This is a genomic window from Hyalangium versicolor, assembly GCF_020103695.1.
In the GTDB taxonomy this organism is placed as follows: Bacteria; Myxococcota; Myxococcia; order Myxococcales; family Myxococcaceae; genus Hyalangium; species Hyalangium versicolor.
Window position 1 is genome coordinate 1 of record NZ_JAHXBF010000053.1, and the last position, 44,734, is coordinate 44,734.

The following is a 44,734-nucleotide window of genomic DNA, read 5'->3' on the forward strand; positions in this document are numbered from 1 at the left end:
TGTCCTCTCCGCTTGCCTCCTCCGGCCGCGCCCACTCCCCCTTCCGCTCTGCTGCGTCAGGAGCTTCTCTGGGCGTGCTCGGCCGGTAGCGCAGCGAAGCGAACATCCTCTCGCTGCCCAGTAGGGGAGGCGCTCTGCCCGTGGCACAGCCCGCCAGCAGCACGCACACCACCACGTAGCACCTGCTCACTGCGGCCCAAGAGTTGACCGGATTCGAATCGCCCCCACGCATGGGGCCTCCCTCTCCGCTCTTCAGCACTCGTGCGGAGTCAGGGACCAGTAAAAGCGGGCACTCGAGGGAAGACCACGCCCTCCAAGGTCATCCCAAACGCCGCCTGCGCCCCGCCCCCATCCTGTAGGGACTGTCACAACTTCTGACCGGTCAGAACGGGACCTCCATTCTGACCGGCCAGCACCGGGCCCTCGGTAACTCTGCCGCCCGGTTGAAACACCTGGGCGGACGGGCCCCTCGATTTCCTGCCTCGCTTCGGCCTACTTGATGAACTCGCCCAGCGCGCGGGCGACGTCGCCCGTGTCCGGATCACTGCCGCTGAAGAGCGCTCCCGCGTCCCCGTTCAGCCGGTGGTAGCGGATCTGCTCGGGCGGCAGCGCGCGCAGGTGCACCGTGTACGAGGTGTTCATGTCCAACTCGAGCTCGTTCTTCTCCTTGCGGCCCACCAGGAGCACCTCCACGTGCCCCTTCAACCGGCGCTGCGGCTTGTAGTTGAGCATCGCGCTCAGCCCCGCCTCGTACATCTTCATCCGGTGCCGGAACAGGTGCTCCTCCGCCGGCCCCTTCAGGTAGCCGCCGTCTCGCACCAGCCCCGTGACGTAGTCGTAGCGCTCCGTCTCCGGCAACGAGCGGATCTTCTCCATCGGCAGCGGCACGTGGATTCCCAGCAAGCGCTCGAAGATGAAGTGGTGATCCTCGATGGCGCGCAACTGCAACGCATCCGTGCCCGGCAGGCACGCCCACGGGCGCAGGAACACCGGCATCACCTGCACCAGCATCGCCACCTCTTCACCCGCCTCCTGGAGCCGGCACGCCAGCTCGTACGAGGGCAGGCCACCCATGCAGAAGCCGCCGATGTAGTAGGGCCCGTGAGGTTGGAGCGCACGCAGGTGGCGCATCCCGTAGTCGACGACCTCCTCCACGGAGCGCAGGGGCTCGCGCTCCTCGTCGAAGCCCGGCGCCTGGATGCCGTAGAACGCCCGACGCTCGGGCAGGTGCGGCGCCATGTGGCGGAAGTACGAAACGCCTCCGTCCGTGGCGGGGAAGAAGAAGAAGGGCGGAACCCCCGCCTCCCCCTTCTTGAACTGGATGAGGTTGGAGGGCGTGTCCTTCGATGAGGCGTCGCGGTTCTGGATGAGCGCGCGAAGGAGTTCCTGCTTGGCCTGCGAGAGTGGTGCGGACATCGTCATGGACTGACCTCCTGGGTTGAAACAAGCCTCGACAACATGGACTGGGCCTCGTCTTCGCTGAGCTCCGCCACGGCGGCCTCCAGCGCATTCGCGTCACCGCTGCCCGCCGCGGCCTTCAGCCGCGCGAACTTGAGCGCCCCGGCGAGGCCCTTCACGGTGGGGTGGACGAACAGCTCGGACATGGGCACCGTCACGCCCAGCCGCTCGCGCACGGCATAGAGCAGGCGCGCCGCCATCAGGGAGTGGCCTCCCAGCGAGAAGAAGTCATCCCCCCGCCCCGGCCTCCGCCCCGGCAGCAGGTCCGCGAAGAGCGAGGCCACCGTCTCCTCCATGGGCCCCACCGGAGCCTCGTAGGCCGTCTCCGTGGGCAGCAGGGAGTGCGAAGCCGGAGGGAGCGCCTGACGGTGCACCTTGCCGTTGTGCGTGCGCGGCAGCTCCGCCAGCAGCACGAAGTGCGCGGGCACCATGTACGCGGGCAACCTCCCCTTGAGCCAGCTGCGCAACTCCTGCACCTTCGGATCCGCCCCCGGCGCCGGACACAGGCACGCGATCAGCTCCTTCTCCCCGTCCGCCCCGGCCCGCGCCACCACGGCCACCTCACCGATCTTCGGGTGCTGGCGCAGCACGTGTTCGATCTCGCCTGTCTCGATGCGATAGCCACGGACCTTCACTTGATCATCCAGTCTCCCGAGGAACTCCACGCGCCCATCCCCGCGTTGCCGCACGAGATCTCCCGTGCGGTAGCAACGCAGCGGCGTGGGGAGCACGCCCCCCGGGTTGATTGACACGAAGCGCTCGGCGGTGAGCTCCGGCCGATTCCAATAGCCCAGGGCCACGCCCTCGCCGCCGATGTACAGCTCGCCGGGCACACCCGGGCTCACGGGAAGCCCGGACCCGTCCAGCACGAAGAGCTGCGTGTTCTCCAGGGGAAGCCCCGCGAGGATGGGAGCACCTGGGAGCAGCCGCTCGCGCAGAGACCAGATGGTCGTCTCCGTGGGGCCATACAGGTTCCACAGCTCCGCGCAGCGCGAGGCCAACCAGTCCACCAGCTCGCGCGAGGGGTGCTCGCCGCCGCACAGCGCCTTGAAGCGCTTGCTGCCCGGCCACCCCCACGCCTTGAGCAGCGACCACGTGGAGGGTGTGCCCTGCATGGCGGTGACACCCTGTTCCAGCAGCAGCCGCGCCAGCCGCTCACCGTCGCGCACGGCATCCGTCTCGGCAATCACCAACCGCGCCCCCGTCACCAACGGTAGGAAGAGCTCCAGCACCGAGATGTCGAAGGACCAGGTGGTGACGGCCAGCAGCACATCCTCCGTGCCGAGCCCGGGCTTGCGAGCCAGCGCCCACAAGCAGCTCACCACGTTGCGGTGGCGCACCACCACGCCCTTGGGCCTGCCCGTGGAGCCCGAGGTGTAGAGGAGATACGCCGGAGCCTCCGAGGTCAGCTCCACGCGCGGCGGATTGTCGGCGCGCAGCGGCTCCAGCTCGCGCAGCGTCAAGACAGGAATCCCCGCCGGCACGGCGTTGGGAGCCGCCTCCTCAGCCAGCACGAGCCGAGCCTGGCTGTCTTCCAACATGAAGCGGATCCGATCCTCGGGCAGATCGGGATCCAGCGGCAGGTACGCCGCGCCCGCCCCCAGCACGCCGAGCACCGCGGCGAGCAGCTCGGAGGAGCGCTGTCCCAACACCCCCACGAAGTGGCCCGGGCCAATGCCTCGCGAGGACAGCTCCTGGGCAATCCCATGCGCCCGCGCCATCAACTCCGCGCGTGAAAGCGTGCGGCCCGCATACGTCACTGCGGGAGCATCCGGAGCCCGAGTGGCCTCCCCGCGCACCCACTCGTGGAGGCAGCGCTCACGCGGCCAGGGCTCCTGGGTCTGGTTCCAGCCGGCCAGCACCTCTCGCGCCCGAGCCTCGTTGAGCAAGCCCGCCGCATCCACCGGAGCGTCCGGGGCTGCGGACAGCCGCGTGGCCAATGTGGTGAAGGCCTCGGAGAAGCGGGGACCGAACTCCTCCGAGAACAGCGAGGCGCTGGTGAGCAGCATCCCCCGGGTGCCCGTGGGGCTCGGGGTGAGGTGGCACTCCAGATCGAACTGGCACAGCTGCGAGTCGAACGGATACTCCGTGCACTCCACCCCGGACAGCCGCAGCGGACGCGAGGCGTTCTGCATGCCGAAGAACATCTGGAACAGCGGGCTGCGCGAGGGATCCCGCCGCTGCCCGGCAAGCTGCACGAGCTGCTCGAAGGCCACGCCCTGGTGCTCGAACGCATCGAGCGAGGAGCGATGGACGTTGCGAACCAGTTCCGCGAAGGAGATCCCCGGAGACACCTCGGTGCGCACCACGAGCGTGTTCACCATGCAGCCGATGAGCGGCTCCAGCCCGCGATCTCCCCGGTTGGCGTGTGGCGTGCCCACCACCACGTCCCGCTGACGGCAGTAGCGCTGCAGCGTCACCATCAACACCGCGAACAACGCCGCGAAGGGAGTGGCCCCCACCTGCTCCGCCGCTCGCGCGAGCGCCGTGTCCACCTCGGGCGGCAACGTGAACAGGTGCTGCCTTCCCCGATAGTGGGTGATCGGCGGGCGAGGAAAATCCCCCGGCAGCTCCATCGAGGGCAGGTGCTCCAACCGCTTGCGCCAGTAGTCCAGCCCCGCGGAGGCGCGATGCACCTCACGCTCCCAGTCCACGAAGTCCGCGTAGCCGAGCTTCAGCTCCGGCAGCGCCGCAGTGCCCCCCTCCAGTCCGGCCCGGTAGAGCGCCTCCAGCTCCGAGTTGAGCAGCCCCAGCGACCACCCGTCCGCCACGAGGTGGTGCAGCCCGATGCCCCAGATGTAGTGCTCGGGCCCCAGCTCCAGCAGACAGGTGCGCACAGGGGGCTCGCGCTCGAAGTCGAACGGACCGGACAGCGCCCCACGCAGAGCCTGCTGCACCCGCTCCTCTGTGACTGGCCCCTCCAGGCGGACCCGCCGCAGCGGCAGCACCTGGCGCGCGGCGAAGAACTGCACCAGGTGCCCCTCCTGCTCGGAGAACGTGGCGCGCAGCGACTCCTGCCGATCCACCACCTGCTGCAGGGCACGCTCCAGCAACTCGGGCTGGAGCGGACCTCGCAGCGTGAAGGCCTGGGAGACCAGATACGCATTCTGATCCGGAGCCAACCGCGTGAGGAACCACAGGCGGCGCTGCGCGCCGGAGAGCCCCGTGGCGGTACGCCCCTCCAACAGCGGCAGCAGCTCCGCCTTATGGGTGCGCAGCGCCTCCTTGTCCTCCGCCGTGAGCACACCTCCCACGGCCTTGAAGCGAAGTTGACCCTCGGAGGCCCACAGCCTCACTCCCTTGCTGGTCAGCTGCCCCAGCAGACCCCTCGCGGTCATCACAGACTCCCCTCCTCCAGCGCCTCGGACAGCGCCTCGGCATTCACGGCGGGAGCGCTTGCCTGCCGGACATGCGTGCACAACGCCTGGGCCAGAGCCCGCAGGCTCCTGTCCTCCAGGTAGAGCGACACTGGAACCTCCACCTTCACGAGCGCCCGCATCCGATTGTTGAGCTGCATGGCCAGCAGCGAATCCAGCCCGAGCCGCTTGAGCGACATCCCCTCGGAGAGAGAGGTCTCCGCCAACTGGAGGATCGTGGCCGAGTAGCTGCGCAGCAGCGGCTCGACCAGGTCCGGCTCAGGCACCCCCTCCGAGGCGCGCAAGGCCTGCTCCAGTCGCACCACCTCGGGCGTCTCGGGCGCCTTCATGATGGGCGGCTCGGGAGCCTTCAGCTCAGGAACCTTCATGATGGGCGGCTTGGGAACCACCGCCACGCTGGAGACGAACTCCAGACCCTCGGGCCAGCAAGGGATGCGCTGCCAGGGATAGGCAGGCAGCGAGATGATGCGCCCGCCCCGCCGCTGCACCGCTGCCCAGTCCAGCTCCACACCGCGCTCGTAGAGCTGCGCCAGCGTCTCATAGAGGTAGCGCTGCCCCTCTCCGCGCCGCATCGAATGCAGCACCGCGGCCCGAGAGCCCGCCTCCGCGACGGTCTGCTCACTGGCCAGCCCCAACAGCGGGTGGGGCCCCACCTCGAGCAGCAGATCGATCCCATCGCGAAGCAGCGCGCGCACCTGCTCATAGAAGCGCACCGGCTGGATGACGTTGCGCACCCAGTGTCTCGGATCCAGCTCCGAGCCCTCGGCGATGGTGCCGGTCGTCGTGGAGTAGATGGGAATGGAGCCCACGCGCGGCGCCAGCCCCTCCAGCTCTCGCATCAGCGGCCCCTGCACAGCCTCCACCTGGGGGCAGTGCGACACGGGGAACTCGGGGCCGAGCACTCGCGCGAAGATGCCTCGGGTCTGCAGCTCCGCGGCGATCGCCTCCAAGGCCTCCCGCTCGCCAGCGAGGGCGAAGCTGCGCGGACCATTGCGAGCGGCCCGGCTGGCGCGCCCCTGCCACCGCGCGAGCACCGCATCCAGCTCCTCGGGCGAGCACTCCACCACGGCCATGGTGCCCCGGCCTCGTGCGGCCTCCAGCTGCCGGCTCCGGGCGCTGATGAGACGAGCGGCATCCTCCAGGCTCAGCGCTCCGGCCACGTGCGCGGCGGCCACCTCGCCCATGCTGTGGCCGATGACCGCCGAAGCGCGCACGCCCAGCGACTCCCAGAGCCGGCACAGCGCGACCTGGAAGGCGAACAGCACCGGCTGGGCCACGTCAGCCCGCTCCAGCACCGTCGAGCCCTCGGCCAGCTTCGCCGCGACGGACCAGCCCGTGTACCGGGCAATCGCCGCGTCACAGGCCAGCAGCGCCTGACGGAAGACAGGCTCACGCTCCAGCAGCTCGCGGGCCATTCCGTCCCACTGGCCTCCCTGCCCCGGGAAGACGAAGGCCACACGAGGCGGGTGCGTGGGCTCCAACCGCTCCGGGCGGGCCTGCTCCAGCGCTGCGCGGAGCCGCTCCCGAAGACTGGCGCGCGAGGTGCCGACCACGGCCACCCGATGTCCCAGGTGGCTGCGGCCGCACGCCGCCGTGTAGCAGACATCATCCAGCGCGACGGTCGGCTCGGCCTCCAGGAACTCCATCATCCCGGCCACCCGGGCCTTCAGGGCCTGAGGCGAGTGCGCCGACAGCGCGAGCACGTGCGGCGGGCTCAGGGTCTCCTCGTGCGAGGCCCTCGGACGCACGGGCACGCCACACGCCTGCAACGCGCTGGCCGCTTCGAGCAACGTCTCCCACTCCGAACCCTGGCGGTGCGTCGAGGTGACGACCATGCCGTCACGGCCCACATGGGCCAGGCACTGCTCCACGAAGCGCGCGAGCGCTGGCTGGGGGCCCACCTCGAGGAACAGGTCCTCGCCGTTTCGAGCCAGCATCTCGATGGCGGAGGCGAACTCCACGGGCTCGCGCAGGTTGCGAGCCCAGTACGTGCCGTCCAGCTCGCGCCCTTCCATGAAGCGTCCCGTCATCGTGGACAGCAGCGGAGTGTGCGTGGGCTGTGGAGAGATGCCCGCCAGTCCCTGAATGAACTCGGGGAGGATGGGCTCGATGAGCGCGCTGTGCGAGGGGAAGGCCGCATCCACGAACGCACAGCGCACCCCGGCGGCGCGCTGCTCGGTGGCGATGCGCTCCAGCACCGGGTGCTCGCCCGCGATCACCGTGGAGGTGGGGCTGTTGCACACGGCGATGGACGCGCCCTCGATGCCGTGGAGGATCTTCTCCACCTCCTCCCGCGAGCGCTCCAGCAACAACAGTCCGCCGTGCCCTACCAGCCGGCCCGTCAGCTGCCCCCGGAGGCAGACCAGGCGGATGGCATCCTCGAGGCTCAGCGCCCCGGCGACATGCGCCGCCGCTACCTCCCCCAGGCTGTGCCCCAGGACGATGCGCGGGACGACTCCCCACGAGCGCCACAACTCGGCCAGAGCCACCTGCACGGAGAAGATGGCGGGCTGCACTACCTCCGGCTCATGGAGCCGGGACTGTCCCGGAGGCGCCAGCAGCTCCGGCAACAGGGACCAGCCCACCTGCGCCTGGATCTGCCGCTCACAGGCCTGGAGGCTGGCGCGGAACAGGGGCGAGGCCATCAGCAACTCGCGCCCCATGCCGATCCATTGCGAGCCATGCCCGGCGAAGAAGAACACCGGCTGGCGCCCCTCCTCGATCCCCTGAGCCACCAGCTCGCGCAGCAGCTCCTCCATCCGCGGCGCGGAGGGCGGATGCGCCTCCTCGACAATCACGTGGGCGTTGGTGCCGCCGAACCCGAACGAGCTGACACCGGCGCGAGCGGGACCATCCCGCCGAGGCCACTCGGTCAGCCGGGTCTGCATCTCGAGCCCCAGCCCAGCGAAGTCGATCTGCGGGTTGGGCGTGCGGAAGTGCAGGCTCGGAGGCAACTGCCGGTGGCGCAGGCCGAGCGCCAACTTCATCAGTCCCGCGATTCCAGCGGCCGCCTCCGCATGGCCCATGTTGCTCTTCACCGAGCCGATGCGCAGCGGCCGATCCGCCGGGCGCCCCTGGCCGTAGACGGCGCCAATGGCGGAGGCCTCGATGGGGTCTCCCAGCCGCGTGCCCGTGCCGTGAGCCTCCACATAGTCGACGGAGGAGGGCTCCACGCCCGCGCGAGCAATCGCCAGGCTGAGCACGTTTCGCTGGGCCCGAGGGCTGGGCGCCGTCAATCCGTTGCTGCGCCCGTCATTGTTGATGGCGGTGCCGCGAATCACGCAGGCAATGGGATTGCCGTCCGCGATGGCGCGCGACAGGCGCTTGAGCACCACCAGACCGGCGCCCTCGGCTCGGACATACCCGTCCCCGTCCGCGTCGAAGGTGCGGCAGCGGCCGCTGGGGCTGGTGGCGCCGAACCTCGCCATCTGCACCATGCTGTCGGGCGCGAGGATGAGGTTGACGCCTCCGGCAATGGCCAGCGTGGACTCGCCGCTGCGCAAGCTCTCGCAGGCCAGGTGCACGGCGACCAGCGAGGCCGAGCACGCCGTGTCGATGGCCATGCTGGGGCCCTCGAGCCCCAGCGTGTACGAGATGCGGTTGGCGATGATGCTGTGATGCACGCCGGTGACGCTGTGAGGCGCGATGGTGCCCAGCCCCATGCGTCCCAGCAGCAGGGCGAAGTCGCTCCAGATGGCGCCCAGGAACACGCCGGTGGCCGAGCCCACGAGCGAGTGCGGAGGAATGCCCGCGTCCTCGAGCGCCTCCCACGTCAGCTCCAGCGCCACGCGCTGCTGGGGATCCATGTGATTGGCTTCGCGCGGCGAGATGCCGAAGAACGAAGGATCGAAGCCGATGACATCCCGGAGGAAACCTCCCTGCCGGCCCGGAATGCTCCCCGGCATGGACGGATCCGGATGGTAGAGCGCCTCCACATTCAGGCGCTCCGGAGGGATGTCCTCCACCGCGTCGCGGCCCGAACGCAGCAGGTCCCAGAAGGCGGCGGGAGTGTCCACCCCTCCTGGGAAGCGACAGGCCATGCCGACGATGGCGATGGGCTCCTGCGCTGCGGCCCGAGGCAACTCATGGAGAGAGGGGGTGTTCGCCCGACCTCCCAGATGAGCTGACAGCTCGGCGATGCTCGGATGCTCCCAGAGCAAGGTGAGGGGCACGGGGCGCCCCAGCCAGGTGGAGAGTCTCGCCGCCAGGGCACCGGCTCCCAAGGAGTCCAGACCCAACCGACGAAAACTCGCATGAGCATCCACTCGCTCGGGGGGGACGCTCAGAGATTCCGCAACAGCGGTGATGAGCCACCGGCGGATGCTGTCCTGTCCGTTCAGGTTGGGCACGGAAGATAGGAGGTGCTAGAGCCTTTACAACCCCCATAGCCCACCATGATTACGATGCGCCGTTCAACCTCACATGCGCGCAGTTGCACGCAGATGTGACGGGATGCATCGGAAGCCCCCCTTAAAACCTGTTTCACATGTTTCAGAGCCCGGTCCCAGACCGATCCAGCACACGACTCTACGGGCTGGCGATCGTTACGGTACTTCCCAGGTATTGTTGGAGAAGACCTCTGGGTTGGAACAGAACTGCTGATTTTACGATGGGTGCCACGAACCCCACCTCATGGGTCCGATCCTGATCCGAGAGTTGTGCAGCCCGCTGCACGGTGTTTCACACTCGGGTCTCACCTGGCGCCTCTTCTCTCGCGGGGTTGGCCCGGGCATGAGGGTTGCTGAACGGAAAGTGCATCCGCCGCCCGTGCGGCCAAACCTCCAGGAGCCCCCGCATGACGCCCCGCCCCCTGTCCCTCGCCGTCCTCGCCGCTGTCGCCACTGCCTGCGGCGAAGGGGCTCCCACGCAGGTGGAGATCAACGAGGCTCGGGACCGTGTCGATGTCGCGCTCGGCGCGGCGACGCAGGTCCGCGCGGGGCTCGAGCTGCTCGGCCTGCTGCCGGTGTACACGTGTGGCAACCCTCGCAGGAGCTTCGTGGGGCAGGCCACCGAGTCGCTCCAGGCCCAAGTGGGCTGTGTCACCGCCAGCACCGAGGCCCTGGATGCCAGCACCGACGCGGTGGTGCTCTCCTTCGCGGAAGCTGGCTGCGAGGTTCGCGGGCACACCGTCACCGGGCAGGCGGCCTTCAGGTACTCGGGAGGCGAGGACCGGATGGAGATGAAGGCGGACCTGCGTGGGCTTCAGGTAGATGGTGACTCACTACAGGTGGAGGTGGGGTATGGCACCTGCGGTGATGAGTCCCGCTACTACGCTCTGGCGGAGGGCACGCTGCCCCGCCGGTCCGAGTACACGTACCGGGTGGATGGGCAGGTGGGCGTGCGCGAGGGGCTACCGGTGCTCGGCGGCACCACATTGGTGTTCAACGGACCGGGCGAGTTCCACGGGCCGGCGGGCACGAACCGGCTCACCTTCACCGAGTTGGAGTACGAGTTGGGGGAGTACGCCCCGAAGGAGGGCGAGGCGCTGCTGGAGACGGCGGACGGGAGGACGGTGAAGGCGTCGTTCAGCCCGGCCCTGTGGCGATTGGGGAAGATGGAGCTGACGGTGGACGGCCGGGATCCGGTGACGGTGCCCATCGTCCGGTGAAAGCGGAGAGGCGCGCGGGCCCGACCTCCGGTAGGGTGCGCGGCGTGAGCGACGACTTCACGATTCCAGCGTTCCGCGCCGTGCCCCGCACGGGCGTCATCTATGTCACCACCGAGGCAGGCCGCCGAGGGTACCGTCCAGGAGACCCGGAGTGGTGCAACCTGGGCCAGGGCCAGCCCGAGACGGGCGAGCTGCCGGGAGCCCCGCCGCGGGTGGGCAAGGTCGCCGTGGACGTGGCGGACCTGGAGTATGCCCCGGTAGCGGGGCTGTGGGAGGTGCGCGAGGCGATCGCGGGCCTCTACAACCGGCTCTACCGCAAGGGGATGCCGAGCCAGTACAGCGCGGAGAACGTGAGCCTGTCGGGCGGTGGGCGCACCTCGCTCACGCGCGCGGCGGCGAGTCTGGGGACGGTGAACCTGGGCCACTTCCTGCCGGACTACACCGCCTACGAGGAGCTGCTGGACGTCTTCAAGGCGTTCACGGCCATCCCCATCCTGCTGGAGGGTGAGCGTGGCTATGCCTTCACGCATGAGGATCTGCGGCGCGAGGTGCAGGGGCGCGGGCTGTCCGCCCTGCTCTTCTCCAACCCGTGCAACCCCACGGGCAAACTGGTGCAGGGCGATGAGCTGGCGCGTTGGGTGGGCGTGGCGCGCGAGCAGGAGTGCACGCTGCTCATCGACGAGTTCTATTCGCACTACATCTGGACGGGGCGGCCGGGGCAGCTGCCGGTGGAGAGCGCCGCGCGGTACGTGGAGGACGTGAACCGCGATCCGGTGGTCGTGTTCGACGGCCTGACGAAGAACTGGCGTTATCCGGGCTGGCGCATGACGTGGACGGTGGGGCCGCAGAAGGTCATTGAGGCGGTCTCCAGCGCGGGCAGCTTCCTGGACGGTGGAGGCAGCCGGCCCCTGCAGCGCGCCGCGCTCCCGCTGTTGGAAGAGCAGCACGTGGTGGCCGAGACGAATGCCATCAACACCGCGTTCCGCGAGAAGCGGGATCGGTTCCACTCGCGGCTGGAGCGGCTGGGCATCCGCAGCGATCGGCCGCCGGATGGGACGTTCTACGTGTGGGGCAACCTGGCCGGGCTGCCGCCGCCGCTCAATGACGGCATGGGCTTCTTCCGGGCCGCTCTGGAGGAGAAGATCATCTGCGTGCCTGGGGAGTTCTTCGACGTGAACCCGGGCAAGCGGCGCGCGCGCTCCTCGCGATTCCGTACGTATGTGCGGCTGTCGTTCGGTCCGTCCATCGACGTGCTGGACAAGGCGCTCGAGCGGATGGAGGCGATGATCCTGCGCCACATGGGTACGCCCGCGAAGCGGTAGCGCGTTACCGGGGCACGCTCACGGCGAGCCCCAGCCTCGGCCCGCGACGGCCCACGCGTGGGACACCGAGCCCGCGCGGAGGGCCCAGAGCCGCTCGTGCAGGACCACCGAGGCGCAGACGTGGTTCGGCACCACGCGGACGCGGTCTCCCACACGAGGCCGCCAGTCCGTGCCCGAGAGATCCAGCAGCCCGTGTTCCTCGGACAATGATCGGAGCGTCACCTCCGGGCGATCGAGCAGGGCGCCATAGCCGGCAACGGAAGCGACGCCCTCCTCCTTCGCCAGGGCCTTGGAGCCCGCGTCGATGACGGCCTGTCCGGGAACGGCCGTGCTCACCACGGTGGCGAGCACCGAGTAGGCACACTCCCTCCAGTCACAGGCCCCCACCGCCGCGCTGTTGCGATCATTGAAGATGTTGATGCCGGGGCGGATCTCCGTGAGCCCTGCCACCTCGTGCGAGCGCCAGAGCGTGGGGGTGGAACCGCCGCTGACCACGCCAGGATGGAGCCCTGCATCGGACAGCGCGCGGGAGAACTCCTGGAGGCGAGTGGTCAGGTCTCCCAGCGCGGAGTTCTGAGCGTTCAGCGAAGAGCGGATATGTCCTGGGTAGAACGTGATGCCTCGATACTCCACGGACTCCGCCGTGCTGCTCTCCCGGGCCAGCGCGAGAGCCTCCGCGGGGCTCTGCACACCCACCCGCCGCATCCCGAGATCCAGCTCCACCAGCACCCCCACCGTCCTTCCCGCCTTGCACGCGGCGATGCTCAATCCGGCAAGCGCCTCTCGGGAGTCGAGCGCCACCGTGAGCCGCACCTGCGCGGGGAGCCGCATGAGCCGCTCGAGCCGGGCTGCTCCCACAGGGGGATAGGCGAGGAGCACGTCGCTGGCTACCGTCGCCATCACTTCGGCTTCATGCGGCGTTGAGACTGTAACTCCCGAGGCCCCGGCCTGGAGCTGGAGCGCCGCGAGTTCCGGCACCTTGTGTGTCTTCGTGTGCGGCCGCCACCGCAGGCCATGCTGCCGGGCGTAGGTATCCACGCGCCGCAGGTTGGCCTCCACGCGCTCCAGGTCGACGAGGGCGGCGGGCGTCTCCAGGTTCTCCAGCGATGGCCTCTCCATGGGCGCCCCACGATAATGCTTCCCGTGCCTTCCTTCATGACTTCGAGCGTTCCGTGAAGCTCTCACCTCGCAGGCTCGGCCTGCTCAGCGCGCTCTACTTCGTCCAGGGCTTACCCTTTGGGTTCCAGTCCATCGCGCTCCCTGTCTACCTGCGCACCCAGGGTGTCTCGATCCTGGCCCTCGGATTCCTGGGCCTGCTGGCGCTGCCGTGGATGTTCAAGGCGCTGTGGGCGCCTCTGGTGGATCGGTACGGCTCTGCCCGCATCGGCCGGCGCAAATCGTGGATCCTCCCGCTCCAAGCGGCGCTGGCGGGAACCTGTGCCGTGGCGGCATTCGTTCCCGTGCAGGGCGCACTGTCGCTATTGCTGGGGCTCATCTTCCTGATGAACCTCTTCGCCGCGACACAGGACATCGCGGTGGACGGGTTCGCGGCGGACTCGCTCAGCGCCGAGGAGCTAGGACTGGGCAACACGGCGCAGGTGGTGGGCTACAAATTGGGGATGATCACGGGCGGAGGGCTGCTGGTCTGGGCGAGCCAGTACATCGGCTGGCAGGGGCTGTTCCTCTCGATGGCGGCGCTCTGCCTGGCGGTGTTCGCGGTGACGGCCTTCGCGAGGGAATCCGCGCCCCAGGGGCATTCCTCCGAGCGAACGAGCTGGAAACAGGTGATGACGCAGCTCAAGGAAGCCCTGATGCTGCCCGGAACGCTCTGGCTGCTGATCTTCATCGCCACGTACAAGTTCGGCGAGACGATGTCGGATGTTCTCTACAAGCTCTTCCTGGTCGACGCGGGTATCCGTCCCGAGCAGATCGGGCTGTGGGTGGGCACGTGGGGAACAGCCACCTCGCTGGTGGGCTCGTTGGTGGGAGGGCTGCTCGCGACTCGGATGCCGCTGCTGGGAGCGCTCACCGTCACAGCCTCCTTGCGGATCTTCCCGCTGGTGGGCCGGTGGTGGCTGGCGAAGATGGGGGTTACGGATGCGGGCGTCATCGGCGTCACCATGGCCGAGGAGTTCTTCGGCGGAGCGCTGACCACGACGATGTTCGCCTTCATGATGTCGCGGGTGGATCGGCGCATCAGCGCCACTCACTACACGCTGATGGCGAGCGTGGAGGTGCTCGGCAAGGCACCCGGAGGCCCGCTTGGGGGGTTGCTCGTGGGCAAGGCGCATTGGAGCTATGCCCAGGTGTTCCTGCTGGGTGTGGCGCTCTCGATCGCCTTCCTCTTCCTCATCCTGCCACTGAGGAGACAGAGGAACTCCCCAGCCCCACAGCCCACGTCGTGACGAGAGGAGCACGGGAGGCCCTTATCTCCCCTGGCAGAGCCAGATCTCAATGTCCAACAACAGCCTGCATTCCGCAGTTCGATATGGTGGAGCGTTCATCCTCACGACGGTCTCCTCACCATGAGTTCGATTCGCCCGCCAGAAGACTGGAAGAAGCGCGGTCCAGACACCCTGGACATCCTGCTCTTCGTGCGTGAGCAACTTCAGCAGGGCGTCATGCCCGAGATGTTCTTTGGGCGAGTGGATGTCCACGCTCTGCTCGGATTCGTCGATGGGACCCACTTCACGCTCTATTGCCAGCACCAGCAGGACCAGCGGTATATGGACTTCATCACCTGGCTGCGCGACGTGAAGCACGAGTTCCCGGCAGGCGGTGGCTGGGCGAAGAAGTTCCTCGAAGACTGTCACGGCGATCACCGCGAGGCACTCGATAGGTTCTTCGACCGCATGGCCGAGTTCGCTGCGCTGAGAGGAGGACCGCGATGATGATCCTCCCCTCGAACCGGCTCATGGCAACGCCCGCGCCCGGTTAGCCGGGAACCGTGTGATGAGGGCGAGCGGGACGGCCGGTGCGGGAGGACCCGTCAACCGACGGGGGGACCCGCACCGAGACGAGGGGCCCGCGACCTGTGCCCCATACTCGCGCCCTGGCTTCAGCGCTTGAGCCACCGTACCGTCAGCCCTCCGATCACGAGGACCGCGGCCACTGGAAGGCCCCTCCGCAGGTTGTGCTCCCACGAGTCCACCCGGTCGGCCATCATCAGCATCATCCAGTGCCTCGCCCAGTGGTCCGGGTACTTGTAGGCCACCTTGCGAATCACCCCGCTGAGCCCCTTGGGCGGAGCCGCCGTCCCGAACACCGGCGGCATCCCCTGCCTGCCGCCGTGCACCATCACCGGATAATCCGAGTGTTGCGGCGTAACGGGCACCTGCGCCCCCGCCAGCGGCTGCGGCTCCAACTCCATGGGCACTCCGGGACGCTGGCTCGGATCCAAATCCGCCCCCCTGCCCTCGATTCCCTGTCCTTGCATGGTCGTGTCTCCTCTCGTCAGGCGTGTCCGTGAGGAGCGAGGACGCACTTGATGCAGCCGTCCCGCTTCTGCGCGAACAGGTGATAGGCGTGCGGTGCATCCTCCAGCGGGAAGCGGTGGGTGATGATGCCCTTGGCATCGATCCGCCCCGCCCGGATGTGCTCCAGCAGGTGCGGCATGTACCGGCGCACGTTGCACTGGTTCATCCGCAGCGTCAGGCCCTTGTTCATCGCCGACCCGATGTTGATCAGGTTCCATGGCGGCCCGTACACGCCGATGATCGACACGTTGCCGCCCTTGCGCACGGCGCTGATGCTCCAGTTGATCGCCGTGGGCGCACCGGCCTCCAACTTGGCCAGCCCCAGCATCTTGTGCATCGTCGAACCCTCGGCCTCCATCCCCACCGCATCGATGCACACGTCCGCCCCGCGCCCGCCGCACAACTCCCGGAGGTGCATCACCACGTCATCCACCTCCTTGAAGTTCACCGTCTCCACCTTGGCGAACTGCTCGGCGAAGGCCAGCCGGTACGGCACGTGGTCCACCGCGATCACCCGCCCCGCCCCCATCAGCCACGCGGACTTCATCGCGAACAGGCCCACCGGTCCCGCGCCAAATACCACCACCGTCTCGCCGCCCTTGATCTCGCCCATCTCCGCGCCCTGGTACCCTGTGGGCAGGATGTCGCTGAGGAAGAGCACGGACTCGTCATCCATATCGTCCGGGATCCTCATCGGCCCCACATCCGCGAACGGAACGCGCACGTACTCGGCCTGCCCGCCCTCGTAGCCGCCCGTGGTGTGCGAGTAGCCGAACACCCCGCTGGCCAGATCGCTCGACGGGTTCGAGTTCTCACACAGGGCCGTCAGCCCCCGCTGGCAGTAGAAACACGAGCCGCAGGAGATGTTGAACGGCACCACCACGCGATCTCCCTTGCGCAGGTTCTTCACCTCGCGCCCCGCCTCCTCCACCTCCCCCACGAACTCGTGCCCGAAGGTGCAGCCCACGCGCGTGTCCGCGATGAGTCCATGCAGCAAGTGCAGATCCGAGCCACAGATCGCCGCGCGCGTCACCTTCAAGATGACATCCTGGGGGTGCTCGATGCTCGGATCCGGCTTGGTCTCCACGCGGACCCGATAGGGCCCCTGATACGTCAAAGCGCGCATAGGCTAAGCTCCTTTGCCTTAAAGGGGTGAGGACTCCCCAACCCGGGAGCAAGGCACGCCCGTGCCAATCCCTGGGTGCCAGGGCGACCGGGCAGCCAACCTGGATTTGCAGACAGCTGGCTGGCTCCTCACGTTCCGTCCAAATGATCACTCCCTTCTCCCACCGCGCTCACGCAGGTGAGGTGCTCGCCCGCTCGCTCGCGCGGTTCGCGGGACGGCATGACGTCACCGTTCTCGGCGTCCCCAATGGGGGCGCGGCCGTCGCCTTCGAGGTCGCGTGCCACCTCGCCGCGCCGCTGGATCTCTGCTTCCTCGAGCCCATCGTCTCCCCCCAGGGAGATGTCACGCTCGGCCTGCTCGGCTGGCCGCCCGCGCAGCAGCTCCACGATTCCGTCATCAACGCACTGGGTGTCAGCGACGAGCCCCTGCGCCAGGCCATGGCCCAGACCTGGCGGCGCCTCCGTCAGAGGATCCACGCCCTGCGTCCGCCCGCGCCTCCGCCCGCGCTCCATGGGCGCACCGTCATCCTCGTGGACGAGGGGGCCTCCCAGGGCCTCCTACTGCAGGAGGCGGCGGGGCTGGTACGCCGCACGGGCGCTCGCACCGTGGTGGCCGCGGTGCCCGTGGGTTCGCGTGAGGGACTGAGGCTGCTCTCCCCAGACTTCGATGACGTCGTCTGCCCCTGGCAGCCCCTGCCCTTCGACGTGCTCCCGTCCTTCTATGGCGACTTCCGCCCCGTGGCGGACGAGGACGTGCGCGGCTTTCTCTTGCGAGCCTGGGGCGACTGGGGCCGCTTGGGCTCCGAGATTCCCGACGTCCCCTGAGCCTGGGGCAGCTCCAGCGAGCGCCACAGGTACCAGCTGGCCACCGTGCGCCACGGCCGCCAGCGCTCGCCGTGGGCCAGCACGTCGCGCGGCCGCGGGGATTCCTTCAATCCCTGCATGAGCATGAAGCCCTTGCGGATGGCGAAGTCATCCACGGGCAGCACGTCTGGCCGCCCCAGCCTGAAGATGAGCAGCATCTCCACCGTCCATTGGCCGATGCCTCGCACCTGCGTGAAGCGCTCGATGAGCTCCGCGTCGCCCAACCGGTGAACCTCGGCCAGCGTGGGGACAGCGCCCTCGCGGGTCTTCAGCGCCAGGTCCTTCAGCGCCGCGGCCTTGTTGGCTGACAGCCCCGCCTCGCGCAGGGCGGTGTCCGGCGTGGCCAACAGCGCCTCGGGCGTGAACCCCGCGCCCTGCCCCACCCGATCGCAGAGGCGGCCGAAGATGGTGGCCGCCGCGCGGCCGTGGAGCTGCTGGTAGACGATGGACTCAGCCAGCGCCTCGAATGGGCTGTGCAAGGGCTTGAGCGAGAGCCGGAACGGGCCCACCTGCCGCATCACCTCACCCAGGCGAGGATCGGCGCGGGCCAGCGCCCGGCGAGCCGAGACGGTGAACGCCTCCGGGAGCAGCAAGGCAGCGGGAACGGAAGCGGCGCGAGAGGTGGCGGGCATGGCGAACCATGCTGCCACCCTCGCGCGAGGACTGCACGCAAGTTCAGCTACAACCTCAGATGGGCGCCGCCTCGTCCGTCTGCATGGGGACCTCGTTGCGAGGCTCGGCCTCCATCAGCTCGTCGAACTCCGCCTTCATCTGGACGCCGAGCGCCAGGAGCTGATCGTCATTGAGGATCTTCCGCACCATCGGGAAGAGCTCCTTCTCCTCCTCCTCGACGTGGTGCTCGACGTTCTCCATCATCACCTTCATCTTGGCGCTGAAGTTCTCGTCATCCGGCTCCATGTCGAGCAGGTCCGCGATGATGCGCTTGACGGCCAGATGCTCCTCCACGGCCTCGCGAACCATGTCCTCGCTCTTCTCCGTCTTGATGGAGGGATAGAAGTACAGCTCCTCGATGGAGGCGTGGGCCGAGAGCCGGTCGGCGATCATGATGAAGAGCTCGCGGCGCTCCGAGCTCGCCCCGTCCCCCAGCTTCTCGAACTTCTTGAAGAGCTTGCTCACCTCTTCGTGCTGTTCCTTGAGCAGATCCAGCGCGTTCATCGGTTGTCTCCCTGCGTCGTGTTATCGCTGATGCCCCAAGGCTAGGGATGCCCCCAAGGGCTGGTAAGCCAGCAGCCGCGGCCTGCATGCCCGCCTGCCTAGCCGTCTCAGCATTGGACAGGGTGTGTGCGAGGCAACAGACTGAGACTCGGGCTGTTCGTAATTCACGCGATGCCACCGAAACCCTGCAGTCCCCAGGGGGCTGGCGCGCTATGAAGGAGGGGTGGTGGGGACCCACCATCACAGGAGTTGCGGGATGCCCGTCGCGAGAAACCCAGGGAGCACCAGCCTCGTCGATATCCTTGATCGGGTCCTGGATCAGGGCATCCGATTCGAGGAGCGCCCTCACGCGGCGCTGGCCGCGGCCCACCCGCCCCTGGAGCAGGGCCGCATCGTCATCGCGGCCGTGGAGACCCACCTGGAGCCCCCCGGTGCCTCACCTGGGAAGACGGGAACCGGAGTCTAGCGCCGTGCCGTCCACCGCCCCCCTGACGCCCCCCTCCGCGCCTGGGATCGAGGAGCGCTCCGAGTCGCCTCCTGCAGGTGCCGCTCAGGAGCGAGCCCTGCTGCGGCACCTGGTGGACGCGGTGGCGGACCCGCTGCTCTTCACCAGCCCCGAGGGCCAGGTCCTCATGGCCAATGCCCGCGCCCGCGAGCTGCTCGTGGCCGGCGAGGGAGCCAGCGAGGGCTACCGCCGCGCCGTGGAGCTCAACCAGCGGCTCTTCCACACCGCGCTGCTCAGCTCCATCACCGGAGGCGCCTCCCCCGTGCGCCGGCGCGATCTGTCCCTGGTGGATCCCGTCGAGGGCACGGACCTGCTCTTCGAGCTGGACTGCAACCTGGTGCAGGAGCCGGGGAACCCCGCGGGCCGGGTGTGCGTGCTGCGCAACGTGACGGACCTGGGGCGCGCCACCCGGGCGCTTGGCGAGAGCTACCGCCGACTGCGGGCCTCGGAGCAGGAGGCTCGCTCGGAGCGGCTGCGGTTGGATCTCGTGCTGGACTCGGTGGCGGACCCCATCATCCTCACGGATCCGGCCGGCGGCACGGTGCTGATGAATGATCCGGCCGAGCGCCTCTTCGCCGCCACGCATGACAGCGGCGAGGCCACCCGGCGGCGCGCGCATACCAACGACGCGCACCTGTCCTCGTTCCTCTCGCACCTGCTCTCCCCCGGGGGCGCACGGCGCTGGCGCGGCGAGCTGGCACTGGTGGATCCCACCACCGGCGCACCGCTGCCCATGGAGGGCATCGCCAGTCAGGTGCTGAACGACCAGGGAGAGCCCACCTCCATCGTCACCCTGCTGCACGATCGGACCGAGGCCCGGGAGAAGGCCCGGCTCCTGGAGCAGCTGACGGCCGCCTCCAACGAGCTGGAGGCCAAGGTGCACACGGCCACCGCGGAGCTGGCCGAGCAGAACGAGAAGCTGCGGCGGCAGGCGCTCCAGTTGGAGCAGGCGAGCGCGGCCAAGTCGCAGTTCCTGGCCAACATGTCCCACGAGTTCCGCACGCCGCTCAACGCCATCCTCGGCTACACCAGCATGCTGCTGCAGGGGGTGAACGGGGAGATGACGCCCCAGCAGCGCAAGAACCTGCAGCGCATCGACTCCAACGGCCGGCACCTGCTCCAGGTCATCAACGAGATCCTCGACATCACCCGCATCGAGGCGGGGCGGATGCCGCTCAACGAGACGGACTTCATGCTCCCGGAGCTGCTCCAGGAGGTGATGGCGGAGATGGACCCCATCATCGCGCGCACGAAGCTGACGGTGAGCACCGCCCTGGCGCCCGAGCTGCCGGAGGTGCACAACGACCGGCAGAAGGTGAAGCAGATCGTCCTCAACCTGCTGTCCAACGCGCTGAAGTTCACCCACGAGGGCTCTGTCCAGGTCTCCGCCGCGTACGAGATGGCGACCTCCACCGTCGCCATCTCCGTGAAGGACACGGGCATCGGCATCGCGCCCGAGCACCTGGAGAAGATCTTCGAGGACTTCCAACAGGTGGACAGCTCGCCCACGCGGGCCTACGGCGGCACGGGGCTGGGTCTGTCCATCTGCCGACGTCTGGCGGCGATGATGGGAGGCCGAGTGAACGTCCATAGCACTCCGGGGCAGGGTTCCACCTTCACACTGCAGCTGCCGCGACGTATGAGGCGTCCATGACGAATGCTTCGGCTGGAGACAAGCCGCTCGTGCTGGTCGTGGACGACTATCAGGACGCACGAGAGATGTACGCGGAGTACCTGGAGTTCTCCGGCTTCCGGGTGGCGGAGGCGACCGACGGCGCCGATGCGCTCGACAAGGCCTTCTCGCTGCTGCCGGACATCATCCTGATGGACTTGTCGCTGCCGGTGATCGATGGCTGGGAGGCTACACGCCGCCTCAAGGGCGACGAGCGCACGAAGAAGATCCCCGTGGTGGCGCTGACGGGCCATGCGCTCACGCAGAGCGAGGGGGCTCAGGTGGGCTGCGATGCCTTCGTGATCAAGCCGTGCCTTCCGGACACTCTGGTGGCGGAGGTGAAGCGGGTGCTGGCGGCACGGCCTGGGTGAGGCGCGGATGGACCCTTGGCCCGAGCCTGAAGGCTCACTCGGCATCTACGTCTATGGTGTGCTTCGCTCGCGGGTGGAGCTGAGCTTCGGCGCGATCGGGCTCGGTGTACCTCCGGCGGTGGTGGGAACGATGTGGGAGGGGGAGCTGGCGGCGGTGGTGTCCGCCGGGCCCGTGGGCGTGCCGGATCCGACCCGGGACAACGTGCTGGCGCACTATCGCGTGCAGGAGGCGGTGATGCGCGAGCACACCCTGCTGCCCACGGCCTTCGGGCTCACCGTCTCCGGGCGCCAGGAGGTGGTGGAGTTGCTGCGCTCGGGCCATGACGCCTTCTTGAGCGTGCTGGCGCAATTGGACGGGCAGATCGAGCTGGGGCTCAAGGTGCTCTGGGATCGGGACCTGATGCCCCAGGAGGCGGCCGAGCACGACGCGCGGACCATCGTGGAGGCGCTGCGGCCCCACGCCACGGCGGTGCGGGTGGTGAGCCCCATTGGAGAGCGGATGATCCTCAACGCGGCGTTCCTCGTGGCACGGGAGCGGGAGGCGGCCTTCGACGCGAAGATGCGCTCGCTGGCCGCGCAATTCGAGCTGCTCACGTTCCAGTACACGGGCCCGTGGGCGCCGTACCACTTCGCGGACATCCGCCTGCGGCGCGAGACCGATCGGACACACCTCCCGCCAAAGCCGGAAGCTGCTGAAATCTAGGCGATAACAGCCTGTCCATACCGCCATAGAAACGCCCCCTGGAAGTGCCTGCTCCTGCCCAAGGTGCTGGTAAGGTACGTACCTCCGACCCCATTGGCCCAGAAGGCACTTCACCTTGGCGCTCTACGAACAGCTCCTGCTCTTTCCTGAACGGGCAGAATTCATCGGCCAGTTCGAGGACTATCGGGTCCGGCTCGATCACTGGAGAGAGCTGTCGTCCTCCTTCCTGGAAGCGTTCAAGTCAGTCCACGACCGTCACGGCGCCGCAGTGCTTCTCGTGCATGGCGCTCAGGGCACAGGCAAGACGCTGTTCAGCCTCCAGTTGGAGAAGGGCTTCGAGCGTGCCAGGGCGGGGCGGATCGAGCCAGAGCGCGACAACCTGTGGCACACGCTCGTCGCCGACGAGCCAGGCTCGAAGGACATCATCAAGGCCGCGACTGACCACACCGCACTCCGCCGTGTCCTGCCTCAGAGTGATTGGCTCAAGGACGAACGCCGTTTCGCCAAGGACAACAGGCAGCCTGTGCGCATCTTCGTCATGGATGATGTCCACAAGGACGTGTTCATTCGGGAGTGGGCTGGCCTCTCTCAAGGCGAGTACCTTCGGCTCAAGGCAGATGGAAAGGAAGCCGTGGCATTGAGCTCCGCGGCGCAGCAACTCGTCGAGGACTGCCGCGGAGACTTCCAGCGCTCACTCTTCCTGCTGCTGTCAAACAATGCCGAGATGATGGGGCGACTGAAAGACCACCTGGACGAGTCCCATCGGGGACTGGCGACCCTCCTCGAGCTCCCTCTTCCCCAACCGGCACTCAAGGAAGAGATTGTCCGCCTACCGTGTCCTCCAGGGTGCGGAAGGCTTCACGGACTCCTTCCAGGCCATTGGTCGTGCCCTCCGCAGCGAGGCGGATAGAAAGGCTGACCGGAAGCGCACTGGACGCCCCGCCAACAAAAATCTCATCACTCTGGTCACTCTCGGAACAGACCCCCTGACCGCCAAGGCTTTCATGGAGGACCAGGAGTTGGCTGCTGAGGGGAGCGAGCACCATTACGGAAGCCATCATGCCGTCTGGCTGCTGAAGGACGCATGGGCCTCTGTCCTCGACACAGCTCAGGATGCCAACCTCTCGCGCCGAGCGCGTATGGTCGAATCCGAATTTGCCCTCCGCTGGGTGACGCTCGACATGACCGCCACCTATGCACTCCTCCACACGCCTCCTGCCCCTGGAGACCTCGGCGAGCGTGTGCTCGACGTCATCCGCTTCTTCCCGAGCATCGCCAAGCCGGACGAAATCAAGAAACAGTCCTTGAACTCCCAGAGGCTCGATGTCGACCTGAATACCGCTGCCTGGAATTCTGAGGCCATCAAGGACTTCTCTACCCGGTTTCGGGACCTGGGCCAGCGCCGCAGCGTTGAGTACGAGAAGAGCTTGGCTGCGCGCCTTGGGGACTATAGCCACAGCTTCCAAGTGCATCCGACCGTGAAACCGGACTTCATCCTTGGGGAATACACCCCCTGTGCCGTCACTCGAGCCCCTACTCACTCGCTGGAAGCGATCAGCGAGGCCATTCGCCGAACCTGTCATGCCATCGAGTTCACAGCTCATCTACAGGCAGACATGAAGGGGCTCGTCGAATACGTTCTGGACAAAGTCCAGCGATACGCAGAGCTGCTCGAATCTGTATAGAGGTTCCCTGCTTCCAGTCAGACCTTGCGCCAGTCGTCGTTCGGCAGCCCGTGCGCACCGATGGCTGCCATCGGCTACAGGCCTCCGTCGATGACAAGTAACTCCCCGGTCATGAAGACGGCCGAGGGGCTTCATGGTTCCTCCTGTGTTCCCGAGCGGGCCGCCCTTGTACTCCTTGAGACTCCGGCGTGAACTCTGCCCATGAACCTGCCGACCCGCCTGGCCTCGCTCCTCCTGCTCACCGTGATGGCTGTTGGCTGCGCCTCCCGTGGGTCTGCCATGACTGACAGTTCCTCCCCTGCCCTCTCGCCGCTCGATGCATGCGCCGAGCGCTACGTGAAGCTGGTGCTCGCGCTCGGCCAGCACGACTCCAACTACGTGGATGCCTACTATGGCCCCAAGGCCTGGGCGGAGGAGGCCAAGGCCTCACCCCTCTCTCTCGAGGAACTCGCAACGCGGGCCTCCGCGCTGGTAACGGAGCTCGAGGCCGTGCCCGTTTCCTCGGACGAGATGCTGGCACTGCGCCGCAGCTATCTCCTGCGCCAGACAGACTCGCTCGCCACCCGGGCGCGGCTGCTGCGTGGAGAGAAGCTGAGCTTCGACGAGGAGAGCCAGGCGCTCTACAACGCCCGCGCTCCCGTGCACACCACGGAGCACTTCGAGCAAGTGCAGGCCGAGTTGGAGCGCCTGCTCCCAGGGCCCGGCCCGCTGATGGACCGCATCGAGCGCTTCCGCCAGGAGTTCATCATCCCCAAGGAGAAGCTCGACGTCGTGTTCCGCACGGCCCTCGATGAGGCCCGCCGCCGCACGCTGGCCCATATCCCCCTGCCCGCCGGAGAGGGCATCTCGCTCGAGTACGTCACGAACAAGACGTGGAGCGGCTACAACTGGTACCAAGGAAGCGCGAAGAGCCTCATCCAGATCAACACCGATCTGCCCATTTTCATCTCCCGTGCCATCGATCTCGCGGCGCATGAGGGCTATCCCGGACACCACGTCTACAACGTGCTGCTGGAGCAGCACCTGCTGCGAGAGCGAGGCTGGGTGGAGTTCTCGGTGTATGCCCTCTTCTCGCCGCAATCGCTCATCGCCGAGGGCAGCGCCAACTACGGCATCGACGTGGCCTTCCCCGATGCGCCGAAGTACCTGCGCGAGGTCCTCTTCCCCCTGGCGGGCCTGGACCCCAAGCGCGCTGACCTCTACGTGAGCGTGGAGAAGCTGGCCCACAAACTCAACTACGCGGAGAACGAGGCCGTGCGCGGCTACCTCGATGGCCGCCTCACCCGTGAGCAGGCTCGCGACTGGCTGGCCCGGTACCGGCTGATGTCCCTGGAGCGTGCGACGAAGTTCATGGCCAACGCCGACGCGGTCCGCGCCTACGTCATCAACTACAACCTCGGCCGAGACATGGTGGCGGACTTCATCGAGCGGCAGGGCGGCACGGATGAGGCCCCCGACAAACGCTGGCAGCTCTTCCAGGAGCTGCTCTCCTCACCGCGCCTGCCCGGGGATCTCCGCTGAGCCGAGCCGGAGCCCGCTGCACGCGCTTTCGAGCGCAACCGAACGCTCAGGTGCCCGAGGCGACCTTGACCGCCTCGTTCACCACGGTCTCCAGGCCGCTGTGGAAGCGGACCCAACCCGCGGTGTGCTCGGTCTTCGCGTAGAACTCGCCCTTCTCGCCGCGAGCGACGGACAGGTAGCCCAGGGCCTGGGTGCCCTTGCGGTAGTCCACGCGGAACACCTCCTCCGGCGCTCCACCCGGAGGCTCCTCACCCCGGCCGAGCACGTCCACGGGCAGCATCCGCCAGATGCGATCGTGCCAGTTGTGGACGAACTCGTCCGGCTTGTCCGGCGCGGTCTGCGGCGCCACCGTCACCGCCTTGGGAGGCTTGCCGCTCACCACGAAGGCACGCGAGCTCTTGCCCTGGGTCACCGTGAAGCTGTCGTACTCCGACTCCTCGAAGGTGTGCAGGCGCCGATCCACCAGCCGGTTCATCCCGCCTTCGAAGTCCGGGAGAACCGCCGAGCCCAGCAGGAAGACCTTGTTGTCCTCGCGCAGCGCGTAGGGGCTGCCCCAGGCCGCACCCGCCGGCGCCGCGATCGTGAGCACCTGCTCCCGGCCATCCACCGTGAACGTCAGCTTGCGCGGGCTGTTCACCAACCCCAGCTCCTCGAGCTTCTTCGCGTCCAGATCGCCCAGCGCCCGAGTGCCCTTCAGCGGCGCGAGCCGGCCGAACAGCGTCTCCGCGGTCTGGTTGGCGCGCAGCTCGCGAGGCGGCGGAGGAGGAGGCGGCGGCGCGGGAGGAGCCGCTGCCACTCCAGCATCCCCGGCCCCCGTCGTGGCCACGGGCGCAGTCCCCGCATCCGTCGGGCCACTCGCCACGCCTCCATCCCCTACCCCACCATCGGCCGCAGCCGCGGGAGGAGGCGGCGGCTTCGGCTTGTCTCCGAGCCGCACCCAGAGCTCCCCGTCCTGCTCGCGGAACACCTCGACGAAGCGCGTGGCGTCGTCGTAGCGCACCCGCTGGAGCGCCCGCTTGGAGATGTCCAGCACGGTGACTTCGCCGGGCATGCCCTCCGGCTCCCGCTGCCAGGTGAGCAGAGCCGCCAGCAACCCCAAGGCCGCGAGCCCTCCCTGCAGCGCCACCCCTCGCGCGTTCATCGCGCACCTCCTTCCGGCACAGCCGGGGCGCGCCGGCCACGCCGACGCGTCACGAAGAAGCCCGCTCCGAGCACCATCGCGGGCGCCACCAGCACCGTGGCCCAGAACCAGACGACGTCCTGCTCGCGCGTGTGCTGGATGGGCACGTCCTCCTCACTGGACACTGCACCCGAGATGGCCTCCTCGCCCGTGAGCCAGCGCAGCGTGTCCAGCGCCAGGTACGCGTTGCCCAGGTTGGCCAGCACACCATCCGCCAGCGCATCCGAGTCTCCCAGCACCACCGCCCGCCCCGAGTCCTTGCTGCCCGTATCCTTCTTCTCCACCGCCACCATCAGCGGCCACGTGTTGCGCTGCTCGCCGGGATCCGCGGTGAAGTTGTGGTTGGGGTCCGGGAACGTCGCCTCGTGCGAGCGGATGGCCACGTCCTGCGTGATGCCCGGAGGCGGAGGGGTGATCGGCTCGACGGCGCCCGCGTTCAGCAAGGCCACCGGCGCCTGCCCGCTCAGCTGCGCCAGCGTGGAGATGGACGGGTGCGAGGAGTAGTTCGCCGTGCCCAGGTTGGCACGGTCGCTCTGCTGACGCGTGGCCCGGAAGTACACCTGGTCGTTGGCCAGCGTCGTGTTCAGGAACTTCACCCCGAGCGGCGCCAACAGCGATTCGTACGACGGCCCGTCCGGATCCAGCGCGATCCACAGCCGCCCGCCCTTGGTGAAGTAGTCGCGCAGGGCGGCCACTTCCTCCGGGAGGAACTCCTTCGTCGGGCCGACGATGATCACCGCGGCCGCATCGCGCGGCACCTCGGAACCCAGGCCCTGGGCGGCGCTCGTCGTCTGCACCATCACGTTCTGTCCGCGCAGCAGCTCCTTGAACTGGGAGATGCCCGGACGCGCCGTCTGCCCAGGGATGGGGCGCTCATCACTGCGCTCGCCATGGCCCTCGGTGAGGTAGACCACGCGGCGCGGCCGCGCCACCGTGAGCAGGCGCTTCTGGATCTCCTGATCCAGCCGCGAGAGTTGCCCGCGCGCCCGGTCGATATCCAACCCCGCCGTATAGACTTCGCGCTGCTCGCCGCGCGAGAGGACGACGACTCCGTTGGTGGTGACGCCGAGGGAGCGCGCCTTCGTCGGCTCCACGGCCTGATCCAGCTGCTCCACCTGGAGCTGGGGAGACTCCTGGCCCAGCTCGCGGAAGTACTGCGCCACCGCCTCGCCCACGTCGTTGGCCGGCGGGAAGAAGAGCGTCACCTGCAGCGGATCCGTGAGGCCACGGACGATCTTCCGCGTGGACTCACCCGGCTTCGCGGTGCGGAAGTAGGACAAGTCCCACGACACATCCCGCTGCGTGGCCACGTACATGGCCGAGAAGCAGAAGATGAGCACGAAGGCCGTCCCCAGGCCGGAGAACAGCGCCCCGCGCGCCCGGTCCGTCTCCAGCACCGGCGCGCGCACCATGGCCGCGGCCGAGGACTCCAGCAGCGCCAGCGGCACCAGCGAGAGCACCAGCAGCGCCGGGAAGAGCGCCTGGAACGTCACCGCCAGCTTCGGCGAGGTCTGCGACAGCGGCGTGCCCAGCACCCGCGCCCCCAGCTCCGACTGGGCGGTGAAGAGCAGCAGGCCCACGAAGCCCACCACGTAGCAGAGGAGCACCCAGCTCCACAGCACGCGCCGCTCGGCGCTGGCCTGCGACAGCTTCACGCCGCCCCAGACGATGATGCCCAGCAACAGCACGGTGCGCACCACCACGGTGGCGGTGAGCGCGGTGCCCGCGCCGGCAATGCGCTCGGCAATCAGGCCCACCACCAACACCACGGCGAAGGCAATGCTCAGAAGGAGACTGCTCGCACGGGAGTTCATCGCCACCTCCGCGCCTCGAGCACCCGCGTGGCTCCGAAGAGCGCCGCGTAGGTGAGCACGAGGTAGTAGGCCACGTCTCGCAGGTGCACCAGACCCGCCTGGAACGGCGGGAAGTGCTGGTTCCACAGCGACATGGCGCTGAATACATTGGCCAGCGGCTGCTCGGCGATGCGCGCCACCAGCCAGCAGAGGATGAGCGCCACCAGCATCACCGCCGTGAGGATGGCCGCCATCACCTGGTTGCGCGCCAGCGCCGAGCCGAACGTCCCCACCGCTAGCGACGCGCTCCCCAGCAGCAGCAGCCCCAGGTAGCCCGCGAAGATATGCCCCACGGACACCTTGCCGTGCACCAGGATGAGCAGCGGCATGTACAGCGTGCACGCCAGGTACAACGCCAGGAAGATCAGCCCCGCAAGGTACTTGCCCAGGACGATGTCCCTGTCCCGCAGCGGAGAGGAGTACAGCAGCGACAGCGTGCCCGCCTGACGCTCCTCGGCCAGCAGGCGCATGGAGATGAACACCGAGGCGACGATGGTGAAGCCGCTCGAGTAGTAGAAGAAGTTGGACAACACCGTCGCGGAGCGTTCGGCCGCCTTGCCCAGCGCGAACGCGTTGAAGAACAGCCCGTTCAACGCGAGGATCGCCGCGAGGATGATGTAGCCGCTCAGCGTGCGCAGGTAGCCCGCGAGCTCGCGGCGGGCAATCAGCAGCGCCTTCACGATGCCACCTCCGGGGCCCTGGCCCCTGCTCCACTGGTCTGCGTCAGCCGCAAGAAGATGGACTCCAGCCGCTGCGCGCCCCGGTCCAGCCGCAGCAACTCCAGCCCCGCTCCCACCACCGCCTGCGCCACCCGAGGCCTCAGCTCCGGCGAGGCCTCCACATGCAGGCCCACCACGCCGTTGTCCTCGTACGCCACGCTCACCGGCCCCACGCCCTCCAGCGCCGCCACCGCCTTGGCCTTCTCCCCGCGAACCTCCACCTCGATGGAGCCGCCGCCCAGCTTGCGCGCCAGCTCCTCCTCCGCCCCCTGCGCCACCAGTTGCCCGTTGTGGACGATGAGCAACCGGTCACACGTCTCGCTGATCTCCGGAAGGATGTGGCTGGAGACCAGCACCGTGTGCGTGCCCTTCAGGTTGCGGATCAGCTCGCGCATGCCGCGGATCTGCGCCGGATCCAACCCGCTGGTGGGCTCGTCCAAAATGAGGAAGGCGGGCCGGTGCACCAGCGCCTGCGCCACCCCCACGCGCTGCCGGTAGCCATGGCTGAGAGTGGAGATCAGCGCCCCGTCTACCTCGCGCAGCGCCGTCTTCTCCTCCGCCTCGGTGACGCGAGCACGCGTCTCGTTCGGCGGAACCCCGCGCAGCTGAGCGACGAACGCGAGGTACTCCCCCACGGTCATCTCGTCATAGAGCGGCGGCGTGTCCGGCAGGAATCCGATCCGCTTGCGCACCTCATGGGGATCGCGCACAGCGTCGTACCCATCGATGACGACGCGTCCCGAGGTGGGCAGAAGCACACACCCAAGGATCTTCAGCGTCGTCGTCTTCCCCGCCCCGTTGAGGCCGAGGAAGCCGATCACCTCGCCCTTGCTGATGGTGAAGGCGAGGTCTCGAATCGCCACATGCTCGCCGTAGTACTTCGTGAGCCCTTCGACCTGGATCATCCGGGACCCTCTGTACCCGCCAAAAAAGCGCGTCTTAATTCAAGCAGCGGTGAGAATTGTCAAGGTTGTTCGGGAGCGGGGCCGTGCGTGAACTGGAGCCCCTGCGTCGTGCGCCCCAAGGTGAAGCGCAGCGCGGATTCCAGCTCCGGGAGCATGAAGGGGTAGCCGTGGCGCTCGGCGAGCTCGGGGCTGACATGGGCGCCCGTCAGCAGCGTCTCCTTGCCCATCTCCCCGAAGAGCGCACGCACCGCCGCCGCCGGGAGCGGGAACACCGCCGGCCGGGAGAGCACCCGCCCCAGCGTCCGCGCGAAGTCCCCCTGGCGCACCGCCTGGGGCGACACCCCGTTCACAGGCCCCCGGAGCTCCGGGGTGAAAAGGGCGAAGTGGGTCAGGCCCACCACGTCCTCCAGCGCAATCCAGCTCATCCACTGCTGACCGCCTCCTACCGGGCCTCCACCGCCCATGAGAAAGGGCGGCACCATCTTCGCCAGCGCGCCTCCGCGCGCGTCCAGCACGACACCGGTGCGCAGGTGAACAACGCGGATGCCCGCTTCTTCCGCAGCCGCCGTCGCCGCCTCCCATTCGAGGCACACACTGGCCAGGAAACCCTCGCCCGGGGCGCTCACCTCCGTCAGCAACTCGTCGCCCCGGTTGCCGTAGAAGCCGGTGCCCGTGAGGCACACCAGCACCTTCGGCTTCTTCTGGAGACGGGCCAGGCCCTCGCACAGCACCCGGGTGCCCTCGGTCCGGCTGCGGAGGATGGATTCCTTGGCCTGGGGCGTCCACCGCTGGGCCACGTTCTCGCCCGCAAGGTGCACCACCGCGTCCACGCCCTCCAAGGCCGCCACGTCGAGCTCGCCCTTGGCGGGGTTCCACGCCACGTCTCCGCGCTCGGCGTTCGGGCGGCCTCGCACCAGCCGCCGCACCCGGTGCCCACCCGTGGTGAGGAAGGGAACCAGCGCACCGCCAATCAGCCCCGTGGAGCCCGTCACCGCCACCGTGAGCGGCCCCTGCCCGGAGAAGGCCGCGTGCCGCCGGAGATCCTCTCGCGTCACCGCGTGCCGGTACGCGAACATCCGCTCCAGCTTGCGCCGGATGATGCCGCCCCCGAAGGCCCGGCCCGCCACCCCCATCGGCGGCGTGTACACCACCTCGTCCTCCAGCACGGAGGACGAGGGGGGCTCGGGCCAGAACCGGTGGGTGTGCACCCAGCGCGCGAAGGGCCCGGACACCTGCTCGTCCTGGAAGAGCGAGCCCTCGATATATTTGGTGTGCCGTGCCTCCCACCTGGGCGCAACAGGCCCGATGCGTGTGCGCAGCACCAGCCGGGCGCCCTCACGGATGCCGTCGCCACTGCGCTCCAGCACCTCCACGGACTCCCAGGGGGGCGCCAGCCGCTCGAAGGCCCCTTCGCGGGCATGCCAGGCGAACAGCTCCGACGCCGCGACTGGCATCCGGCTGCGAGCGTCGAACATCAACGACTTGCCCATGACCCCTCCCGGCCGCGACAGTGCAGGACGCGCATGCTTACTCCGGAGCTTCTGAATCGCGCAGTGGAAATCCTCCAGCGGGGCGGAGTCGTCGCCCTGCCCACCGAGACGGTGTATGGCCTGGCCGCCAACGCCGAGGACGAGCTGGCCGTGCGCCGCGTCTTCGCCATCAAGGGCCGCCCCGCCACCCACCCGCTCATCGTCCACCTCGCGGGCGTCGAGGCCCTGCCCGACTGGGCCAGCTACATCCCCGAGCAGGCCCGGCGCCTGGCCGAGGCCTTCTGGCCCGGTCCACTCACCCTCGTGCTCCCGCGCACGCCCCGCGCCACGGATGCCGTCACCGGTGGCCAGGACACCGTCGCGCTCCGGGTCCCCTCCCACCCGGTGGCCCTCGCCGTGCTCCGAGCCCTTGGGGGCGGACTGGCTGCACCCAGCGCCAACCGCTTCGGCCGCGTCAGCCCCACCACCGCCGAGCATGTGCGCCAGGATCTCGGCAGCGAGGTGGACCTCATCCTCGACGGCGGCCCGTGCACGGTGGGGGTCGAGTCCACCATCGTGGATCTCAGCTCCGGCCCTCCCACCATCCTCCGGCCGGGAGGCCTGGCGGCCGAGGAACTCGAACGCGTCCTGGGATGCCCCGTCCCGGTACGCACTGCGTCAACGGTGCGGGTCTCCGGCAGTTTGGCCTCCCACTATGCCCCTCGGGTGGGCGTGGTGCTCGTGGAGCCCTCCGAGGCCATTCCCCGCGCCGAGGCCCTGCGGAGCCAGGGGCTCCGGGTGGGCGTGCTCGGTCCGGTCAACCTCACCCTCCCTAGGGATCTCCCCCGTTTCGACATCCCCGAGGATCCGGCCGGCGCCGCGCGCCTCCTCTATCTGCGCCTGCGCGAGGCGGACGAGGCGGGGCTGGACATGCTCATTGCGTGCCTGCCTCCGGCCCAGGGTTTGGGGATGGCGGTAAGGGATCGCCTCGCCCGTGCCGCGGCACCACGGCCCCCGGAAGCTTGATGCGCCGCCCACTCTCCGATATCCCGCCTCTGCCTGCTCGTAAGGAGCGTATCGCCGTGACGCGACGTCTGATCAGCCTCCTCCTCGCCCTGGGCGCCCTGGCCGCCTGCAACGACAAGCCGCCCGGACAGCTCGAGCCCATTCCCCGCCCCACCGACTACAAGGAGCCGGCCAAGACCGATGCGCCCAAGCCCACGGGCGCCGCGCCGACGGATCCCAACAAGGTGACGCTGCGCTGGAACCTGGCCAAGGGCACTCCCGTGGCCTATCGCCTGGACGGGACTCCCGAGGCAGCCACCTTCTATGTCCTCCAGCGTCCTGATCAGGGAGACCTGACCCTGCGGATGGCCACGAAGGGCTCCAAGCCCACCCAGGATCAAGGCACCCTCAGCGAGCGCGGCTTCATCCTGGATGGGCTGGGCGCCTCGGATCGCAACGTGGCCACGCTGGTGCTGGAGTTGCCCAAGCAGGCTGTGAGCGTGGGGGACTCCTGGTCGCTGGGCACCACGCTGGTGGACGCCGAGAACCTGGGGCGGAACTTCGTGCAGAAGAAGGCGGAGCGGCACAACACGGTGAAGCTCGCCTCGATCACCCCCGAGGGAGACGATCGCGTCGCGACGCTCGAGTACGATCTGCTCGAGCGCATCAGTGGCATCCTCCCGCCTGGCAACTCGGAGCCCCCGGCGGACGCCGCGGAGACGTCTCCCCTCAAGCCCGAGAAGGACAAGGGCAAGGGTAAGGGCAAGGGCAAGGAACCGGGGAAGGACCATCCCGCCAATGCCGAGCGGAACGTCACCACCGAGGTGACGTTCACCGGGCGGGGCGAGTTCCTGGTGAAGGCGGGCCGCTGGCGCTCCTGGGAGGGCACCCTCAGCTCGAAGACGGAGGGCTTCACCCCGGCATCCCCGGACAAGAACCCGACGCAGGTTCCGCCCGGAGCGCTCAAGCTGAAGCTCACCTCGCTGGACTCGGCTCCCGCGGAGCTGCAGTAGCCCGAGGCGAAGCAGTCGCGGCCGCGCCGGCTCCGTCCGCCTCTCTCACGAGGCGGACCACGGCGTCCACCCACGCCGGGTGGGCGTTCAGAGAGGGCACGAGCGTCAGCGACTCGCCGCCGCATGCGAGGAACTGTTCCCGCGCGCGCAGGCCCACCTCCTCCAGCGTCTCCAGGCAGTCGGCGACGAAGGCCGGGCACATCACCGCCAGCCGCTTCACGCCCCGCTGCGCCAGCTCCGGCAGCACCCAATCCGTGTACGGCTTGATCCACGGCGTGCGGCCCAGGCGCGACTGGAAGGAGATGGTGTAGCCCTCCGGGGACAGCCCCAGCCGCGAGGCCAGCCCGCGCGTGGTGGCGAAGCACTGCGCCCGGTAGCAGTGGCGGTTGACGTCCGTGAGCACGTCGCAGCAGCTGGCGCTGGACAGGCAGTGCTGGCCGGACGGATCGCTCTTGCGCATGTGGCGCTCGGGCAGCCCGTGGTAGCTGAAGAGGACGTGGTCCGCGCGCGCCTCGGCGATGACGGGCCGGGCCACCTCCGCGAACGCGTCCAGGAAGCCCGGGTGATCGTGGAACGCTGGCACCACGCGCACGGGAGCCACATCCCACGCCTCGGCCAGCACCTCGTAGGCCCGCGCCAGGGTGGAGGCGGACGAGGACGCGGCCTCCTGGGGATACAGGGGCATGACGATGAACTCGTCCACCCCACGCGCCCGGAGCTTCTGCACCGCGCTCGGCAGCGACGGGTTGCCGTAGCGCATGGCCAGCTCCACCTCGTACTCGCCCTGGAAGCGCTGGGCCACGGCGGCCGCGAGCTGCTGGCTGTGCACCAACAGGGGCGAGCCCGCTTCCGTCCAGACCTTCCGATAGGCCTCAGCGCTCTTTGCCGGCCGCACGGGGAGGATGATGAGGTTGAGCAGCAACCAGCGCCCCACGGGGTGGATGTCCAGCACGCGCGGATCGCTCAGGAACTCGCGCAGGTAGCGGCGTACGGGGCCGGATTGCGGCGCATCGGGCGTGCCCAGGTTGACGAGCAACAACCCCTTCTTCGGAGTGGGCATGGGCCTCAGTGCAGCGCGTTGGGCAGGGTGAGGGCGAACTCACCGATACGGGCCTCGAACTGCTGCCCGTTGGGCCGGACCATCTGGTAGCTGCCTCGCATGGAGCCGAACGGGGTGCGGAGCATGGCCCAGCTCGTGTACTCGAAGCGCTCGCCGGGCCCCAGCCTCGGCTGCTTGCCCACCACGCCTTCGCCCTTCACTTCTTCCACTCGCCCATTGGCATCCGTGATGACCCAGTGACGGCTGCGCAGTTGCGCCGGCTGGGTGCCCACGTTGGAAATCTCCACCGTGTACATGAACGCGAAGTGCCCGGACTCCGGGGCACTTCGCTCAGGCCAGAAGGCGGGCTTCACCGTGATGCGGATGCCCTCGGTGGTTGTCGTGGACATGCTCCCCACAATTGGCCGGGTTCTGCCCGGGTTGCAAGGAAAACACCTGGGGGGCGGTCGCTCCCCCGAGGTCCAGGCAGGTTGAACGCGGCGAGCCGGGGTTCTCCCCTTCCCGGGAGGCCATGCGGGCGAGTCAGCACCCGGTGCGCCCGAGGGACACCTGGCTTCCGCAGCATGGACGCTGCGGAAGCCGCACTGGTAGCGTCGCTGCTCCTTCACGGGAGGGACTGATGCGATGGCTCCAGGTGGCGGCAGGAACCCTTGCGGCGCTGTCGCTGACCGGCTGTCCCTCGGAGTTCGGCAAGGACGGCCGCGTCAACAGGGCCACCAAGAAGGACATGCTCGAACTCGTTCGCCACCACTGCGACAAGGATGAGTACGAGCGATACTGCGGTGGCTACAAAAAGGACACTCAGATGTGCCGCGACCACTGTGGAGAGTGATCGTGCGGGTGGCCCTTGCCGTGCTTGCGGGTGTGCTGCTGCTGCTGCCGGTCTTCGTGCTGCTGAGCGGTGCTCTGCATCCTGCGGTACCCCAAGAGAGCCTCGGGGGGAGACGCATCAGCCCAGTGCTGGATACAGAATCAGCGTTGCGCCTGAGCACGTACCACCGCACCTGCGGCCCCAACAAGCCATGTGATCCTCCGCTGGGCTGTGTTTGGGACACACGAATCTTCAAGCACTACTGCACCGACAGTCTCTGCACGACCGACGCACAATGTCCGGAAGGACAGGTCTGCCAGGCCATTGCCACGGATAATGACGGTCCACTGGTGAGGTTTTGCATTGCCAGGGGGCAGCGAGAGGAAAAGGAGCGCTGCCTCGCCCTGACGCTGGACCAGGCCTCCGCCTGCAAAGCCGGGTTGCTATGCGGTGGACACGGGGGGTGGTGCGCACGACCGTGCCAGAAGGGAGCCGCAGTTGCCTGTGACGAGAATTTCTTCTGCGCCGACACCATTCCAGAGCCAGTATGTCTACCCACATGTGAAGCGAGCGGTTGCCCAGCGGAACAGTCCTGCATTCGGGACGAAGAAGGCGCCTCCGCCTGCGTGCGAGTGTACGGCGCCAATTGCCAGCAGACGCCCTGCCCAGACACTCAGGTATGCGGCGTGCGCTATAACCATTCGCGTCCAGGATACGTGTGGATGGAGTGTGTCGAGCGGTGTGGAGAGGGTTCCCCTCCTTGCGCGGCTGGGAGGATTTGTGACGGGGGGGAGTGCAGAACCGCCTGCTCCCCCGAGCTCCCGCATGTATGCGGCGAAGGTTATCACTGCGCTCAGCTCGCATCAGAGGGGCCCTATACATGCGAGCCCAACTTCTAACCGCTGTGCCATCGAATGCCGCAGCCCCGCCTACGTCTCGGCGCGGAGCGCATCCAGCAGCGCCTCGTACTCTTCGTGGCACTCGGGGCAGTCCTGCAGGTGGTGCTCCACCAGACGGAGCGCCTCCGGCACCTCATGCCCCACGAGCTGCCGCTCGGCGTAGTCCACCACCTGAGCCAGGCAATCGTCACAGCCGATCTCGACGTCGCGGGTTTCTACCACCAGCATCAAGCCCGCTCGTTTGTGGCTTCCTGCGTGCCGTGGCGTAGACGCTGCGCAAGCCGCGCTGGTAACGTCGAATGTCCCTCGTGGGAGGACTCATGCGGTGGTTCCTATTAGGAGCAGTGGTCCTTTCAGTCCTGGTACTGAGCGGCTGCCCCTCGGAGTTCGGCAAGGACGGCCGCGTGGGCAAGGCCGTCCACCAGGATGCGCAAAATCAACTTGGCATCAGGCGCTGCTCGGATGCGTACAAGAAAGAAGTGTGCGAGGGACCCAGCAAGGATCCTGAGAAATGTAGGAAGTGCCCGTAATGAACTGGCGCACGCTCCTCAGCGTCTGCGCGGCCGTGCTCCTGTCGTTCCCTCTCGTGTTCCTGCTGAGGACCCTCTTCCGCCCAGAGTTCATCCCCGTGGAGCCGGTAACGACACGCATCAGCCCCATGCTCGACATCGCGCAACGCACGCGGTTGATGACATACGGCCGGAATTGCAACTCAAGCGCCGAGTGCGATCCTCCCCTGGGCTGCTTCTATGAATACCGGTACGGGCACGCGTACTGCACCGACAGCCAGTGCACCACAGATGCGCAGTGCTCCGAAGGTCAGGTCTGCAGCAAGCTCGCCACGCAAGATCATGGCCCCCTCGTGCGCATCTGCACTCCCGCAGGCGTGCGCCAGGAGGGCGAGAATTGTTTCAGGGTTCCGGACGATCAACGGAGCGCCTGTGCTGTGGGATTGCTGTGCGCCGGGAAGGACTACTGGTGCGCCCGTCCTTGCCACCCGGGTGAACCCGGGGAGTGCCCTGAGGGTTTCTTCTGTGCGGACACCACGCCCGAGCCCGCGTGTCTGCCCACCTGTGAGAAACAAGGGTGCCCCGCAGGAGAACAGTGCATCCAGTTCCGTGAGGGCGCCTCCATGTGCGCGCACGTGTATGGCACCAACTGCCAGCAGACACCTTGTGCCGAGAACAACTTCTGCTCCCCGATCACGAACCCAGCGCACCCCCGAAAGGTGTGGCTGCGATGTATCGCAGAATGCGGCAAGGACCATCCACCCTGCCCCGTTGGCACGGTGTGTGACGCCTACGAATGCCTGCCCACTTGCGACCCACAGGCTCCTGCATCATGCGCCGAGGGGTATCGATGCCGACAGCCCTGGCCAGACTCGCCTTGGGCGTGCCGCCCGGACTGGTAGTGGACTCAGGGGTTATGTCTCGGCGCGGAGCGCATCCAGCAGCGCCTCGTACTCTTCGTGGCACTCGGGGCAGTCCTGCAGATGGTGCGCCACCAAGCGGAGCGCCTCCGGCACCTCATGCCCCACGAGCTGTCGCTCGGCGTAGTCCGCCACCTGGGCCAGGCAATCGTCACAGCCGATCTCGACGTCGCGGGTTTCCACCGCTGCCTCGACGAGCGCCTTCACATCCTTGGGACTCAGTGCCATCTCCGTGGCTCCACTCATCAGTCGAAGGCCCAGTGTATGAAGGTCGCGGACAGGCCCGCCTCCACCAGCGCTCGCTGAAGCTTACGCCGGGCGTCGTGCCCCAGCTTGTAAAGCGCATTGCGGTTGGTACCAAGTTGGCGGGCAAGCTCCTCCTGCGGCATACCCTGGAGCTCCGCAACAAGTACCTGTCGTTGCCGGGGCGTCAGCTCTTCCTCCAGCGCGCGCCTCAGGGCCGCCAGGATGGCACGACGCGCGGTCTCCTGCTCTGGGGTGGGCGCCGGATCCATGAGCAGCTCGGGTGAGGGACCCGCCACGGGATGCACTGCGTCCAACGAGACCTCGCCCCAGCGCTGCCGCCTCAGCTCGTTGAAGGCAACGCGCATGGCGACGGCCATCGCCCAGCTCGTGAAACGTCCCTCGCCCCGAAACCCCTCCAGGGTGCTCAGCACACGCAGCAGGGCCTCCTGAGCGAAGTCCTCCACCAGCTCGAGAGCCCGCGCCTCACGCTTCGCCAGCGCCCGTCGCAGGCCACGCACCAGGAGCGCCCGCAGCTCCGCCCGGGCGGCATCGCCCTCGGGGTCAGGCTGGGCAAGGACTCTCACCCAGTCCGCGTTGGTGCGTTCAGCGGCGGACTCCATGTATGGCGTCGCTCCAGGAGAGGCCCACTCTAGACCTCACCGCACGGGCACTTCAGGATTTCCGGACCGCCCGGAGCGACTCGCCCGCGCTCCATACCGAAGATCCCAGCAGGAACAGATCCTTGAGCAGAAAGGCCCCCACCAGGCTCGTCATCGGCAAGGGGAAGCCAGGCACCCGCTCCCACACTCCCGGCATGGAGAACAGGAAGCTGAGCGTCGTCAGGAAGATGACCGCGCCGCCCAGGCCTCCAATCGCCGAAAGCCGAGGGGAGATCGGGCGCAGGGCGATGAGCGCCGCGACGAGCAACTCCGTCACGCCCATCAGATTGGAGACGACCTGGACGCTCAGAACCCCATAGAGCCAGCCCATGAAGGGGCTGGAGGCCACGAACAGCTGGATGGCCTGCGCCTCCGCAGCGGTGAACTTGAACGCCCCCAGGTAGAGGAGGATGCCGACCAGCCCGTAGCGCAGGATGCCACCACCCGTGGACTCCAGAAGAGGAGCCAGGCGGGCCAGCGAGAGCCGGCTCGCACTCCGGCGGGTCGGGAGATTGTCGTCATTGAAGGTGGTGGCGCTGCTCATGAGCTGACCCCTGCGGAGGCGGAGGCGGAAAATCCGCCCCTTCCACCAGAGAGGAGGCGATGAGCCCGGAGAGTCTTACCTGGGCTCGTGCATTTTTCTGCGAGCCTCGGGACCTCGCCCTGGGCTGGGAGTGGAGTCGCCGGGAAAGCGGCCATCTTGGCCTCGGGAAGTTTGCCTGCTTGCTCGGCGAGCACGTCGCCTGCGGCCTGTTCTCAAAGCCCTCTCTCGTCTGTTGCTGAGGGTGATCGAGCCGCAATGGACGTGCATCGCACAGACGCTTGAAGGTTGGAAAGGAAGGCATGTGATGCTCACGAACGCTCTCTGCAAGAGATTACTCTTGCTGTCGGTCTTTTCTCTGCCCTTGGCGGCTGTTGCTGATGGCATCAATACGTTCTCGGGTGCCACCTTCTTTACCTTCTCTGGAAACAGACCCGGTGCCGTATGGGGTCCATCCAGCGGCTATTTGACCGTTTGTCCCAACGATCTGCCTGAAAACGACCCTTCGTGTAAGGAGGGGAGTATCCAGTTCATCACCCCTCAGACGGTGATTTCTGGAACCGTCGAAGCCCCATCCGGTGGCGGCCAGATCGTTCGAGGCTCCATCGCAAGTGACGCCTACGGAGGAGATGCGCCCGTCCAATACGTGTCGTTCGTGTTCGAGTCCCGTAACTTCTTTTCAGTGAACCCCGCCGGCCATATTGCGATTGGTGCCCGGGCATTCATCCCCTTCACCGGGAGCGGGCTCGATCCGTACACGCCTGCGTATGGCACGGTCCTTCCCCATGCGTATGGAGATGGGATCATCCTGGGGTCCGTCTGCAACGGTGTGTCCAGAGGTGTTGCGGTCGAGCACTTCTGGGCTCCCTTCGGAGCCAATCCCTCCAATGAAGTCGGTGCATGCAAGAACGCGATATTCCAAGACTATCAGACGTATATTGTCAAAGTGGCCGTTGAAAACGCGGGCACGAATACCCGGCGAATCAAATACCAGATCACCCAAGTCTCGTTCTTGGGGGGAACGGTCGTGGCGCAGGATCTGCAAGGCACCGAGTTTCCGGATACACCGCCAGCCGGCTGGGGATGGTGGAGGCTGACGCAGCCAGCGCACAAGGCAAGCTGGTTCGTTGCCAATATCTTCACCGCACCCTCCACCCCTTGGTCGTTCCGCATCGCCAACTTCACTGCGAACACAGCGAACCAGCTGCCTGCAGGATTCTTTTACTGATTCAATGAAGCCGAGCTGTGGAGCTACACGGCGCCCCTCTCCCTCCATGGCGCCATTAACACCACCTCTACGATTCGAGCTCCTCGGGGATACGTGGCCGCACCATCTGGATGCGTGGCTCCGCTGATGGGACCCACGTCAAGAACAACATCGTCATCAATGACACGATGTCGAACAGCCTGGAGCAGATTTACTTTGACTCCTCCACGACGACCAGCCGATGCGTGAGCAACACCGCCGAGTGCGCCTCAGCGAACAAGTTCGTAGCGCGCTCGGGAGCTCCCGGTGCGGAGTACGGCAACGTCGGCACTGCCAACTGCCCCTCAGGCTTCGCGACAGGCACGGCAGCCGTCTGGTGCAGGGCCGCCCGCGACCTTGGATGGAATTACTTCACACAAGCAAACTGGACTCCTCCGGTTTGTCCATTGTATTCAAAAGGACCGAAGCCTGTCGAATACCCTATCGTTCGACAGTACCGACTGACGGCCGCATTGCAGAAAGTCGAGAATGCGAGGCCTCCGCTGCTACCTGCGATGACAATGCCTGCTGCATCACAAGGTTCGAACACGGCGCGGAGATCTGAGACTTTTTTGTCTGTGACGTACAACGTGCCAGGCCCAGGAGGTCCCTGCAACCCCGTGTCGCCCTTCTGCCCCTGGGGCCCTTGGGCACCCGTGTCGCCCTTTGCACCAGGCAGGCCAGGATCACCCTTGTCGCCTTTAGGACCCTGCGCCCCTGAAGCCCCCGTGTCCCCCCTGGGCCCCGGCGGTCCCTGCGGGCCAGGGTCGCCTTTGTCACCCTTGGGGCCAGCGGGCCCTTGCGGTCCTTCCTCCCCTCCAGGGCACCCAATGAGAAGAACGGACACGACGCAACACAAGGGCATCAACTTGCAATCCATTCTCGCCTCGCATGAGAAGTCTGACCTCAAGAATCAGAGTTCAGCTAAGATATGGAATGGCGAAGAGGAGGGGATGCCACCTAAAGTAGTATGGAAAGAGTACGACTACCGCGGTCCCCTCCACGCTCAAGGGTAGACGCGGAGTCAGTGAGCCGTTGAATCTGGTGCTGGAGGGAATTCCACCGCCCCCGGTATGCGAGCAATAGCTTCACTCGTCCAGCAGCAGCCGCAGAGGCGGCTGCGCCTCGGATCCGAGGATTCCCCGCATTCTGCGCGCCGTGGCGTAGACGCTGCGCAAGCCGCGCTGGTAACGTCGAACGTCGCTCGTGGGAGGACTCATGCGGTGGTTCCTATTGGGAGCGGTGGTCCTTTCAGTCCTGGTACTGAGCGGCTGCCCCTCGGAGTTCGGCAAGGACGGCCGCGTGGGCAAGGCCATCCACAACGACTCGCAAGAGAATCTGCTGGAACTCACGCGCTGCTCAGAGGAGTGGAAAAACAAGGTGTGCCATGGCCCTCAGATGGATAGGAAGGAATGCGAGCGGTGTGGAGGGTGAACTGGCGCACCACACTCGGGATCTGCGCGGGTGTACTTCTATCACTACCGCTCGTGCTGCTACTGGGAGCCCTGCTTCAACCTGTGAGCGGGCCCGTAGTGAAGGCAGAGGAGCGCATCAGCCCCATGCTCGACAGTGAGCAGCGCGCGCGGTTGATGACCTATAGGCGTGACTGCGAGTCGAGTGCCGAGTGCGAGCCTCCCCTCGGCTGTCTGTACACCGCCCGGTACAATCGCCGGTATTGCACCGACAGCCAGTGCACCCATGATGCGCAATGCCCAGACGGCCAGGTCTGCCGCAAGTTCGCCACGAAAGAGCATGGACCGCTCGTGCGCGTCTGCACCCCTGTGGGCATTCGCCAGGAAGGCGAGAGCTGTCACGACATCCCCTCAGACCAGAAGAGTGCCTGTGCAGCAGACCTGATCTGCGCGGGAAAGGATGGGTGGTGCGCCCGCCCCTGCCAGCCAGGCGATCCAGCACAGTGTCCCGAGGGCTCCTTCTGCGCGGACACCACACCCGAACCCGCGTGTCTGCCCACCTGCGAGAAACGAGGATGCCCCGAAGGCCAGCAGTGCCTCCGATTTGATGAGGGGTCCTCCCAGTGCGAGCACGTGTATGGCGACAACTGCCAGCAGACACCCTGTCCCGAAGGCCGGGAATGCCACATGCTCCCGACCCCGGCTCAGCCCGGCAAGGCGTGGCTCTGGTGTGTCGAGTTGTGCCGCAAGGATTCTCCTCGGTGCTCCGCCGGGAAGGTCTGCGATGGCTGGAAGTGCATCCCCGCTTGCGACCCCCAGGGCCCTGCGGTCTGCGCCGAGGGGTTTCGGTGTCGGAAGCAAGAGCCGGACTCGCTCTTGGGATGTCGCCCGGATTGGTAGCGGAGTTAGTGAGCAGTTGAACCCGGTGCTGGAGGGAAGACCACGCCCTCCACCGCGACGCTGCGCGCACCACCCGCCTCCCAGAGCTTGAGGGTATAGATGCCTTGAGCTTCCTTTTTGGAGACCTCGGCCTCCACCATCACGCTCTGGAGTTTCCCCAACGCGATCGGTTCGGCCTGCCAGGGCGGGAGCACCGGCAGCTCGCGCCCGTGCGCATCCACCAGCGTGGCGCCCTCAGCCACCCAGGGCGGCTCTCCGGAGAGGAGTTGCAGCCTCAGCTCCACCGCGACCCGCGTACCCGAGCGGTAGCTCCACACCCTCGCTGGCTCCAGCACGCTGCCCTTGCGCACGGTGTAGCGCCGTGGGGGAAGGGAGAGGTTTTCGGAGGCGACGCCGCCCAGGTCCCCACCCATGAGCCCCTCACTCACCAGGCCTCGCAGCCCCTCAGGCTTGCCCTGGGAGGCGCGCAATTGGAGGTTCTCCTCCTGGCACTGGCGCACCTGCTCCTTTTGCTCGGCTACCTCACGCTGGTAGGATTCCACCGTGCGCGGCTTGCGTTGCACCTCCACCTGCCGCGCCGCTCGGGCCGGGTGCACATAGAGTAGCACCATGGCCACGGCTGGCACCGCCCCATCTCCGAAGCGCACCGTCAGCTTGCGCCACTCTCCCGGCAACAGGAGCGCCGTGGGAAGGAGTGTCACAAGCGTCCGGCCCTGCACCAGTTGCACCTCTTGCTCCGTGGCCTGTACCTCCACCGCTCCAGGCTCCAGCGGCGTGTCGAAGAGCAGGCTGGTGGCTGTGTCTGGGCTGAGGCAGAGCACGGGCGGCGCACTCGACTCTGCGGAGAGCATCAAGTGCTGGAGTGCGGTCTCACAGTCCGGTGGACTGGCAGCAGCCTCCACCCCGGGCGTGGCGGCGAGCACGGCGGACAACAGCGGCAGAGCGGCGAGCACGGCGAGGTGACCTCCTAGGGTGGCAGGCGGCAACGTGTCCTGCCACGTCGGCTCTACCACGCCTCAGCGCCCCGCCACGCCTGCCCTGCTCGCGCGGCCTCACTCGAACTCGCGCACTGCTTCCACGCCGACGGTGGACTCGATTTCGCCCTCATCCGTCCGTGGCTGGTTCGACTCCAGGCAGACCGGGTACGTCTTGCCATCCTTGGTGGCCTGCACCCAGTGCCCATATGCCCGCTTCTCCGAGAGCATGATCCGCCCCGAAAGCTGGTACGGCACCTCGAGCTGCCCGAGGTCATCGCCCATGCGCAGCGTCGTCCACCCTTCCTTGATGGGAACAGGCCCCACAGGTCCCTTGTGCCAGGTGAAGATCCCATCCGCCCGCTTGCCGATGCGGATGCCCAACTGCTCCATGGCTTGCAGCGATCCCGGTGGACACGGTTCAGCTGTCACCGGAGGCGGGCGCACTTCCGCGCCAGGCCCGGTGCAGGCGGGGGCTGTGCAGGTGATGAGCAGGGCCGCCGCCTTCTTCGCGGCCCCCAGGCGCTTGGGTTGCTTCTGCTGCTCAGTCTTCACGGAAGCCTCAGGCTCTTGAGCCGTGGCGCCAGCGGCCACGGGCGCGGTGGGAGCCCCCTCGGTTTCGAAAGGGGCCTCAAGCCCAGCTTCCGGTGGTTTCAGAGGAGGCGCCACTTTCCAACCGCTCTCCCAGGTAGGCAGGCTTCCATCCCACCTGAGCAGGGGGCTCTGGGATGCGGACGTCTCGGCCGTGGAACTCTCCGATAAGGGCGCCGAAGCCAACCCGTGCCCCCGTGAAGCAAGCCACGCGGCGAGCCCTCCCAGCATCAGGAGCAGGCTCACCACAGCCACCTCCGCTATACGGCGCCGCCACGGCAAGGCCCGGCGGGCCGGAGCTTGGACGAAAGCCACGGGCAACTCCGGAGCGGCGTCTCCCGCAGGCAAAGGTGGCACGGCGGGAACGGCAGGCACATCCTCAGGCCCCGGGAGCCGCGGTGGCACGGCCACACGACCCGGCTTCGGCGCCACCGGGAGGACCGGCCGCTTGCCACGCCGCGGCCTGGAAGGCACCCTCGCCCATTCCTCCTCCTCGTCCATGTCCTCAGCTCTCGCCGGGGGGAGAAGGGGCTCCACATAAGGCTCGCACAGCGGCTCTCCCCACTCCGGAACCTGTCGCGCGAGCAACTCGTCCACGCCCCGCTCCAACCCCGCCGCGTCCGGCCTGGCTTCAGGCTGCTTCGCCAACAACTTCAGGCACAGCTCGCTCAGCTCTCGCGGCACCCGCGGGTTGCGCTCGTGCGGCGGCACCGGCGCCCGGCTGAGCACCCCATCCACATGCTCACGATTCTCCACCGGGAAGGGCACGTCGTCCGTCAACAGCCAGTAGAGCACCACCCCCACCGCGTACATGTCATCCGCTGGCCTGGGCCGGTACCGCGCTCCGTGCTTGAAGCCATGTTCCCGCATGAAGCGCCAGGCCTCGGGGCTGCGGTACTCCCAGGTGCCCGGCGGCATCGCCCCTCGCGTCACCGGAGCCGCCTGCTCGCAGCCACTCA

Annotated in this window: 39 protein-coding genes; 16 read left to right on the plus strand and 23 right to left on the minus strand. The window is 67.6% G+C overall.

Going from position 1 to position 44,734, the window contains the following annotated elements:
- The 4 genes from KY501_RS51290 to KY501_RS51305 all read right to left on the minus strand — a co-directional run.
- The coding region (locus KY501_RS51290; RefSeq protein ID WP_224372914.1) for a hypothetical protein at window positions 1-232 on the minus strand (232 nt) is incomplete at its 3' end.
- Window positions 233-492: 260 nt separating this feature from the next.
- Window positions 493-1,422 (minus strand): thioesterase domain-containing protein, encoded by a 930-nt coding sequence (locus tag KY501_RS51295; RefSeq protein WP_224372915.1) that lies wholly within the window; start codon window positions 1,420-1,422, stop codon window positions 493-495.
- Complete coding sequence (locus KY501_RS51300; protein WP_224372916.1) at window positions 1,419-4,796, minus strand: non-ribosomal peptide synthetase; 3,378 nt, start codon at window positions 4,794-4,796, stop codon at window positions 1,419-1,421. The genes KY501_RS51295 and KY501_RS51300 overlap by 4 nt, the downstream gene beginning before the upstream one ends.
- Complete coding sequence (locus tag KY501_RS51305) at window positions 4,796-9,184, minus strand: type I polyketide synthase (RefSeq protein ID WP_224372917.1); 4,389 nt, start codon at window positions 9,182-9,184, stop codon at window positions 4,796-4,798. The genes KY501_RS51300 and KY501_RS51305 overlap by 1 nt, the downstream gene beginning before the upstream one ends.
- A gap of 446 nt (window positions 9,185-9,630) precedes the next feature.
- Between KY501_RS51305 and KY501_RS51310 the strand changes: the two genes are divergently transcribed.
- Both KY501_RS51310 and KY501_RS51315 read left to right on the plus strand, forming a co-directional pair.
- Window positions 9,631-10,443 carry a hypothetical protein gene (locus KY501_RS51310; protein ID WP_224372918.1) on the plus strand — a complete coding sequence of 271 codons (813 nt, stop codon included), beginning with the start codon at window positions 9,631-9,633 and terminating at the stop codon, window positions 10,441-10,443.
- Window positions 10,444-10,487: 44 nt separating this feature from the next.
- Window positions 10,488-11,765, plus strand: coding sequence for a pyridoxal phosphate-dependent aminotransferase (locus KY501_RS51315; protein ID WP_224372919.1), 1,278 nt, complete (start codon window positions 10,488-10,490; stop codon window positions 11,763-11,765).
- An 18-nt stretch (window positions 11,766-11,783) separates the two neighbouring features.
- On the opposite strand, the gene KY501_RS51320 is transcribed toward KY501_RS51315, so the two are convergent.
- On the minus strand, window positions 11,784-12,884 hold the full coding sequence (locus tag KY501_RS51320) for a D-TA family PLP-dependent enzyme (RefSeq protein ID WP_224372920.1): 1,101 nt from the start codon (window positions 12,882-12,884) through the stop codon (window positions 11,784-11,786).
- Between the two features lie 53 nt (window positions 12,885-12,937).
- Here KY501_RS51320 and KY501_RS51325 point away from each other — a divergent pair, with 53 nt between their 5' ends.
- Together KY501_RS51325 and KY501_RS51330 are read left to right on the plus strand one after the other, a co-directional pair.
- The gene (locus tag KY501_RS51325; RefSeq protein WP_224372921.1) at window positions 12,938-14,170 is read left to right on the plus strand and encodes an MFS transporter; all 1,233 of its coding nucleotides are present in this window, start codon (window positions 12,938-12,940) and stop codon (window positions 14,168-14,170) included.
- A 120-nt stretch (window positions 14,171-14,290) separates the two neighbouring features.
- Window positions 14,291-14,656, plus strand: coding sequence for a hypothetical protein (locus tag KY501_RS51330; RefSeq protein ID WP_224372922.1), 366 nt, complete (start codon window positions 14,291-14,293; stop codon window positions 14,654-14,656).
- A 167-nt stretch (window positions 14,657-14,823) separates the two neighbouring features.
- Here KY501_RS51330 and KY501_RS51335 read toward each other — a convergent pair whose 3' ends face one another.
- Complete coding sequence (locus tag KY501_RS51335) at window positions 14,824-15,201, minus strand: hypothetical protein (RefSeq protein ID WP_224372923.1); 378 nt, start codon at window positions 15,199-15,201, stop codon at window positions 14,824-14,826.
- 17 nt (window positions 15,202-15,218) lie between these two features.
- Window positions 15,219-16,367: a zinc-dependent alcohol dehydrogenase gene (locus KY501_RS51340; RefSeq protein WP_224372924.1), complete on the minus strand. Its 1,149-nt coding sequence runs from the start codon at window positions 16,365-16,367 to the stop codon at window positions 15,219-15,221.
- 143 nt (window positions 16,368-16,510) lie between these two features.
- Here KY501_RS51340 and KY501_RS51345 point away from each other — a divergent pair, with 143 nt between their 5' ends.
- Window positions 16,511-17,191, plus strand: coding sequence for a phosphoribosyltransferase (locus KY501_RS51345; protein WP_224372925.1), 681 nt, complete (start codon window positions 16,511-16,513; stop codon window positions 17,189-17,191).
- Here the strand turns inward: KY501_RS51345 and KY501_RS51350 are convergent.
- Window positions 17,086-17,862, minus strand: a complete 777-nt coding sequence (locus KY501_RS51350) for a DNA-3-methyladenine glycosylase family protein (protein WP_224372926.1) — start codon at window positions 17,860-17,862, stop codon at window positions 17,086-17,088. The two genes, KY501_RS51345 and KY501_RS51350, sit on opposite strands and share 106 nt — an antisense overlap.
- A gap of 55 nt (window positions 17,863-17,917) precedes the next feature.
- The gene (locus KY501_RS51355) at window positions 17,918-18,406 is read right to left on the minus strand and encodes a hemerythrin domain-containing protein (protein WP_224372927.1); all 489 of its coding nucleotides are present in this window, start codon (window positions 18,404-18,406) and stop codon (window positions 17,918-17,920) included.
- A gap of 256 nt (window positions 18,407-18,662) precedes the next feature.
- Here KY501_RS51355 and KY501_RS51360 point away from each other — a divergent pair, with 256 nt between their 5' ends.
- From KY501_RS51360 to KY501_RS51390, 7 genes are all read left to right on the plus strand, one after another.
- Entirely contained in the window at window positions 18,663-18,872 is a 210-nt protein-coding gene (locus KY501_RS51360) for a hypothetical protein (RefSeq protein ID WP_224372928.1), read from the plus strand.
- Window positions 18,873-18,876: 4 nt separating this feature from the next.
- Window positions 18,877-20,565 carry a PAS domain-containing sensor histidine kinase gene (locus tag KY501_RS51365; protein ID WP_224372929.1) on the plus strand — a complete coding sequence of 563 codons (1,689 nt, stop codon included), beginning with the start codon at window positions 18,877-18,879 and terminating at the stop codon, window positions 20,563-20,565.
- Window positions 20,562-20,954 (plus strand): response regulator, encoded by a 393-nt coding sequence (locus KY501_RS51370; protein ID WP_224372930.1) that lies wholly within the window; start codon window positions 20,562-20,564, stop codon window positions 20,952-20,954. The genes KY501_RS51365 and KY501_RS51370 overlap by 4 nt, the downstream gene beginning before the upstream one ends.
- 7 nt (window positions 20,955-20,961) lie before the next feature.
- Entirely contained in the window at window positions 20,962-21,657 is a 696-nt protein-coding gene (locus KY501_RS51375) for a GvpL/GvpF family gas vesicle protein (protein WP_224372931.1), read from the plus strand.
- A 115-nt stretch (window positions 21,658-21,772) separates the two neighbouring features.
- The gene (locus KY501_RS51380; RefSeq protein WP_224372932.1) at window positions 21,773-22,567 is read left to right on the plus strand and encodes a hypothetical protein; all 795 of its coding nucleotides are present in this window, start codon (window positions 21,773-21,775) and stop codon (window positions 22,565-22,567) included.
- Entirely contained in the window at window positions 22,479-23,342 is an 864-nt protein-coding gene (locus KY501_RS51385) for a hypothetical protein (protein ID WP_224372933.1), read from the plus strand. The genes KY501_RS51380 and KY501_RS51385 overlap by 89 nt, the downstream gene beginning before the upstream one ends.
- A gap of 279 nt (window positions 23,343-23,621) precedes the next feature.
- Entirely contained in the window at window positions 23,622-24,863 is a 1,242-nt protein-coding gene (locus KY501_RS51390) for a hypothetical protein (RefSeq protein ID WP_224372934.1), read from the plus strand.
- Between the two features lie 46 nt (window positions 24,864-24,909).
- Here the strand turns inward: KY501_RS51390 and KY501_RS51395 are convergent, their stop codons facing one another.
- The 5 genes from KY501_RS51395 to KY501_RS51415 are packed head-to-tail and all read right to left on the minus strand — an operon-like array spanning window position 24,910 to window position 31,010.
- Entirely contained in the window at window positions 24,910-26,004 is a 1,095-nt protein-coding gene (locus tag KY501_RS51395) for a DUF4340 domain-containing protein (RefSeq protein ID WP_224372935.1), read from the minus strand.
- Entirely contained in the window at window positions 26,001-27,857 is a 1,857-nt protein-coding gene (locus KY501_RS51400) for a DUF4350 domain-containing protein (RefSeq protein WP_224372936.1), read from the minus strand. The genes KY501_RS51395 and KY501_RS51400 overlap by 4 nt, the downstream gene beginning before the upstream one ends.
- Window positions 27,854-28,576, minus strand: coding sequence for an ABC transporter permease (locus KY501_RS51405; protein ID WP_224372937.1), 723 nt, complete (start codon window positions 28,574-28,576; stop codon window positions 27,854-27,856). The genes KY501_RS51400 and KY501_RS51405 overlap by 4 nt, the downstream gene beginning before the upstream one ends.
- Window positions 28,573-29,520, minus strand: a complete 948-nt coding sequence (locus KY501_RS51410; protein WP_224372938.1) for an ABC transporter ATP-binding protein — start codon at window positions 29,518-29,520, stop codon at window positions 28,573-28,575. Before KY501_RS51410 ends, KY501_RS51405 begins: the two co-directional genes overlap by 4 nt.
- A gap of 59 nt (window positions 29,521-29,579) precedes the next feature.
- A complete protein-coding gene (locus KY501_RS51415) occupies window positions 29,580-31,010 on the minus strand; it encodes a TIGR01777 family oxidoreductase (protein WP_224372939.1) in 1,431 nt (476 codons plus the stop codon).
- Between the two features lie 63 nt (window positions 31,011-31,073).
- On the opposite strand from KY501_RS51415, the gene KY501_RS51420 reads away from it, so the two are divergent.
- Together KY501_RS51420 and KY501_RS51425 are read left to right on the plus strand one after the other, a co-directional pair.
- Entirely contained in the window at window positions 31,074-32,015 is a 942-nt protein-coding gene (locus tag KY501_RS51420) for an L-threonylcarbamoyladenylate synthase (protein WP_309243068.1), read from the plus strand.
- A 56-nt stretch (window positions 32,016-32,071) separates the two neighbouring features.
- Window positions 32,072-33,007, plus strand: a complete 936-nt coding sequence (locus KY501_RS51425) for a hypothetical protein (protein ID WP_224372941.1) — start codon at window positions 32,072-32,074, stop codon at window positions 33,005-33,007.
- On the opposite strand, the gene hemH is transcribed toward KY501_RS51425, so the two are convergent.
- Complete coding sequence (gene hemH / locus KY501_RS51430) at window positions 32,970-34,067, minus strand: ferrochelatase (RefSeq protein WP_224372942.1); 1,098 nt, start codon at window positions 34,065-34,067, stop codon at window positions 32,970-32,972. The genes KY501_RS51425 and hemH overlap by 38 nt on opposite strands.
- 5 nt (window positions 34,068-34,072) lie before the next feature.
- Entirely contained in the window at window positions 34,073-34,456 is a 384-nt protein-coding gene (apaG, locus tag KY501_RS51435) for a Co2+/Mg2+ efflux facilitator ApaG/CorD (RefSeq protein ID WP_224372943.1), read from the minus strand.
- A gap of 230 nt (window positions 34,457-34,686) precedes the next feature.
- On the opposite strand from apaG, the gene KY501_RS51440 reads away from it, so the two are divergent.
- Complete coding sequence (locus KY501_RS51440; RefSeq protein ID WP_224372944.1) at window positions 34,687-34,899, plus strand: hypothetical protein; 213 nt, start codon at window positions 34,687-34,689, stop codon at window positions 34,897-34,899.
- 908 nt (window positions 34,900-35,807) lie between these two features.
- Here the strand turns inward: KY501_RS51440 and KY501_RS51445 are convergent.
- From KY501_RS51445 to KY501_RS51460, 4 genes are all read right to left on the minus strand, one after another.
- Window positions 35,808-36,005, minus strand: coding sequence for an anti-sigma factor (locus tag KY501_RS51445; protein WP_224372945.1), 198 nt, complete (start codon window positions 36,003-36,005; stop codon window positions 35,808-35,810).
- A 1,195-nt stretch (window positions 36,006-37,200) separates the two neighbouring features.
- A complete protein-coding gene (locus KY501_RS51450) occupies window positions 37,201-37,434 on the minus strand; it encodes a hypothetical protein (protein WP_224372946.1) in 234 nt (77 codons plus the stop codon).
- Between the two features lie 17 nt (window positions 37,435-37,451).
- A complete protein-coding gene (locus tag KY501_RS51455; RefSeq protein WP_224372947.1) occupies window positions 37,452-38,072 on the minus strand; it encodes a sigma-70 family RNA polymerase sigma factor in 621 nt (206 codons plus the stop codon).
- 52 nt (window positions 38,073-38,124) lie between these two features.
- A complete protein-coding gene (locus KY501_RS51460; RefSeq protein ID WP_224372948.1) occupies window positions 38,125-38,655 on the minus strand; it encodes a YkgB family protein in 531 nt (176 codons plus the stop codon).
- A 304-nt stretch (window positions 38,656-38,959) separates the two neighbouring features.
- Between KY501_RS51460 and KY501_RS51465 the strand changes: the two genes are divergently transcribed.
- A complete protein-coding gene (locus tag KY501_RS51465) occupies window positions 38,960-39,880 on the plus strand; it encodes a hypothetical protein (protein ID WP_224372949.1) in 921 nt (306 codons plus the stop codon).
- Window positions 39,881-40,986: 1,106 nt separating this feature from the next.
- Here KY501_RS51465 and KY501_RS53565 read toward each other — a convergent pair.
- The 3 genes from KY501_RS53565 to KY501_RS51475 form a co-directional block, all read right to left on the minus strand.
- Complete coding sequence (locus tag KY501_RS53565; RefSeq protein WP_255637543.1) at window positions 40,987-41,118, minus strand: hypothetical protein; 132 nt, start codon at window positions 41,116-41,118, stop codon at window positions 40,987-40,989.
- A gap of 1,097 nt (window positions 41,119-42,215) precedes the next feature.
- Entirely contained in the window at window positions 42,216-43,163 is a 948-nt protein-coding gene (locus tag KY501_RS51470) for a DUF2381 family protein (RefSeq protein ID WP_224372950.1), read from the minus strand.
- Between the two features lie 99 nt (window positions 43,164-43,262).
- A partial coding sequence (locus KY501_RS51475) for a serine/threonine-protein kinase (RefSeq protein ID WP_224372951.1) occupies window positions 43,263-44,734 on the minus strand: 1,472 nt, incomplete at its 5' end.

Bases quoted from the DNA above. Each gene is read 5' to 3' on its own strand.
- KY501_RS51450 (WP_224372946.1), bottom strand. From the start codon at position 37,434: ATGGCACTGAGTCCCAAGGATGTGAAGGCGCTCGTCGAGGCAGCGGTG.
- KY501_RS51415 (WP_224372939.1), bottom strand. From the start codon at position 31,010: ATGGGCAAGTCGTTGATGTTCGACGCTCGCAGCCGGATGCCAGTCGCG.
- KY501_RS51340 (WP_224372924.1), bottom strand. From the start codon at position 16,367: ATGCGCGCTTTGACGTATCAGGGGCCCTATCGGGTCCGCGTGGAGACC.
- KY501_RS51350 (WP_224372926.1), bottom strand. From the start codon at position 17,862: ATGCCCGCCACCTCTCGCGCCGCTTCCGTTCCCGCTGCCTTGCTGCTC.
- KY501_RS51300 (WP_224372916.1), bottom strand. From the start codon at position 4,796: ATGACCGCGAGGGGTCTGCTGGGGCAGCTGACCAGCAAGGGAGTGAGG.
- KY501_RS51440 (WP_224372944.1), top strand. From the start codon at position 34,687: ATGCGATGGCTCCAGGTGGCGGCAGGAACCCTTGCGGCGCTGTCGCTG.
- KY501_RS51400 (WP_224372936.1), bottom strand. From the start codon at position 27,857: ATGAACTCCCGTGCGAGCAGTCTCCTTCTGAGCATTGCCTTCGCCGTG.
- KY501_RS51355 (WP_224372927.1), bottom strand. From the start codon at position 18,406: ATGAACGCGCTGGATCTGCTCAAGGAACAGCACGAAGAGGTGAGCAAG.
- KY501_RS51460 (WP_224372948.1), bottom strand. From the start codon at position 38,655: ATGAGCAGCGCCACCACCTTCAATGACGACAATCTCCCGACCCGCCGG.
- KY501_RS51335 (WP_224372923.1), bottom strand. From the start codon at position 15,201: ATGCAAGGACAGGGAATCGAGGGCAGGGGGGCGGATTTGGATCCGAGC.
- KY501_RS51310 (WP_224372918.1), top strand. From the start codon at position 9,631: ATGACGCCCCGCCCCCTGTCCCTCGCCGTCCTCGCCGCTGTCGCCACT.
- KY501_RS51455 (WP_224372947.1), bottom strand. From the start codon at position 38,072: ATGGAGTCCGCCGCTGAACGCACCAACGCGGACTGGGTGAGAGTCCTT.
- KY501_RS51345 (WP_224372925.1), top strand. From the start codon at position 16,511: ATGATCACTCCCTTCTCCCACCGCGCTCACGCAGGTGAGGTGCTCGCC.
- KY501_RS51390 (WP_224372934.1), top strand. From the start codon at position 23,622: ATGACTGACAGTTCCTCCCCTGCCCTCTCGCCGCTCGATGCATGCGCC.
- KY501_RS53565 (WP_255637543.1), bottom strand. From the start codon at position 41,118: ATGAGTCCTCCCACGAGCGACGTTCGACGTTACCAGCGCGGCTTGCGC.
- KY501_RS51330 (WP_224372922.1), top strand. From the start codon at position 14,291: ATGAGTTCGATTCGCCCGCCAGAAGACTGGAAGAAGCGCGGTCCAGAC.
- KY501_RS51370 (WP_224372930.1), top strand. From the start codon at position 20,562: ATGACGAATGCTTCGGCTGGAGACAAGCCGCTCGTGCTGGTCGTGGAC.
- KY501_RS51465 (WP_224372949.1), top strand. From the start codon at position 38,960: ATGCTCACGAACGCTCTCTGCAAGAGATTACTCTTGCTGTCGGTCTTT.
- hemH (WP_224372942.1), bottom strand. From the start codon at position 34,067: ATGCCCACTCCGAAGAAGGGGTTGTTGCTCGTCAACCTGGGCACGCCC.
- KY501_RS51445 (WP_224372945.1), bottom strand. From the start codon at position 36,005: ATGCTGGTGGTAGAAACCCGCGACGTCGAGATCGGCTGTGACGATTGC.
- KY501_RS51320 (WP_224372920.1), bottom strand. From the start codon at position 12,884: ATGGAGAGGCCATCGCTGGAGAACCTGGAGACGCCCGCCGCCCTCGTC.
- KY501_RS51395 (WP_224372935.1), bottom strand. From the start codon at position 26,004: ATGAACGCGCGAGGGGTGGCGCTGCAGGGAGGGCTCGCGGCCTTGGGG.
- apaG (WP_224372943.1), bottom strand. From the start codon at position 34,456: ATGTCCACGACAACCACCGAGGGCATCCGCATCACGGTGAAGCCCGCC.
- KY501_RS51295 (WP_224372915.1), bottom strand. From the start codon at position 1,422: ATGACGATGTCCGCACCACTCTCGCAGGCCAAGCAGGAACTCCTTCGC.
- KY501_RS51360 (WP_224372928.1), top strand. From the start codon at position 18,663: ATGCCCGTCGCGAGAAACCCAGGGAGCACCAGCCTCGTCGATATCCTT.
- KY501_RS51410 (WP_224372938.1), bottom strand. From the start codon at position 29,520: ATGATCCAGGTCGAAGGGCTCACGAAGTACTACGGCGAGCATGTGGCG.
- KY501_RS51375 (WP_224372931.1), top strand. From the start codon at position 20,962: ATGGACCCTTGGCCCGAGCCTGAAGGCTCACTCGGCATCTACGTCTAT.